The organism is Psychrobacter glacincola (assembly GCF_904846075.1).
GTDB lineage: Bacteria > Pseudomonadota > Gammaproteobacteria > Pseudomonadales > Moraxellaceae > Psychrobacter > Psychrobacter glacincola_C.
Genome location: NZ_CAJGZH010000002.1, coordinates 1,037,178 through 1,094,848, shown reverse-complemented (window position 1 = coordinate 1,094,848; position 57,671 = coordinate 1,037,178). Strand labels below are relative to the sequence as shown.

The window sequence follows — 57,671 nt, the reverse complement described above, 5'->3', positions numbered from 1 at the left end:
TCATCAAATTTGGATCAATGGTAAAGCCACGTCCATTATCCGCAATCATAATAGGTATATTGCTTTTCATCGCAGCACTCAATTCAAGCGCTTGTCTAACATGATAATCAAGTAAACGTTCACCTGTTGGTAAGATAAGCTCAGCTTTTGGCGATCCCATACGTTTGGACGCGCCGCCCGCCAAAATTACGATACCTACTAAGCGATTGCATTTATCTACTTCGATTAATCTATCTGCAACATCGACCATGAATCAATCGTGACCTGGGTTGGTGCGCATAAAGTGCGGCACAAAGTTACAAGGACGCGTGCGGCTATCGAGCTGCTCTTGTAAGATACCTTCCCAAGCAGTGCGGCAAGCGCCTGATGAGCCGGGTAAGCAAAAAATGCCCGTGCCATTTGCCATACCAGCCACAGCGCGAGATTGGATGGTAGACATGCCGATATCGTCTTTTGAGATTAAGCGGAACATTTCACCAAAACCATCAACCGATTTATCAAATAATACGCTGACCGCCTCTGGCATACTGTCTCGGATATAAAAGCCAGTACCGCCAGTGGTGATAATAGCGTGCACATTTGGGTCGGCAATCCAACCGCTGATGACGGCTCTGATTTTATAAATATCATCAATAATCAGCTGACGATCGGCAAGTTGGTGTCCTGCTGTGGTCAGTTGGTCAACCAAATACTGCCCTGAGGTATCTTCTGCAAGAGTACGACTATCAGAAACCGTTAAGATGGCGATATTAAGCGGGGTAAAGGGTGCTTGCAGCTTACTCATGAATAATCCTTAATAAATACGCTTGTTATGGAAATAAAAGTTTTTATTATTGATACATTATTGATTTTATCCACCAATCATCGACAAATTATTCATCATGCCGCTGTTTGATTCGTGAAGATGATGATGTTCAGGTTTGATTGGCATAAAGCTATGGAGGGTATTAACAAGTCCTGCGACATCATCGTGTGCTAGATGCTGACGAATATCGTAATTACCTTGGTCAAACAAGCACAAATGAACCTTGCCTTGACTACTGACCCGCAAGCGATTGCAGCTATCACAAAAATGAGCAGCATAAGGGGCAATCATGCCAATACGCCCTTGATAATCTGGATGGCTGTATTCTATCGCTGGTCCATCGTTGCTGCCACGTATATGAGTTTGCCAGCTATTTTTTAATAAGTAATTGGTAATAATATCGGACTGTGCATGCTGCGCAAAAAATAAATCGCTATTATCACTGGTCTGCATAAATTCAATAAAGCGATAAGTGACCGCTCTGTTTTTGATGTATTCAATGGCATTCATCAAATTTTCAAAAGCAGTCTCAGCCATTAAAATACTGTTTATTTTTAGCTTAATATCTGTGGTTGCCAGTAAGGTATCCATGTCAGCCAAGAGCTGCGGCAACATATCAAAGCCAGTCATTTTATGGAAGGTTGCGGCATCAAAGCTGTCCATACTGATATTAAGCTGATTCAGTCCAGCCGCTTGCCAACTAGCTAAGTGCTTACCAAGCTTATAACCATTGCTGGTCATGGCAACGGTTTCTATACCTTCAGTGTTTTTGATGGTTTTAATAATATCGACCACATCACGGCGTATAGAGGGTTCACCGCCTGTAATCCTGACTTTTTTAGTACCAACTTCGGCAAATCCGCGGATTAACGTGGCAATTTCAGTAACACTAAGCTCGTTTTGTGGTGGTTTGCCTTGATAGCCATCTGGCAGGCAATATTCACAGCGAAAATTACAGAAATCAGTAATCGATAGACGCAAATAGGTGAGACGTCGTGCGAAACCATCGGTTAACGGTTGAGAGAGCGTGACCGGAAAATACGTCGACGTGCTAGCAGCTTTCGATGCAACGTTCGATGATGAGTCACCATCAAAAATAACGGGTGCAGCGGCAGGCGAATACAATTGCGCATTACCTAGGGTAGGGGCAAGATGGTTCATAGATGATTACCATTAATATTAAGTATAGTGTGTACTTTTAGGCGTTGCCTCAGGTTGTGAGTGGGAAGTTCTATTTAAACACGATTATGACAGCTTGCTAGCAAATAACCATTCACCGTAAGTGACCCAAAAACTACCACTAAAGTAGTAGATGCTATTTGGTTATGATTTTTAAAATCAACATACGCCCCAAGCAGTTTCTCATGATTCATGGCTAATCAACAGTATAAAGAATGATTAACTGTGTAACGCTTTATACCATTGATTAGCCATGCAGCTTTTTAGCTATACCGTTATTAATGATTCAATTATTTAGCTGTTGTTTAGCTGTTTTTTAGCTATGCAACCAAGGGAAAGGCTGCGCTTTTACGGTTTCACCAGCGGCTACATTGCCAGAATCTTGTGCCAAGACAATAAAACAATTGGCATGGCTTAGTTGTTTGATACGATGCGATTGTTGCTTGCTAAAGCTTTCAACTTGGAAATCGCCAAGTTCGTTTTGGGACAATATGCCTCTTTGAAAATCCATACGCCCCGCTGATTTTTTGACATCATTTTTAAGCGTTGCAGTGAGACTTAACTGCATAGGTCGCTCTTGTGGCGCAGCGCCTGCCATTTGCCACAAGGCTGGAATGACAAATTGCAGACTACCAACGATGGTCGATAGCGGATTGCCGGGCAAGCCAAAATATAGCACGGGCTTGGCAAGATCTTTAGTCAGCTCGCCAAAGACAAATGGCTTACCGGGTTTCATCGCAACTTTATAGTGGTTAATCTGCCCAAGCTGCCCAATAACCGTGGTTAAAAAATCATAGTCGCCAACCGATACCCCAGCCGTGGAGATAAGGACATCGCACTCTTGCATCGCTTGGGTTACGGCAGTGGTGGTTTTATCTAAGTCATCTGGGATAATGCCATAATCACGAATAGTGACGGGCAAATCAGCGAGCAGGCTTTTTAGAGTCGGCGTGTTCGAGTTATAGATTTGCGCCAAACTGGTAAGCTCATTGCCAATCGCCACTAGCTCATCACCTGTTGCGAGTACACCAACGATTAAAGGCTGATATACCGTCACTTGACCAAAGCCCAAATTAGCCAATAAGCTAATATCAGCAGGATTTAGGCGTTTACCCTTTAATAGAACCGCTTCACCAACTTCAATTTCTTCGCCTTGTTTACGGATATTGTCATCATACTTAGCGTCTTGACTGAGGGTAATAGTATAAGGCTGTGATTTATCAATGCTGCCTTTTATGGCGGCAAAGTTGGTATTTTCTTGCATGATGACCGTATCGCAGCTATCAGGAACGACCGCACCGGTAAAAATACGCACTCCTTGTCCTGCTGAAATATCGCCACTATAAGGACTGCCTGCTTGTGATTCACCGACGATATCAATCGTGCTGTCTGCTGAGAGTGTGCTGTCTTTAGCAATCGCATAACCATCCATCGCCGATAGGTTTTGCCTTGGTATCGCAAAGGGCGATACGATATCTTCTGCCAATATATGATGACGGCTGTCTAATAAATCGTAACTTGCGACGTCTCTTTTATGTAGCGGATAGTCGTTAGTATTATAAGTTTCTATGCGCTGCTGTATTTCAGAGATTAGCTCTGCAACCGTAATCATAAACGTCTACTCATTTTATTAATATTGAACTGTGTTATTGATATTGAACGACACATAGCAAAAAAAGTGTGTTGTATCACAAGAACCTTTATACCATAGCAGCTACTTTATAACATAAGAATTAAGTGACCGACAGCGGACTGCTTAGCCACGGAAGATATTTTCTTGCTCAAGCGTCATCTCGATACCTTGGATATCAGCTTCATGCGCTAAGGTAAACAAGTAGTCGCATAATGATTGGTGAAAGGCTTGTTGGCTCAGTTTATTATGGATCGCAGGGCTGACTTGCTCATAAGTCATCTGTATCCCAGGTTCCTTATTGAGCACCTCAACGATATGAAAACCGTAACGGCTTTCGATAGGGCTTGGCGCAAGTCCTTTATCTAGCTTAAATAATACACCTTCAAATTCTGGTACGGTTTGACCTTTGCTAATCACACCCAGTTCGCCACCTTGCTCTTTTGAAGGGCAAGCAGAATGCTGGCGTGCTAACTGGATAAACTCGGCATCAGGATTGGCGTTATTTTTAATTTGTTCAATAAACTCGTAAGCGGTCTTTTTAAGTTTTAAGCGCTCATCGCCATCTTCAGGCGGGCATGCCAATAAAATATGGCGTACAGTCATGATGGGATCAGTCTTAAAGTCAGTCATATTCTGCTTATAATAGCGCTCACAAGTTGCCATATCTGGCATCGTTGCTTGAACGTTTTTGTCTATTAAAGTAGAAATGGCTTGCTCTTCGTCGTTTTCCCATGCCGCTTCATTAAGGCTTGGCTCATCTAAAATCGCCAATCTCAGTAATTCGCGCACTACTAACGCTTGCGTCGCTAAAAAGACGGCGTCTTCTTTGTTTTCTGCTGGATGATATTGCAGCTCTTGAGCGATATTGGTTCTATCTATCATCACCCCATTGACCGTCACTGAAGGCAGCTCATCACGGCTAGAGGCAATCAGATTTTTATGGTTGCTTCGCTCTTCTGCCATTGCTTTTTCGATGAACTCTTGGTCAGAATGCGGTTTTTGCAAATCAGACAAGGTTGGCATTACTCTAAGAATATCATCACCGCGACCAGTAGGGGTGTGATCGGCATGACTGTGACTGTGATTATCATTACCATGGCTGTGATGTTTACCACTGTGCACATGAGCGTTTTGGTTGGTCGCATGGTCGGCTGGATTGTAGGTACTGACAGTCATGGCTTTGCTCCACTAAGGATTCTGGTAATAGAAATTCTAAAATATAGGGCGTGTTGATTCATCGTTAAAGGTAGGGTCAAGAGCAGTATCTAGGTGAGGATAGGGTTAAAAACGCCGTTCCATTTAGATACTGCTCTATAGCCTTACTGAGAGTTCTTTTGTCTGACAATTTGATAGCGACGGCCGAAATACCAAATTGGCGCGCTAATGATATGAATAAGCCGTGTAAACGGAAATATCGCAATCAGGGTGATGCCTAGCGCCATATGCAGCTGATAAATTAAGTCAGTTTGCTCAATGCGCGCCGCTGCCTGCAAAGGTCTTAAAATTGTGATGTCCTGTGCCCAGCCTGCCAAATTCATCATGGTATAGCCATCTAAATGCTTCACTGACGTAAAGATGGACAGCAGACCCAAGTTCAGCTGGATAAATAACAGCACCAGTACCAGTTTGTCTGAGAATGATGAGGTGTTTGAGATACGGTCATCGGTAAAGCGTCGCCACATGAGCATGACCAAACCGAACCAACAAAATACCCCTGCGATACCCCCAACGACCACCGCTAATATCTGCTTATGCCCAGCGCTGATAAATCTGTCATAAAGAAAATGCGGCGTCAACATACCAAATAAATGACCGAGGAGCACCACGATAATGCCAACGTGGAATAAGTTGCTGGCAAGGCGCATGTTTTTGCTTCTAAGCATCTGCGTCGAGCCTGTCTTCCATGAATACTGAGATAAATCAAAACGTACCCAAGTACCAATGATAGCGATGGTCAATGCCACATACGGATAAACGCCAAAAAGGAAAATTTGTAGCCAGTTTAGGTTGGCTAAAGACTGCACACTAGGATCTGCGATATTCATGTCCTTTCTCCTTATTATGATTTAACCGGCTGGTTGGTTTTAAAATCTACCCAGTGCACTGGAGCATCGACCGCATTTGTAGCAGAGGCATTTTTTATACCAGCTTTTGCTGCAAGATTTTGGGTATTTGTCTGTGACGGGCAGCGCTCTTCTTGTTGCGCATCCAAAAACGTCACCACTTCTTCTTCCCATTCTTTGTCTAATGCCTCAAAGCTGTCATCACGCTTTTCTTTGCTGATTTTTTCTTGGTACTCTTCAACGATATCGAGCGGTTTACCAGCGATTTGCAATAGCGCATTGAAGCAGCCTTTATACAAGCTACCGCGACCCTCTAATCTGGCGGCAAGCAAAGCGAGGATATGGCTAACATCAGCGATATCCATACGAATTTGAATGTCGTCTTCAATAATGGTTGCTTGATACGCTAAAAATTCAAGATATAAAGGCAGATAATCAGGCAGCTCTTTGACGCTAATTTCAAAGCCCGCTTCTTGATATTGACCCATCAAATCGACCATCGCTTGACCACGGTCGCGCGATTCGCCATGTACATGCTCAAACAACCATAGTGATAAAGAACGCCCGCGCTCAAACAGACCGTCATAACGCGCTTGCGCCTCAAGAGAGCCGGTATCGATTAAATCTTCGATCAAGTCGATGATTTGCGTCCGTACTTCTGGGCTAATCAGCGTTGATCTGGCAACAATCTCTGTGCAATCAGCTAAGGTATCGCCTAAAAACAGCTCATTACTTGGATAGTCGATAAGTAGGCTGAGTACCTTGAGTAGCTTTAAGTCTGAAGCGCCAATCATCGGCGACTCAATCGCTGAATTAATTGGCTCATGCACTGAAGTGCTGTTATTGAGTTGAGTAGTTTGCATCTTATGACTCCCACTTTTGGACAGTATCGATGAAATCGCGGCGATTGGTTTTGCGTTGTCCAAACATGCTATTGTCCGAATGTCCTGAACAGCCTTCGCCAAAGGTGAATCCGCAACCATTACGCTCAGCGAATGCATCACTCAATGCTTCTTCACGATGCGCCGTTGGAATCACAAAGCGATCTTCGTAGTTGGCGATAGCCAAGTAGCGGTACATCTCTTCCACTTGCAGCTTGGTCAAACCCACATCATCCAAAATACTTTGGACTTCTTGTTTTTCGACCAATTGCATACGCTTGTAGCTACGCATAGCAAGTAGGCGCTTCAATGCTAGACGAACTGGCTCTTCATCGCCTGCGGTAAGCATGTTTGCTAAATAGCGCAGTGGAATACGTAAACTGTCGACATCTGGAATCAAGCCATCCATACCGACTTTGCCTGCTTCAGCAGCATTTTGAATCGGTGATAATGGCGGCACATACCAAACCATCGGCAGCGTGCGGTATTCAGGATGTAGTGGTAGCGCAAGCTTCCAATCCATCGCCAGCTTATAAACTGGTGAGCGCTGGGCTGAATCAATGACCGATTGCGGTACACCGTCTTTTAATGCTTGGGCGATAACAGCAGGGTCATTTGGATCTAAAAATACGTCTAACTGTGCTTGATAAAGGTCTTGCTCGTTAGGTGTGCTTGCTGCTTCAGCGATTTTGTCCGCGTCATAAAGCAGTACGCCCAAGTAGCGGATACGACCAACACAGGTTTCTGAACAAACGGTCGGCAAGCCAGCTTCAATACGTGGATAACAGAAGATGCATTTTTCAGATTTCCCCGACTTCCAGTTGTAGTAAATCTTTTTATACGGGCAGCCTGAGATACACATGCGCCAGCCGCGACATTTTTCTTGGTCAATCAAGACAATGCCGTCTTCTTCACGCTTATAAATCGCGCCACTTGGGCATGACGCCACACAAGTTGGGTTCAAGCAATGCTCGCACAGACGTGGCAAATACATCATAAAGGTGTTTTCGTACTCGCCATAAATCTCCGCTTGAATATTGTCAAAGTTCTTATCTTTGCGACGTTTTTCAAACTCTGAGCCAAGGATTTCTTCCCAGTTAGGACCCCATTCAATCTTTTGCATACGTTTGCCAGTAATGGCTGAGCGCGGGCGGGCGATAGGTTGATGGTTGCTGATAGGCGCAGTATGTAAATGCTGATAATCGAAATCAAACGGCTCGTAATAGTCATCAATCTCTGGTAGGTCAGGGTTGGCAAAGATATTGGCGAGTACTCTGAACTTACCACCGATACGCGGATTGATAGTGCCATTGGCATTACGTATCCAACCGCCTTTCCATTTGGTTTGGTTCTCCCACTCTTTGGGATAGCCGATACCGGGTTTTGACTCAACGTTGTTAAACCACGCATATTCCATACCTTCACGGCTGGTCCAGACGTTTTTACAGGTGACTGAGCAGGTGTGACAACCGATACATTTATCAAGGTTAAGCACCATGCCGACTTGCGAACGAATTTTCATGGATCTGTGCTCCAAATAATAGTAAAAAAGCAGCTTTATGTTCTTCCTAGATATCCTGAAATCAGGATATCTTTTCGATAGAAGAAACAGCTTTACCCTTCAATGCTGGTTGGTAATGGACGTGGCAATTCGTTATCTGGCTTATCTTCTAGCCAGTCGATTTTTGACATTTTACGAATCACAACAAATTCATCACGGTTACAACCGACGGTGCCATAGTAGTTAAAGCCATAAGACTGCTGGGCGTAGCTGCCAATCATATGCGTCGGTTTCAAAATCGTCCGAGTGACCGAGTTATGGATACCGCCACGCGTGCCTGTTTGCTCAGAGCCTGGAATGTTGACCAATTTTTCTTGGGCGTGATACATCATGGTCATGCCTTCTTTCACCCTTTGGCTGACGATGGCACGGGCAGTGATTGCCCCATTAGCATTGAACAGCTCAATCCAATCGTTATCGACGATGCCGGCTTTTTGGGCATCGACTTCTGACATCCAGACACAAGGTCCACCGCGACTTAGGGTCAGCATGAGTAAGTTTTCAGAGTAGGTACTGTGGATGCCCCATTTTTGGTGCGGTGTTAAGAAGTTCAGTACAATCTCTTTATTGCCATTTGGCTTAGCGTCTTTGAGCAGCTCAGTGGTCTTGGTATCGATAGGTGGACGATACTGCTGCATTTGCTCACCAAACGCCTGCATCCAAGGATGGTCTTGATAAAACTGCTGACGACCAGTAATCGTACGCCATGGAATCAGCTCATGGACGTTGGTATAACCCGCGTTATAACTGACCTGATCCGACTCAATACCTGACCATGTTGGGCTTGAGATGATTTTACGTGGCTGCGCAACGATATCTTTAAAGCGGATTTTTTCGTGCTCGCTAGATTTGGCAAGATGAGTATGGTCGCGACCGGTGAACTCAGAGAGTGCAGCCCAGCCTTTTACGGCGACATGACCATTGGTCTCAGGCGCGAGCATCAAGATCATCTCAGAAGCATTAATGGCTGTATTGAGACGTGGTCTGCCTTCAGAGATACCCGTTTCAGTCACGCGGTGGTTTAAATCACCAAGCTGTTTGACCTCGGTTTTCATATCCCAATTCAAGCCTTTTGAGCCATTGCCCAGTTTTTCTAAGGCAGGACCCATAGAAGTGAACTTTTTATAAGTGCTCGGATAGTCACGCTCAACCACTTTAATCATCGGGCAGTTTTTACCCGGTACAGGTTTTTCGCCAGCCGTTTTCCAGTCAGTGCCACCAAATGGCTGTGCTAACTCACCCGGGGTGTCATGTTGCATTGGCAAGGTGACAACGTCAGTTTCAACACCTAAATGACCTTTTGATACTTCAGAGAAGCTCTTGGCAATGCCTTTATAAATTTCCCAATCGGTCTTAGATTCCCACGCAGGGTCAGTCGCGGCGGTTAATGGGTGAATGAATGGATGCATGTCTGAGGTATTCATGTCATCTTTTTCGTACCAAGTTGCAGTCGGTAGTACGATGTCAGAATACAAACAGGTGGAAGACATGCGGAAATCTAGGGTGACAACCAAGTCTAATTTACCAGTCGGTCCTTTTTCTACCCAATCGACTTCTTTTGGTTGCAGGTGACCTTCTGCATTTTCTTTATTGAGCAAGCCGTTTTTGGTACCCAAGAAATAATGCAGCATATATTCATGACCTTTACCTGATGAGCCCAATAGGTTTGAGCGCCAGATAAACATGTTGCGAGGGAAGTTGGCTGGGTTATCAGGTGATTCACAAGCAAAGCGTAAGCTGCCATCTTCGAGAGAATCGACCACATATTCTTCCACACCTTTGCCACTTTCTTTGGCTTTGGCAGCGATGGTCAGTGGGTTACGGTTGAGTTGTGGTGCTGAAGGCAACCAGCCTGCGCGTTCTGCTTGAATGTTGTAATCAAGCATATGCTCAGGGAAGAACTTTTTATCGACGAGAGGCGAGAGTATCTCATGGGCAGAAATGGTTTCGTGACGCCACTGTGAGCTGTGACTGTAGAAGAAGCTCGTGCCGTTCATATGACGCGGTGGACGATGCCAATCAAGCGCAAAGGCTAATGGTAACCAGCCCGTTTGAGGGCGTAGTTTTTCTTGACCAACATAATGTGCCCAGCCGCCGCCAGATTTACCGATACAGCCACACAGCATGAGCATGTTAATCACGCCGCGATAGTTCATGTCTAGGTGATACCAGTGGTTCATACCCGCGCCGATGATAATCATCGATTTACCATGAGTCTTATGGGCGTTTTCAGCGAATTCACGCGCGACTTGAATGACGCGCTCACGGCTTAGACCGGTGATGACTTCTTGCCAAGCAGGCGTGCCCGGTACGGTTGCATCGTTATAGTCATCAGTGACATGCTCGCCGCCAACACCATTATCCACGCCAAGGTTGGCAACGGTTAAATCAAAGACGGTCGCGACGATAGCGGTGCTGCCATCGGCAAGGGTAATGGTTTTACAAGGAACGGTTTTTTGCTGTATTGCTTCGCCCGGTACCGAGGTGAAATGTGGATGATCCACATGACCAAAGTAATCAAAGCCGACTTTGCAGGTCTCATTACTGTCTTTCAAAGTCAGCGTTAGGTCAATCTCTGCGCCTGTCGTACCATTTTTTTGCTCAAGGTTCCATTTGCCTTTTTCGCCCCAACGATAGCCAATCGAGCCGAGTGGAGATACCAGTTCACCATCACTATTTAGACCGATGGTTTTCCATTCAGGATTGTTTTCTTGACCTAAATTATTGATTAAGTCAGAAGCGCGTAGATAGCGACCAGCACGGCGTGCGCCTTCTTCACCTTCTAGCATCACAAGAACTGGTAAATCGGTATAGCGTTTGGCGTAATCTAAGAAATAGTCACTTGGCTGCTTAAGATAAAATTCTTTGATAATGACATGACAGAATGCTTGCGCAACAGCCGCGTCAGTACCTTGTTTTGGGTTCAACCATAAGTCAGTTAACTTAGAAACCTCAGCATAATCAGGGGTGATGGAGACTGTCTTAGTGCCTTTATAACGAACTTCGGTAAAGAAATGCGCGTCTGGTGTACGCGTTTGCGGAACGTTTGAACCCCAGGCAATAATATAATCAGAGTTGTACCAATCGGCTGATTCTGGCACGTCGGTTTGCTCACCCCAAACCATTGGCGAGGCTGGTGGTAAGTCACAATACCAGTCATAGAATGACAAGCAAACACCACCGATAAGTGATAAATAGCGACTGCCTGCCGCGTAACTGACCATCGACATCGCAGGAATCGGAGAGAAACCAACGATACGATCAGGACCGAAAGTTTTGGCGGTATAGACATTACTAGCAGCGATAATTTCATTAACTTCCGCCCACGTTGAGCGAATAAAACCGCCCAAACCGCGCTTAGATTTATACTGTTCTGCTTTGATAGGGTCTTGGACGATACTGCCCCAAGCATCGACTGGATCAGGATACTGCGCTTTGGCTTCACGCCATAATTTTAGAAGCGGCTTACGTACTTTAGGGTATTTCACACGGTTCGCTGAATACATGTACCAGCTGTAGCTTGCGCCACGAGGACAGCCACGCGGTTCGTGGTTTGGTAAGTCTGGACGGGTTTCAGGATAGTCAGTTTGCTGCGTCTCCCATGTGACCAAGCCATTTTTTACGTAAATTTTCCATGAGCAAGAGCCGGTACAGTTGACCCCATGCGTTGAACGCACGATTTTGTCATACTGCCAACGGCTACGATACACATTTTCCCAGTCACGAGACTCATCGCGCGTCTCACCATGCCCATCGGAGAATTCGCCCTTTTTACGTTTAAAAAAACGGAATTGGTCGAGTAAATGGCTCATTTCGCTATCCTCTGTATTATTGCCTATGGGGTATCTAAAGCTGAATGGCGTGGTAAAAACAACCCTTTGCCCAAGCTGTAAATGTTTTTCGATGGTATTATTTTAAGTAAGCCATCGCCCTCTTGCTATCCGCTAACATGAGCAGAGCACTACCACCTTAGTAGTAGCGGTAAATGATAAAATTTGCTTAAAAAATCGTTAAGTATTTATAAGTCGGGCTTATTTACAAGCAGAATATGGATTGGTGAAAATAAAAAAAGTGCTACTTACGCTGGCAAGTAGCACTATAAAGAGCGATATTTTTAATTTAAAAATCTGTTTCCAAAGAATGATTTATACAAGGCTGCTTTAGCAAGGAATCTCAGCATTAGGGCGACTGTAATACCACCATGTCAACACAATACAGAGAACATAAAAGACAATTAAAGCGATAAAAGTACCATTAACACCCAGTCCTGAACCAAACATTTTTGGGACAAAGAATGCGCCATAGGCTGCTATCGCTGAAGTAAAGCCAACCACTGCTGCTGATTCTTTACGTATCTCGACAAACAAGTCCTCTGTACCTGCTTTTTGAGGTTCAAGGCGTTCATGAAAGGTTCTGAAGATAACGGGAATCATGGTAAAGGTAGAGCCGTTACCGATACCCGTGGTGATAAACAGCACCATAAAAGAGATGAAGTATCCGACAAAGCTGCCCTCATGAGTATCGCTAGGTAGGAAATACATCACCGCCAATACCGCCAATACCATCACGATATAGTTCCAAAAAGTCACTTTTGCGCCACTGGTTTTATCAGATATCCAGCCACCTAAAGGACGAAATAGCGCACCAACTAAAGGACCTAAGAAGGCAAACTTAAGCGCATCAATGGCGGGAAATGAGTTTTTAATCAGCATCGGAAACGCGGCTGAAAAACCAATAAACGAGCCAAAGGTTGCCATATATAGGATACACATGATCCAGTTATGTTTGCGTTTAAAGATAACGGACTGGTCTTTAAAGGAAGCTTTAGCAGTGGCAATATCGTTCATGCCAAACCATGCCAGTGCTGAAAATAGCAGAATAAAGGGTACCCAAATAAACCCTGCATTTTGTAGATAAAACAGCTGACCGCTTGCAGAGACTTGTGGGTCACCGCCTAAGCTACCAAAGGCTGCTACTAATATAATCATCGGTACAACGAACTGCATCACCGACACGCCAAGGTTACCCAAACCCGCGTTTAGCCCAAGAGCAGTGCCCTGTTCTGCTTTTGGAAAGAAGAACGAGATATTGGACATGGAGGAGGCAAAGTTGCCACCACCGAAGCCACAAAGTAGGGCAATGATGGCAAATATCATAAATGGCGTATCAGGATTCTGAACCGCAAAGCCCATCCATAATGCTGGAATTAACAGGGATAAGGTAGATATCGCTGTCCAACGTCGCCCACCAAAGATAGGCACCATAAAAGAATAAAAAATTCGCAGCGTTGCCCCTGATAGTCCGGGCAGCGCGGCGAGCCAAAACAACTGCCCATCATCAAAATCAAAACCAATCTCTGGCAGACGGACGATGACGGCACTCCATACCATCCATACTGCAAATGCCAATAGCAACGATGGAATGGATATCCATAAATTTCTACGAGCGACTTTTTTGCCGCCTCCTTCCCAAAATTCTTTTACTTCAGGTCGCCAGTCAGTGATGAGCTTACCACCTTTGAAGTTGTAATTATTGCCCATGTTATTCCTCACTTAGTATCAGCTATGCCTAGTTATGTTCAGTATTTTTTATCATCAAATGGCTGTCTAAACTTACAGTAAACCGTAGCGCTTACTCCTGTTATTGTTGATAACAAAGAGCCGCCGTACTGGCTTATGAGCGCTATGAATCACTTGCTCTATCAAAAAATGATAACTCACGGTACTGTGTTATCCCGATGAAGAGTATTCATACATAGTGGTATACTGATGACTAAAAGGGGTATATTGCGGGCAGGTTTATCACTAAGATTTTGCTTGTCGATGGACTGATAAGTGCGCTGTAGTATTTTTTATGCTGTATGTTTTTTGCTTTTGCGACGTTCAATTTTAAGATCTCAAATCTTTTGTGCAGAAAGTGTCTGATGGGAGCGCTATTAATCATGTCTAATCTACGACGGCAGTCTTTGTTCCTTCATACTTGGATTGCTATTACGATCATCGCTACTTTGTTTTTGATGTCAGCGATAGGCAGCGGTGCGCTCGCTTGGGTCGCAAAGTCTGATGCTGAGGCGATTAATACTGCAGGATCGATACGCATGGCAACGTATCGCATTAGCTTTCAGTTAGCGACTGACTTTGCGGATAACCATCCCTTTAGCTCAAGCCTAAATATCAAACAAGATGGCTTAGATAGTGACAATGCGCCGCAGGTAGAAAAGCAAGACAGACTGGATTTCTCCAATAAAAGCGAGTCTGAAAAAATAGACATACTGGTTGAAGACATGGAGAGTCGTCTCAACAAATTACAAGCGTATCAACTGACCAGTGCCAACAGAGATAAGGCGATCAGTGAGCAATGGAGCCAGATAAAATCACAATGGTTTCGTGATTTAAAACCAGCATTGTTGGCACAAGACAAGCAAGGCTTTTATAGTGATTCAACCAAGTATATTGACGATGTTAATCGTTTTGTTGGCGCGTTACAGGATAGAAATGAGCAGCGTCAGACATGGCAGCAAAACCTACAAATACTATCACTGATACTGAGCATGATTATCATGCTGATAGGCGTACGGAGATTACAGAACTCAGTGCTAACGCCTATTCAACAACTCATTAAAGCCAATCGGGCGTTTAAAGAAGGCAAATATGATACGAGAGTATCTATCAGCGGTTATAGAGAATTTGAAGCGCTTGGCAATTCTTTTAACGGTATGGCCAGTACCATTGAGAGGTATCAGCGCTCACTTGAGAGTGAGGTACAGACAAAGACTCAGCATCTGGTAAAAGCCAACCAAGCCTTATCATTGTTTTATGATTTCTCAAAGCAATTGACCAGTAGTCCTGTGAGCTTACATCGGCTTGATGAATTGATTACTGGCTTTGGGTGTATATTCCCATATTTAGATTTTACGCTGTGTATCCAAAGCAATATTCTCACCAATAAAAACTCTATAGCCCTACACGATGATAGGATGAAGGAGCTATGTACCAAACTCACTTGTGACAGCTGCTCTATTAAAGAAGACGTTTATACCAAAACGTTTCCGATTATTCATCAAGATATAGAATTTGGTGAGCTAAAGGTAAGACCAAAATCTGTCTTAATGACCAATAAAGCTTATGCAGAAGATAAGAAAAAAAGCGAGGAAGATTCAACACGCATCAAAGTAGTAGAGGTGGATAGTAGTTATTTAATTGCTAAAAACAATGAATTGATTGTCGTGCTGACCAATCTCGTCAGCACCGCCTTATCCCTACGCAGACAAAGGCAGCAAGACCATCAGCTGATTCTACTTGAAGAGCGCTCGACCATTGCTAGGGAGTTGCATGACTCTTTAGCACAGTCATTGTCTTATCTAAAAATACAAGTCAGCGTGCTCGAAAAACATCTGCAACTGTCTACTGATAAAGACAGTGGGCTGGTGGTGTTTGATGAGCAAAGTCAAATCAAGGTTGGGCAGCATATCAGTCAAATAAAAATGGGTCTGAACTCTGCTTATCATGAGCTGCGAGACTTATTGACGACTTTTCGCTTGACGATTGATAGCGGCAATTTTGATGAAGCTTTATATGAGGCGGCTGATGAGTTTGCTGTAAAAGGGCAGTTTGACATAAAGGTCAACAATCAAATCCTATCCTTGAATCTAACGGCAACCGAACAAGTGCATCTCATTCAAATTATAAGGGAGGCGCTGTCGAATATCAGTCGCCATGCTCATGCTAACTGCGTCACTATCGATTTGGTTTATGATGATGAAAGTAATTATGTAGCGATGATGGTTAATGATGACGGCGTTGGCATATCAGGGACTGTCAATCAGACCCAGCATCATGGTCTAATGATTATGAAAGAGCGTGCCTATAAATTAGGCGGTGATTTGATCATCTCTAATAATGTACCCGCAGGTACCAGTGTCATCGTCAGGTTTGTACCCAGTTTTTTTACGGATTATATGGCTGAGCAAAACTAAGTGAATCGGCTTAGTAAACGCTCTTAACCACTGCATTGTATTTTTTGTAGCATTTTTCAATTTGTGAGTATTTTATGACTACTAAAGTTTATACGTCTGCTTCTCCGGCTCGGCTACTATTGGTCGATGACCATCCTATGCTGCGCCGCGGTGTCGCAGAACTGCTCAGTCTCGAAAGTGATGTAACGGTCGTTGGTGAGGCGAATAACGGGCAAGAAGCGTTGGATTTTTTGGCAAACAATCCGGTCGATCTGGTCATTCTAGATCATAAAATGCCAGTGTTGACTGGTATCGAAACCTTAAGAGAAATCAAGGCCAGAAATATTGACGTGGCTACCTTGCTATTTACAGTTTCTGACAGCGGAGAAGACGTACAAGAAGCATTGAAATTAGGGGTGGATGGTTATTTGCTAAAAGATATGGAGCCTGAGTTAATCATCGTCGATATTAGAAAAGTGTTGCGCGGTGAGCTGGTTATCAGTCCCAATTTGGCCTCAATATTGGCGCAAACATTACGTACCCCAAGTATTGAAGATATCGCTGGCAATCTCACCACTAGAGAGTTGCAAGTGATTCAAATGATTGCTGAAGGCTTAAGTAATAAAATGATCGCCAACAAACTGGATATCGCAGAATCCACAGTAAAGGTGCATGTTAAGCATATTTTGAACAAAACTGGACTACGCACACGGGTAGAGGCAGCGGTATGGACCGTGAATCATTTATCAAAGTAGTCGTTTGTAAAAATGGTTATTTATCGAAGTGGTTGTTTTTTGAAAATATTACTTTTTGAAATCGCTACTTTTTGAAAGCATTACTTTTTATAAAAAAATCATGGGTCATCTGAATAACCGCTATTACATGTCTAGATAGTTCTCTATATCAGTCAAAAAGCCACCGAGCAGTGATGCTGGGTGGCTTTTTTATTTTATAAGCTAACCAAATTAGCCTTCTTCAGCGGCAATTTGACGATCGACCGAGGACATCTTGTATTCGTCACCAAAGGCATCTTCAGGCTCTTTCAACCAGAAGAAACAAAGTACCCAAGCAATAAATGCACCTATCGCAATGATAAAAAAGAACTGATTTGGTTCGACCAAGGTAAATATAAATAGATAGAACACAGCGCCCACATTGCCATAAGCCCCCGCCATACCAGAAATTTGACCCGTTAAGCGCCGTTTAATTGAGGGGATAATACCAAAAGTTGCACCTTCTGCCCCTTGTACAAAGACTGAGCATAGAATCGTAAAGACGACCGCGATAAACAATGGCCACTCTGCATTCAGCAATCCCATCAATCCAAAGCCGATACCGATACCGAACATGTATACCAACATCACCAAGCGACGATTGCCAACCTTGTCAGAGATATAGCCGCCAAGTGGTCGCGCCCATAAGTTAACAAAAGCAAAGGTCGATGCGACTAACCCTGCGACGGTAGGGTCGAGCTTCCACGTTGCGGCAAAGAACATCGGTAGCATAGAGACGACCGCCAGCTCTGCGCCAAAGTTAGCAAAGTAGGTGACATTTAGGGCGGCAACAGAGGTAAAGGGGTATTTGTCATCCTCAGGGATACCCGCTTTGAGCATGGGTACGTTGACACTGATGGCTTTATAAATTTGATAAATAACCACCACAGCGATGAGAGTATAAAACCCCCAAGCGCCTGTTTCGCTTAGGAATCCCATGTTTTTGGTACGATAAACCAATACACCCAATACGCCATATAAAGGAATAATAAATAGGCAATATAATAATAGATCCCTCCAACTTGATACCTCTAAAGCACCCGCCTTACGTGCTTTTTTATGGGTATCTTGTGTAGGACCATCGGTGATTAAAAACCAGTAGGCTACCCCGTAAGCGGCCATCAGTAAGCCAGATAATGCAATTGCCCAGCGCCAACCGTCATCACCACCAAAGAACTGTAGCGCAACCGTGGGAATGGTAATCGCTGCGGCAGCTGAACCAAAATTACCCCAGCCTGCATAAAATCCTTCGGCAAAGCCAATGTCTTTTGGCTTAAACCAAAGGGCGGTCATGTGAATGCCAACGACGAACCCTGCGCCCACGATAGACATAAATAGGCGAGCGACGAACAGCTGCATCGCGGAATCACCAAACGCGAAGAACCATGTCGGTATCGCCATGACGACCATCAGTATGGAAAACACGCGACGCGGACCGAAGCGATCCAATGCCATGCCGACTACCACTCGCCCTGGAATGGTCAAAGCAACGTTGGCAATGAGAAATAATTTGATGTGTTCAGAAGTTAAATAGCTTTCAGCCTCTAGCATAGAAGTGGCTAGTGGCGCCATATTGAACCAGACGTAAAAGGTCAGAAAAAAAGCAATCCACGTATAGTGAAGCGCTCTTATATCACGGCGTTCAACCTCAAGTAGCTCTTTTGCATGCATGACAAGTATTCTCCACCGTCGAACTGGATAGTTTAGATGGAGTTAATGTAGCAATAAGTAAGCTCGCTAGCCATTAGGCGAAAGCAGTATGAATGTCATTTCACATACTACTTAATGGGGATTAAAAAGTGGCTTTAATATTCTATATATTGATGGTTAACTAAGATGATATGAGAATAGCAATACATTTGAAAATATGATGCGCTATAGTAATAATAACCATTACTGTGCGTGTTTTTCTCGTTTACCAATCCTTTTTATTCACAAGTAAGCTGTTAATAAACAGGATTGGGATACACCCATCAAATTAGCTAAGGAGTTACCATGAGTCATACTGTCGCCTCAAACCCTGTCATACCTAGCCATTGGAAAATAAAGCGTTCGACCCACTTTTTTACTAAAGATAAAGTCCCAAAAGCCTTGTTGACTCATCACAATACAGCAGAGGGCGTATACGGCCAAATTTGTGTCATGCAAGGCACGGTTACCTTTTATGGCTTTGCTGATGAAGCCGCTACTGAACCTGAAAAAACCATTGTGATTACAGCAGGGCAGTTCGCGGTCAGTCCGCCTCAATATTGGCACCGCGTAGAATTAAGTGATGATGCCCAATTCAATATTAATTTTTGGACAGAAGCGGATACTGGTAATAAGTCGCTGTTCAATAGCTCAAAGATACACAGCAAGCCTATCGAAAAGTTATTTGATCAGTCGGATGAATCATAAGGGCTATATATATGAATCAGCTATTAGAAATATCCTATTTATAAGCAAAAAAATAAGGCCACGAATGGCCTTATTGTATTAAGAGTTTTGATAGTAAGGATAATCATTATAGCCAATTTCGGTGCCACCATACATCGTGGTAGGCTCTGCCTCATTGAGTGGCCAATGATTGGCGATGCGCTCAGGTAAATCGGGATTAGCAATAAAAGGACGCCCAAAAGCAAATAAATCGCCATAACCTTTAGCTAGAATATGCACCGATTTTTCCGTCGTGTATTTACCCGCATAGATAATACGTCCTGAAAACTCAGCTCTGACGGCCTGATAAAAAGTCTCTGGTAAATCAGGGGCATTGTCCCAGTCAGCTTCTGCAATAGATAAATAAGCGATACTCGCTTGTTCAAGTACTTTAATCGCTTCCATATACGTATGATGTGGATCTGATTCCACTAGCCCTAAATACACGCGAGTCTCATCTGTGCTAGCAAACAGCGGTGCGAAACGTACGCCTAAACGATCAGCGCCAACCACTTCACTGACGGCAGCTATGATTTCTTTTAAGAAACGCAAGCGATTGGTCAATGAACCGCCATACTGATCATCACGTGTGTTGCTATGTTCAGAGATGAACTGATTCACCAAATAGCCATTGGCACAGTGCAGCTCGACGCCATCAAAACCTGCCTCCAATGCATTGCGTGCGGCTGCCGCATACATAGCGACCAGTTCACTAACTTCATCAGTACTGAGTGCGCGTGGCTCACTAGGATCGGCTAACGCGCCTGCACCTGGTGCTGTTTCGATAAATACTTTTACATTGTCAGCAGTGATAGCTGATGGTGCAATTGGCTGAGCGCCTTGTGGTTGTAAGCTGGTATGAGACACGCGACCCACATGCCAAAGCTGAGCGAAAATGATACCACCTGCTGCGTGTACCGCTTGAGTGACCTTTTTCCAGCCTTCGATTTGGGCATGCGAATGTATGCTTGGCGTCCACGCATAACCTTGACCCCTTGGCTCAATTTGCGTGCCTTCAGTGACCATAAAACCAGCTGATGCGCGCTGTGTATAGTAGCTTGCCATTAATTCATTAGGAATATTGCCCGGTTGCGTGCTGCGAGAGCGTGTCAACGGTGGCATGACAATACGATTTTTTAACGTATATGGTCCAAGTGTGACAGATGCAAACAACGGGCTGGTATCGATATTAGATGGTTCCATAAAACTCTCTTTTAAAACAAATAGACGGGGTTATTGTTTAAACCACTGAGCTTGTTTTGATGCTTTATTACTGCGTAAGTAAGGTTGGTAAGCATAGAGTTTTATGGATACAATCGGAAACAGGATTTTGTTGTTTAAGATACAATTATAAATGGTACATATTATGAATGGCATTAACCGACTCGATATCAAGCAGCTGCGAGTGCTACATGCGTTGCTTGATCTAAAAAATCTCTCACAAGTCGCGCGCAAAATGGGGCTGACACAACAGGCAATCAGCGAACAATTACGTAAGCTGCGTGATTTGTTTGATGATCGTTTGTTTATTCGTCAAGGCAATAGCATGGTGGCAACCCCAAAAGCGCTATCGATGCAGCAACCCATTAGTCGCATATTAGAGCAGTTAGAAGCACTGTTAGAGCCAGATGTGTTTTCGCCGCAGACTTATAAAGGCGTGTTTACGATTAGCGCGACCGACTATGCGACGCAGGCATTATTACCGCAGTTGTTTCATATAACGCGCCGCGACGCGCCTGATTTGAAGTTAATCGTGCGTGATTTTGCCTCAGACAATGTCAATCAGCTTATTGCGGCAGGCGAGCTTGATCTGCTGATTACTTTCCCAGAATTTATCCCTGATAACTTGGCTTATGTGACGCTGCTTGAAGAACAACATTTTTGCATTACTGGTTGCAATAATAATTTTACAACAGAGCCGCTGTCACTGGCACAAATTGCTGCACACTCGCAGCTGGTGGTGTCACCTTCACGCGCTAACTTGCGTGGTTCTCATGACCAATGGTTTGCAGAAAAAGGTCTTAAACGAAACATCGTTATGTCCGTTCCTAGCTTTTCTGCGGTGCCAGATATCCTTTATACAACTGATATGATCGCATTTTACCCTTCGCGTTTATTGCCAAACAGTCGGGTTAAAGAGCTTAAAGTGGAAGCCCTGCCACCCACATTTAAGGTAATAGCAGCATGGCACCCACGTACCAGTCACAGTGGTATACACCGTTGGCTGATTGAGCAATTACAGCGGTTATCCAAGTCTGACTAGGGCATGACCTCATTTCTATCTGCATTTTTAAAATGAGGACATGCCCTAGAGCGTTATCGTTTTTATTCTTCGTCATTAGTTTTCATAAAAGCCGTTTTTATCAAAGCTGCTTTTATGAAAACTAACATTACTGATGCCAGACCTACTTATGCCAAAGCCCTTTGATTGCTTCCCACTGCTGAGTAAATATTGAATCGTTGCCGTTGGTGGATTGATTGGCTTTTGGCAATATGTGCTCGTAATAAGTACCTTTAAGAAGCTTAGTTAATAGACCTTCGCCGATGAAACCTTTACCATCATTGAGTGTATTCGCGGCTTTTAGTAATTGACGGATATCGTATTGTAATGGGTTTATATCGGGGACTTGTTTTTGCACGTTTAATAGCTCATAAACTGCGACACGAGCAGTACGAACAGAGCTCTCCATGGTAAATACCACATCATTATGTGTCTCGACGAACTGACCGACTAGACCCATATTGACACAACCATCAGGGACTATCTCAGGACGATCACCTTTAGCACGAGGCATAAACATCGAGGTAATGTAGGGCATATAAGCCGTTCTGACGATGGTATTGGCCATGATATTCTCTATATCATCGAGGATGCCAAGGTGATGACAGAGTTCGCTCAAGATCTCTTTGCCTGTACATTCTGGGATGGGTTTTTTGACATAATTGCCTTCTTTATCCATAAATAAGGCATATAGCCATACGACTAGCGTGTCTTTTGGCTGATCAGGGAAATGCGGTTGACGGTTACAAGTAAAGCTCATCAACCAGTTTGAATCCGTAATCGTAATGATGCCACCGGTCACTGTTTTACCCGTATAAGGGTCGTTGACAGACAGCGTTTTGAGTTTATCAATAAAGGCAGACGGCTGGCAGGTCAACGTCGCCGACATCCAAGCAGATTTATCCACATGCTGATTAAATTTTTCTGGGTGACCAAAGACGGCAGATTGCTTAGCCAGATTATTCCATACTTTCCAACCAGACGATTGCCCCATGCTGTCTTTTGTGAAGTCTAGCGTCGGCGCAGTATTATCATCACCATAGCGGGTATCTTCGGTCATGGAGCCAGTCGTCACGATGACGAAATCATTGCTGCCCATAGGAATGGTGGTTTGCTCACTCGCTTTCTCCGTGATGATGGCTTTGACCTTTTTAGTGCCTGTTACTTTATCAGCATGCTCAAATTCAATGTCTAAATCGGTAACGAGCGTGTCATACTGAAATTGCACACCTTTATCTTTTAAATAATTTTGTAGTGGCTTAACAAAGCTATCAAATTGATTGTATCTTGGGAATACCAGTGCAGACATGTCGTTTAGACCGTCCAATGCGTGTAAAAATCGATGCGTATAAAGCTTAAACTCAAGTAAGCTGTGCCAGTTTTCAAAAGCAAACATGGTTCGCCAAAATGTCCAGAAGTTGCTGCTCAAAAAGCTGTCATCAAAATATTCTTCAATAGTGATATCGTCTAGCTCTTCCTTAGGTTTTAATAGCAAACGAATCAGAGCGAGTTGGTTGGCTTTACTCAATCCCAGCTGACTGAAGTCTTTTATCTCACCTTGCTTATGGATCAGGCGTGCAATAGAGTAATTGGGATCGGTGTCATTTGCTATGCGATACTCATCCAAGGTGCTATAAGGCGCAGGCATTTCCAGAGCGGGGATATCTTGGAATAAATCCCAAAAGTTTTCGTAAGTGAAATCCATTTCACGACCGCCGCGCACCATATATCCCGTTTCAGGATTGCCGCTACCATCTAAGGAGCCACCTGCCACGTCAAGATGCTCTAAAACGGTAATGTTTTCAGCAGATACTTTGCCATCTCGGATGCAGTAATAAGCACTGGCCAAACCTGCAATACCGCCCCCAACGATATAAACCTTACTGTCCTGATAAGCGTCAGTGGGCGTCCCAATATTGCGCTGATAATTACCAATTTGATCAGGGAAGGGTAAGCGCTTGCCTGGTATGTTTGCTACACGGGTTTTACTGGCATCAGGCTGATGGATAAATGTGTCGTGGTCTACCGGATTATTGGTTTGAGTCTTCGTAATTTTCATAGGTTCATCCTTATTGAGTAAGACTGATATAAAAGGTTATTTGACTAAAATGAAGGGTTTATAGACAGACTATAGGGTGTTTTTATTAAATAATAATGACATCGGTTGAAAGTAATATAAGTACTTATTTGCCAAATTATGCGTTATCCATTGGCTAATGGCTGGCTATTTATGATGGTTGCTAACCACAATAAATTCTATGCAATTACGTAGGCGCTGTTTCATACGCTCCAGCAACGGCGCAACCTTGATAGCTTTTATTATCATAAGTTAACGTCACCGTAAATTCATTTTGATAGCCATTATCATCGGTACAAATCTGGCTATTTATATTCATAATAATAGGCTTGCCGCTAACGGTACTCACGTATTCCACACCTTCGGCATATGTCGAACGAGAGACAACGATGGTCGTTGGTTTCAAAAAATCTGCTTCAATGCTGAGTTGGTTGCCATCAATTACTGTGCGCCAACTTTTTTCTGTATTACCAAAAGCGGTGAACGCTGATAACGGTTCTTCGGGGCTGGACGGCTCCATGCTTAGCTGTTCGTCAGCGTTCTCTTTTGCCGTGTTGTTAATGATAGCTGTTGATTCTTTTGCCGTGGTTGGTTGATGACTACTACAAGCCATTAGTGAAAGACTACTTGCTAAGCACAAAGTACTAAAAAACAAAGGACGCATCGCTTTTCCTTTAATATTTAAAAGAGAAAGACTTTGTGAGCGCCTTTCTTTAGGGTTAGTTGAATAGCTGTATGAGCCAGTGATATTAAGCTCTGAGTGTACAGCAGACAGGCTTTGCAATCAGTGATAAGTGACGGTGATCCGCGATATTATATAAAATACAAACACACCCTCTATATTAGTATTATTAATATAACATATGTATAAAATTTCACAGTACAGAACAAGATAAACTTGGCAGACTCTATAATCATAGAGATATTGATGACATAAATAAAAAAATTAGCGACTGACTTGAATATGAAGAAGCCACTTAAAAAATAAGTGGCTTTTTTGTGCCTTGCAATGGCTGATAATAGTACAGCTATAGTTAAGGAATTTTAGAATCGCTACAAGGCGACCGACCGCAGATAGTACACTGAGTACATATAGGGCGGGTAACACCGTAGCGGTTTAAAAGTGCTCTGACTATATGCGCTCAATAAGCTGCATGATGTTATTGATGATAAAAAGAGAGCAGCGCTAAATAAGTACAAGGTTGTATTTACCAACCGCAAGCTAATTGTTGTTAATTAAAAGATACTGGTCAACAGATAAGAAAACAAAACTTTTGTCATCATATTGTCATGACGGCATCGTATCCTTGAGCCCACTATAAATGGTGGTTTCGTATCACTGGTGTCTTTATTCATTAAGTGATGCATTGATGATGGTAGACGCATCAATATAAGGTTTATCTATGAGTGTTGCTGGTCGGCTTGGTAGTATTTCCACACGCATGCTGATTATTTTAGCATTGGCTTTTTTACTAATTATCCTAATGGTGTATTGGGTTATTGAGACTCAAGCTAAGCCTCGTATACTGGAGATGACTTCAGAGACAGTGGTTGAAACGGGTAACGAAGCCATTAATAGCATTATGGCGAATATCAGCCATGTCGACGGACTGGCAAAGGCAACCAGTGCGATGGCGGGCGGCTTGCCAAAAGAAGACAGCCTTTATAGAGAAACTTTTGGTAATCTCATGCAACAGACCGATCCACGAATTGTGGGCGGTGGCGTGTGGTTTGATCCAAATATGTACGCTCAAAACCGAGAGCGCCAGTCGTTTGTATGGGCGCGTGATGACTCAGGCAACATGCAACCGTTAGAGCAGTATAATCAAGTGCGCCAAACGCCGAGTCCCTATTATAGAGAGTGGTGGTACATTCCTGCGATGTACGCACGTCATGACCACTGTGTCTGGAGCCGTGCGTATGTTGATCCGCAAAGCAATCAGCCGATGATGACGTGTGCCAAGGCATTGTATGACAGTCGCAATCAGGCTTTTGATGGAGTGGTTAGTTTTAATCTGCTATTAGATAACCTCGATGAGGCTATGAAAAAGTGGCAAGATAAGCTGGGTGGTTATGTCTTTTTGGTAGACTTGGACAATCGATTTTTGACCTTTCCTGATCAATCTATGGTCACGCAAGCGACTGAAGATAATCCCCAAGGCGAGATGGTAACCGCGCATCAATTGTCCGAGAAACATCCTAGCTTTGCCCCTATTGCGGACAGCCTAGATAGCATTAATCAAACACTCATCGATGAGGCAGTTGCCAGAGATGAAAGTCGTTATACGCTCGCGGCACGTAGTATTTTGAGTACGACCAATCTGAATAAAATCAGCGAACAAGAATCCAAGTTGCTGTCAGCATTGCTGCTATTGAATATTGACCAAACGTTTAATCTGGTAGACAGTCACTTGATTGAGACCATCGCTGTGCCCAATGACTTTGTGTTGCAGCAGCCCGCCACCGCCTTTGTGTTTCGTATGCCATTTACCTATTGGAAGATGGTCATCGTCAAGCCCAATAATGACATGATGAGCGTGGCAAATGCATTGTCGAACCAGCTGATTCAAACCATGCTACTGGGTTTTATTCCTATCTTGTTGTTGACTGCATGGGTGTTCCGTCGCTACTTTACGCGACCGTTAAAGTACATGGCACTAGCAGTGGCTGATATGGGTGCATTAATTGAGCAAAAAAAATACCAACAATTAAGCGCCCTTAAACTGCCACACTCAAATGTCAGCGAAATTCAAATCATCAGTGAGCAGACCAACCAACTGATCGACCGCGTCGTCGAAAATGAAGGCGCACTTGCTGAAATCAATGTCCATCTAGAAAAACAAGTTGCCGCCCGTACCCAAGACTTGCAGCAAGCCATGGATGAGTTGAAAGCCTCGCAAGTGCATCTGGTGCGCTCCGAAAAAATGGCTACATTAGGTCAAATGGTGGCGGGTGTCGCTCATGAGGTCAACACACCGCTGGGTTACGTACGAAGTAATATGGAGCTGGTCGGTGATAATCTCGTGCGTTTTGATGAATTGCTACAGCATACCGATCAATTATTGCAGGCGTTAAAAGCGCCAACTATCAATCAAGAGCAAGTCAAGATACTGATAGAAGAGACTTTACAATGCTGTGAAGAGATTAAAGAAGATGAAGTCAGTGAAGATTTGGCAGATTTAATCAAAGATGGACTTTATGGCGTCGACCAAATTGCTGAACTGGTCGTCAGCTTGCGGGACTTTTCTCGACTGGACGAATCCAAAGTAAAAGATATCGATATCAATGATTGCATCAATACCTCATTGATTATGGCTCGCAATAATTTAAAAACCTTAGACGTCAAAACCAATCTAGCCGAGCTGCCGCTCATTCAGTGTAATCCTTCACAAATTAACCAAGTATTACTAAACCTATTTAATAATGCCGCGCAAGCCATGCCGCCAGATCATAAAGGGACATTGCAAGTCAGCTCGTCTGTCGATGAGGCGCAGCAATATATCGTTGTACATATTATAGACAATGGTGTCGGTATCGCAGAGCCTATTTTAACGCATATCTTTGAGCCGTTTTTTACCACCAAAAAAGTAGGCGATGGCACAGGGTTAGGATTGGCCATTACGGCACAAATCATCGAACAACATAGTGGACGCATTGAAGTTAGCTCAGTCGTTGGCAAGGGCACGACGTTTACCCTCATGCTACCGATACAGTCTATCGTTCATGAAAAGAAACCTTCGCAAGCCTTATTTGAAAGTTGAGAGACTTCCAACCACTTATTTAAAGAGAGCGTCATGCAAAAACCAAAAATCGCTTTTATCGATGATGAGCCGCGTATCTTGCGCAGCTTAAAAATGCATTTTCGCCAGTCACATGACGTATTTATTACTACCGATGCCACTGAGCTAATGGAATATGTTAGCCAGAATGAAGTACAAGTGGTCATCAGCGACCAACGCATGCCAGATAAGCAAGGTACAGAAGTATTGAGTGACATCAAAGCAGCTTCACCAAATACTATTCGTATCTTGTTAACTGGTTATGCGGATCTGAATGCCGTGATGGATTCTGTGAATGAGGGCGAAATTTATCGCTATATCACTAAGCCATGGCAAAATGATGAACTTAAAAAAATCGTTAATAAAGCCACAGAAATTGCTCAGCAAACGCAAGAAATCACACAAAACACTATGAAAAATGATGCAACTCAAAACCGTGTTAATAGTGGCACGGTTAGCAATCGCCATATATTGGTACTAGACGATGATGAGAGTGTCTATCAACAAATAAAAAGTCATTTTAAGAGCGCTTATACCGTGAGCTGGGCGAGTAACCTTGAACAGGCCGCAAAGTTATTACAAAAAAAACGCTTTGGTGTCACGATTACAGATTCGACGCTCAATAAAGAAAATATTACCCCCATCGTTTATGCCTTAAAAAATATCCAGCCAGATCTGATGGTGCTGATGTTGACTGAATTCAAAGATGCCCATATGGTCATTGAATTAATTAATAAGGGTCAGGTATATCGCTGTCTACCACGTCCGACTAACTTCTCTATCATGAGTATCAGTCTTGATCGGGCTTTCGATCATCACGAACGATTGGTGCAGCAGCCGATACTGGCAGCTCGTCATCATGTTGAAGAAGTGCCGGAGTCAGAGGCTTTTAATTTTTCTGAAAGGCTAAAAGGTTTCTTTGCTAAATTCAGAGGTTGGCGCATTAGCAGATAAAAAAATAGGGCACGTTAAAAATGCCCTATCCATAATTTAAAATATCATTGCCTCCTATGTACATGAGAGACGTTTTTATTGCTCGTGATTCATTTGCTCGTGATTCATTTGCTCGTGATTCATTTGTTCGTGATTCATTTGCTCGTGATTCATTTGCTCGTGATTCATTTGCTCGTGATTCATTTGCTCGTGATTCATTTGCTCGTGATTCATTTGCTCATGACTCATCTGCTCATGACTCATCTGCTCGTGGTTCATTTGCTCATGATTCATTTGCTCGTGGTTCATTTGCCCGTGTCCACCATGCATATTGGCCATGATCATCGGCACCGCTATGACGGCTAAGCCAGATAATATCATGATTACGCCATTCACTTGCCTTAAGCGCAAACGCCCGATTTGATTGCGCATCCAGTTGACCGTTCCGTGCGTAGCGACGAGCATGGGTACGGTTCCTAGACCAAAGACAAACATTAACACGGCACCTGTGAGCGGGTCATGACCGACGACCGCAATAAGTAATGCGCCATAAACGAGACCACAGGGTAAAAACCCCCATAATAAACCTGCCGTCAATGCTCGAGGAAAGGTGTTTAAGGGGAATACTTTCTGCCGAAGAGGTGATAGAGCTTGCCAAAAATGCATACCAAGACGTTCAAGCTTGTTTAAAAAAGGCAACCCTAGCATGGTTAATCCTACAAATACCAAGACCAATCCTAGTAGAATGCGAGGTGTGCTATTGCCAACCATCAGAGGGGTTAATACCGTGGTGCCAATTACGCCAGCAATTAAGCCCAATAGGGCATAACTGAGTAAGCGCCCCAAATGGTAAGTCGCAATGAGGCCGCGTTTTTTTGCTGGACTGGTTTCTTTCATCGATAGTCCGAATGCGGTGACGATACCGCCACACATACCTAAGCAATGCGGCGAACCAAAAAATCCCATTAAGAATGCTGCAATTAATAGTGCCATAGTCATGAAGGTGCTTCCTAAGATATAAAATAAATAAAATCTGTTGAAGGTTTAATCGTTATGTTAGTCAGTTAATGACCTATCTTAATGACACCTAAAACTTATAGTTGACACCCACATACAATGATCGGCCCGCGCCAGGGACGGCAGTGCCCCAGTTAGAACCGCTACCTATTTCGCCATTCATCGACATGGTTTTGCCTTGACCCATGTATGCGCCCCCTAGAGGTAGGGCATAGTTTTTATCGAATACGTTATCGATACCAGCCTCAATCGCTACCTCTTTAAACTGATAGCCTGTACTGAGATTTAAGAGACCATAACCCGCCGTTTTAATTTCGTTGCGAGGGGTTGAGATATCATTTTTAGCCGCGACGCCCACCACTTCGATTTGGTTTGTCCAACCGTTATTTTCCCGATTCAGGGCAACACTGCCATTGAATGGCATGATGTTATATAAGTCTGAGCCGCTGTCTTTATTTTCCCCTTTGGTATAGCTTAACGATCCTACTATATCCCAGTGCCCCCAAGCATTTGCTGCCAGCTCCCGATTGGCTGAGATATCTATGCCATATATCTCAGCATCTTGGTTGGTATAGCGCAGCACATTATATTGATTCGTTGTTTGAGTGCTAGCTGCTGTGTTTGCCATTGGGTTCCACTGTACGGCATCGACATAGTCATCAATTTTTGAATAGTAAGGAGTGGCTTTGATGCCCCAGCTCTCATCAGCACCGCGCCAGTCTAAGGTGGCAGATAGGGTGTTAGATTTTTCTGGGCGTAGATTAGGATCACCAAAATAGCCATTACCGTCACCAACGGTATTATTCATGATGGCCGCCATTTTCCAAGTGGACCATGTATAGCGTTCATATAAGCTTGGCGTGCGTTCTTTGTGCGATAGACCTAAGGCTAGATTTTTTTGTGAATCAATGTCGTAGCGTGCGAGTGCAGTAATATCAAAGTTGTTATCAGTGGTTCGGCGGTTACTGGCATTAAAGTTAGCGCTATCTCGCAGCTGATTGGTCATATTGTTTTGACCATCGATTTGATAGCCATGTACTTCATCAGCACTGGTACGTACGTTTTCATAGCGAGCGCCAAGCTGGGTGCTCCAGTCAGGCGAGATGTCTTTTTCCCATTCGCCATAGATACCGATACGCTGACGCTGACCATTGTTGATATTTTGAAAGTCGTTTGGCGACATCATACCGTCGCCAGATGCCGCCCACGTGTCATCTAGCGTGTAGTCTTGATATTCAGCACCTATATTGAGCGTGCCTTGGTTGGTTAAATCAATAATACCTTTAAGATTGGCACCGATGGTCTCGCTACTGGTGTACATCGGCATACCTTTGGCATTACCGTACACGAACTGTTTGTCTTCCCCAAAATTCATATAGTGATCGACATCTTCATGATAGGCCTGTGCTTCTAACTGTCCCCAATTTAACTCGCTTTTGTAGCGCAAATTAATGCGGTCAAGCTGATTGTCGAGCATGTCCATCCGCTGATTTGGATATAGCTCTTTTGGGACGTTTTGCCACAAATAAGTGCCTTGTAGTAGATGATTGCCATTCTTATAAGCCACATCTACTGACTGGTTTTTGCTTTCATAGGCGGTTGAACCAACTTCGTCTTTCGCTAAGGTTTTACCAGCGTTTCCTGTCTCTGTATAAGATTTAAAATCACCACCAGCTTTATAATTATCCGCCTGCGCAAAGCTGCCTTTATAGGTGAGGCTAAGCTGATCGTTTGCCGCTGTGGTAGATAAATTGGCACCATAAGCGTCACCATTACTACGATAAAATGTGCCAATTTCACCTGAGGTTAATATGTCGCTATCCGTTGAAAACATAGGCTCTGCTGTTTCGACAACGATAGTACCGCCAATACTATTTCCACCGACACTCACAGGCGTCACACCTGCATAGACGGTGGTCTTCTCTATAGCGCTTGGCGCAATATAAGACAAGGGTGAGTTCATACTGTTTGGACAGGAGGCGATTGAGTCAACGCCATCCACTAAGATACGCAGACGGTTGTCCGCCAAGCCTCTCATCACGGGCAAGTTTGAGATGCCACCGGCACTTTGGACATTTAGACCGGGTATTTTTGTCAGTATAGTGGCCGTATCACTGCTTACCACTTGTTTACTGTTAATAAATTTTTGATCAAGGGTGGCGGCTGTCCCAAGTGCATTGGTACTAGAGCGCTTATCCGCTGCTGTCGCATAAACGACGATTTCTGGCAATTGAATATGTGGCTCATCATCAGTAGTAGGCATGTGCGCCTTTACGGTTGTGGAATCCGCATAAGCGCTACTGATATGCAATAAAGACAAAGCTAAAACACTTAGTTTTAAAATAGGTACAGCGTTTATTGATGAAGATAACATCTTACTTTCCTAGAAATTCGCAAAAATATTTTATGACATCGGTTATTCAGTTTTTACCAAGAGGCAATGTAAGCCAAGGTAAGCCAAGCCATTTATGGACTTAGACTAAGCACTTGCCGAATATTTTCCGATATAAATAGATAGCATTTTGAGCACAATATTATGAGCACAGTTTTGAGCGCAATGTTTTAGGCAAACGCATACAAGTGCCTCAATCAGAGCGTCAAATGAGCGCGTTGATTGAGAGCATTGTCACTCATGCTCTAGGGCGTGTCCCCAATTCAATCGATTACTTTCGAAATGGGCTAAAAATGGCTAAATTTTGCCAAACATCGTCAAATAGCTTATTAATATCTCGATATTATTTGCGCTACTTTTCTTGTTTGACGGCAATTTATCTCATGTTTATCACCATTTTTAAAATGAGGACACGGCCTAAAAATATTGGACTATAAATGTAGATAGTTATGTGAGTGTAACTGGAGGAGCGCGTGCGAGGGGTCGTAAAAAATTACTAGGAGAGTAGGTATGTGAGCGATACAAAAACGTAACTGAGACAGTAGACAGCTCAATCAAAGCCGAGTCAGTATGTGTAAAAGCGACTGGCAATAGTGCCGCAGACATGGCAGTGCAAAGGTCACAGCCAGTGTATTTTACGGCATCAGGGTTAGATTCAGAGCTTGCAACCTTATCTTTGCTATACAAATCTTCCTGTGAAGGTGCGGCGTCAACCGTTATAACTGGCTCAACGGTCGCAGGCGATGCTAAAGATAGGGATGCATTATGATGAAGTAAATGACGAGCGGCACTATCAATGGGTATGTTGTGATTTGTTTGCGCAATATCAGTCTGTATTTGCTCATACTGCTTAGCTGCCGATACAATCGGTGCAAGCTCTGCACAGATACCATGACCTAAGTGGGCATTATCATCCCACAGAGGTGTGAGCAACAGCGTGATGTGCATGATCCAAGCAAAACATGCGACCAACATGCCGAACCACATCGTTACCGGTGATGAATATCGTAAAACAAGCTTGCGGCGCTTAGTAGACATGATAGGGTCATCGTATTACTACCATGCTGATGATGCATAGGTAACATTTATAAGTAAGGAGGTGTGCTAACTTGAAACGTCAGTTTAAAGCATTTTAGAAAGAATACTTAACAAAATAGACATTATCATTAACAATGCCATTCTAAGACAAGGGGTATGCTCTTTACAAGTCTTGTATAGAGATATATCGGGCATTCTAGAGAAATCGGTCACAGCGTCGTCATGTTTACTCAGCCTGATATTTGCCGTACTTTAATTTACCGTATCTTAATTTGCCGTATTATCCTTTGCTGTACTTATATCCATCTTGTACTGAGAAGACTATATGACTGAAGTAGCTAGATGATAACCAAGCAAATGGGAAAGCGCTAATAAAACCCAGCGGAAAAGATAGGCTAATGTAATGCGGAGTGCGATTTTTTGTTTTACGCGACCAATATTGATGGTGGTAAAGACTTAAAAATAGTGAGATTTTTTGGTAAAAAAGAATAATTTAACAACTATTGCTCTCTATATTATTTTTCTCGATAATATCGATTTTTCTCTCTAATTCTATAATCTGTAACTTACAGCTCTTATAGTGATCTTCTTGATTGCCCTCTGTGTCTTTAAGGGTTCTTTGATAGATACGGTCGTACAGTGAGGTTAGAGCTTTTTTAATTGCTTTGATTTCTTTCGAAGATAAATCCAGTTGTTTGTCAAAATCAGGTGCTTTTATTTTTGCACATAGCTCAAAAAGTGTGAGATTAAAATCTTGATAGTATTGTTGCACTGAGTTTTCTTTTGATTGATCGCTATATTGGATGTTTTTTTTCATCAGAATGAGCAAAGCACTATCAATCAAGTTTTTTTCATAATCTGTCAAACATAAGTAATGGTTCATTACATCGATTCTCAGTTATTTCAAAATTGCTATTCAGAAGGCCATCAGTTGGCTACTTTAAAAAAATCCCAACCCCAGCGACCCTTACAAAATACTTATCTCGCCTGCTTAGTTTGGTCTTCACTCTTTAAAAGTCTTTATTGTGATGCGGCATATCGTCAATGGCTTTGAATAATCAACGCATTTTATAAGGTGAAAATGAAAGTATCGTGACAACGTCTACGCTTTATAAAAAATATGCCAAAGCCAGTCATCATAATTTATATATAAGATATCTTTTCATTCGCTATTACTTGCCCGTCTAGAAAAGCGCCAATATGACGCTTATAGCGTACCACTTAAGAAACCTTCCCTCATTAAGGTTACCTTTCTTCAATCTTAATAAATCTACTTAACGTTTGAATCATTTATTATTCTCGTTGTCGATAGAGCAGATTTTTATCAAGATGCTTTTTATCACGTGAATGCTTTACTTGATATTGAGTAAGGCAGTTTTAACCACAACTCATAACCAATATGACTTTATACGAGAAAAAATAATGAAAAAAATAATGATAAGTTCAATTCTAGCCATTACTGCTTGCTTCACAATGGTTAGCCAAGCAAGTGCTGCGCCGCAAATTGCTAAACATCATGTTGCTCAAGTGAAGCATCAAAAGGTCAATGCAAAGTTTGATAATAAACATCAGCATGTGAAGAAAAAGGCAGTAGTGTCAAAGCATCAATCAAAAAAACTAGCGGCTCATCTCAAAGCAAAAAGCAAATATCAAGCTAAGCATATTCATGGACATCGTTCTTAATCGTTCAGCTGACTGATATAAAAATAGCGCCCATACTAGGCGCTATTTTTTTGTTTCGTTGTTATGTAATAAGTGCTATGTGACGAAAGCTATGTAACAAGGCTATATGGTAAAGGGCATGTCACCATGATAATCACTACTGACTGTTTAAAGTCACCGTCTTAGTACTACCATTACTACTAGGCTGACTCAGTGTCACTTTGCTTGCTAAGATATCGCCTTTGGCATTGATCTTGTAGCATTCTGATGAAGTGCCTGCAGGGTCAAAGCTGAGTAATAGATTGCCTGAGGTTTCTATACAGAACCATGCGGTATTATTTGTATCACGCGACAAAGACCAGTCTTGGTTATAAGTCCCTATCTTGTTACGCATACTGCTATCGGCATAGACATTTTCCGTCAGTAGCTTACTAGAAGCGCCCACCGTCGCCATTTTAGGAATGGTGGTCGTCTGGTTAGATAGTGAGTATTTACCTGTACCATCTGTAAAACCATGGAATATCAGTGGATTCAGGGTGAAGTAATTGATAGCGACTGATTGATTGGTGATTTGATTATTCATCTTATTGATGGTGTTTATTTCGGTACCTTGTACAGACTTATTATTAAATATCATACTGCCTTTAGGCGTCACTTGAATCTCTGCTGACACACTTTGACTGCCGACAACCGCAACTAATTTATCACTGCGTTGTTTGGTATAGATGTTGAGCATGGCAGTCTCGACAGGGTATTGAGTGACGATGCCATTGACATTATTGTTTTGACCCGTATTCCCTGTCATTCCACCAGCACAAGCGCTTAAACCCAGTCCTGCTGCAATACATAAACTTAGTGTCTTCATTATTTTGTCCTCAATTTTTAAATGTATGATTTGATATCTACTATAATCGAATTTTTGAACAATGACATCTGCTAACTGTCTTAGACTCTGCTATTTTTAGTCCGCCCATACCAGCGGTACTTCGTGAAATTATTGAGAGATTACTGAGAGAGTATTGGTACAAAGCGATGATAGTGGCCAACGATTTTATAGTATGGCAGCGCCGCAGGAGTTATGACCAAATGTTCTATCGATATCGCATTAAGAGAGATTAATGACTTAATAGAGCAGGGGATGCCGCAAGAATTTCAAGCCTCAGTGTTTAGTACGAGTTATGAGTTGGCTTTATAATAAAAATTATTTGGTTGAGAGAGTCTGCAGGCAACAAAAAAGCCGGACAACTTAAATTGTCTGGCTTTTTGTGCAGTATTTCTTATCAAGTGTTCTAATTAGCTAACCTTTACCCATCAATCTATAGTCGCGATACTGCTACCGCTTAGAACTTCGACCTTTTGCAGGGCGCTTACCATTTGTAGCAGGTTTGCCATTGCCCACAGCCTTCTTGCCATTACCAAAAGGACGTCTATCTTTACCTTTAGAACCCGCTGGTTTTCTAGCATCATCCTTGGCGTGTTTTTTATTGCCCTTTGCTGCCCCCGCTGATTTTGAAGACGTTTTTGTCTTTGATGAATCATCAGTACGAGCATTTTTTCGTGGCGCATTACGAGATTTCTTGCCCGGATTACTGGCATCTGAAGAAGAACCTTCTATGGACTTAAGTAAAACAGACAACTCTTTTTCGGTTAAATCTCGCCAGTCTCCAACGGGAGTACCTTTAAGACTGACATTCATAATCCGCGTACGCTCAAGCTTCACCACTTCATAGCCAAAATGCTCACACATACGGCGAATTTGGCGGTTTAAACCCTGCACTAGCGTGATGTTAAACACGGTGGGTGCCACCTTAGTAACTGGGCATTTCTTGGTCATCTTCCCAAGCATTGGCACGCCACCAGCTAAACCCTCAATAAAACTATCTGTTATCGGTTTGTTCACCGTCACCAAATATTCTTTCTCGTGGTTATTACCAGCACGTAATACTTTATTAACCAGATCACCATTACTGGTCAAAAAGATTAAACCTTGAGAGTCTTTATCCAAACGTCCAATCGGAAAAATACGTGTACTATGTCTAACGAAATCAACGATATTATCTTTTTCTGAAGCTTCTGTAGTGCTCACAATACCCACGGGTTTATTCAAGACAATAAATACAAAATCATCCGCCTCTCGCGGCTCAATGAGTTGCCCGTTGACTTTCACTGTATCTCCAGCAACTACTTGATCACCTACTTGAGCACGCTTACCATTGATGTATACATTACCTTGTTCAACAAAGCGGTCAGCGTCTCGCCTGGAGCAAATACCGCTTTCGCTGATGTATTTATTTAAACGAGTTGAGGAAGCGTTAAACATAAAGCACCGTTTTACCTGATAAGAAGCATTTTTTTACTAAGAAAAAAGCCTAAATTAAAGGGGTTATCAACAAAGAGATGGCTCACATTATATAGGAAATTCAATATCCATTTCGGGAGAGAATGGCAAAACCTTAGAAATATATTCAGTATCGTATTTGTACCTATTATAATCAATATTATCCCAATTTTGTTTCTACGGATTTGACGGTAGAGGTTAATAACTCTAGCGTTTGTTGAGGGTCGACTTGGTTCATTGGGATCGCGGGCACTTATCTTATTAATGGCAGGTATAGTGTTCATTTAAGCTTGTCCGTTAAGTGTTGAGCCGTAAATGCTTATCAAAAATTATCCCAATACGGATTATCACCAAAACGCTCGGCAATAAAGTCAATCAAATAACGACAGCGCTGCGATAAAAATCGATTTTTCGGGTAGACCGCATAAGCGTTTAAAGTAGGTAATTGATACTGCTGGAGGATAGGCACAAGCTCACCGCTGATTAAGGCTTGATACGTAATAAAAGTTGGCAGAAAAGCAATACCATGACCTTTGACTGCCATCTCCCGCAAAAAGTCCCCATTATTGGCTTTTATTTTACCGTTTACGGCGACTTGATGCTTCTTACCTTGCTCATCTATCAATTCTATCGCGCTAGATTTGCTCATACCATATTGTAAAAACTCATGTTCTGACAGATCGTCAAAAGTCTTTGGCGTACCCATTCTCTCTAGATATTCAGGACTGGCGCATAACGCATAACGAATCAGTGCCAGACGTTTGGCTTGATAACTGGAATCTTGCAACTCTCTAATACGAATCGCTAACTCAAACCCTTCCTCAATCAAATCAGTATGCCGATCAGAAAAATCCAGCTCAAACTTTAACTCAGGATGCTGATTGGCGTATTCATCGATGACATCGTTTAAATGCATCAAACCAAAGGACAGTGGTGCAGTCATCTTTAATGTCCCTTCGATACGCGTCGGAGTACCACTCGTCTCTTCATTCAGCGCATCCACTTCACTGAGTATATGGTGCACCTTTTGATAATACTGCTCACCGGCTTGGGTTAAGTTTGATTGACGCGTGGTTCGGCTAATCAGTTGACTGCCCAAGCGCGTCTCTAACTCCTTTAAACGCCGGCTTACCGCAGATTTTGCGATGTTCAGTTGTTCTGCGGCTTTGGTAATACTGCCTGCTTCGACAACACGCACAAACATTGCCATATCTTCTAATTGTCCCATGTAAACCACCTCTTAATTGTTCTACAAATAAGAACTTACATTTGCAATTATCACAGTTTATCTAATTATAAGCAACAAATACAATAAGACCATCGCATAATCAAATAAAATTTAAAAAACATTCTATTACTGGAGAAAACCCATGGATAAACTACAAGAGCTAAGCGCTCCTATCGGACGCCTATTTTTATCAATGATTTTTATCTTTTCAGGCTTTACTAAAATTACCGGCTACGCGGCCACTCAAGGTTATATGGAATCAATGGGTGTGCCCGGGATGTTATTACCCTTAGTTATAGCCGTTGAACTCTTTGGCGGTCTCGCTATTCTCTTCGGATTCAAAGCGCGTTTCGTTGCTATTTTACTCGTTGGATTCAATATTATATCAGCGCTGCTTTTCCATCAATTCTGGATAGATGAATCACAGATGAACCCTTTCATGAAAAACATTGCGATGGCGGGTGGTTTCTTGATGATATTTGCTCATGGAGCAGGTGCTTATTCAATTGATAACAGTAATCATCGCAGAATATAGTAGAGTAAATGGCTTAGAAAATATCTTCTTATCATCATAATCAAGGAGCCGCTATGAGCCCATCCATAAACATCGCCTTAATTATTGGCAGCTTGCGAAAAGAATCTATCAATCGTAAATTTGCAGAATATATGGTGTCGCAGATGCCTGAAAGCGTGACTATAAAAGAAGTCTATATCGCAGATTTACCCCTTTACAATCAGGATTATGATGATACGACTATCGATAGCTATGAGCGTGTGCGTCAGCAGCTGACAGGCGCTGATGCCGTATTAATTGTCACACCAGAGCATAACCGCACTATGCCTGCCGCCTTGAAAAATGTCGTAGATATCGCCTCACGTCCTTATAAAGAAAGCGTGTGGACCCATAAAAAAGTTGCGGTAGTGACGGCCTCGCCAGGCAGTTTTGGCGGTATCAATAGTGGCCTTGATGTCAGAAAAAGCATGCAAATGCTTTCGGCACAAATGATGATTGATCCTGAAATTCATTTAAGTCGTGCAACTGACAGCTTAAATGATGATGGCAGTGTTAGCCCGCGCACACAGAAATTCTTACAGCGCTTTGTGACTGATTTCATGGATTTTGCAGGGAATACCAGTGCCTAAAGCTGTCGCTGATAACAACACTCTAGATCGTAAGACACCAAGCTTTTGGCAACGCTATCAAGCGCCTATACTATTAACGATAGTTGGTGGGGCGATTGATACCATTGGCTTCATCACTTTATTTGGCTTTTTTACCGCTCATGTCACGGGTAACTTAGTACTGGCTGGTAGCGGTTTGGTTAAAGGTGAAGATGGCTTGTGGATCAAGCTGGCATCAGTGCCGCTTTTTATAATAACGGTGGTTATTACCAAAATATACATTGATAAAAGCCGGAAGCAAACGTTGGTACTCAGCCATTTATTTTTGGCAGAAGCCCTATTTTTGACCGCCTTTATGATAGCAGGATTGTCCTTTCAACCTTTCACTGAGGCTGGAGATATAACCGTCGCCATCACTGGTGGTCTAGGTTTAACGGCACTTGCTATTCGTAATACGGCTAGTAAAACAGTCATCAAACACATGAGTCCAACGGTATTAATGACAGGCAATACCACCCAACTGGGTATTGGTCTGTCAGATTATATTGCCAACCGTAGCGCTGATAATGCCAAAAAATTGGGGCATAGCGCGGCATTGGTTATCAGCTTTGTGATTGGCGCGCTACTCGGCGCGGTGCTGTACGTTAATCTCAGTTATTGGGCAGTCGGTTTATTTGTCATTCCTGTGCTGTACCTATCACTACTAGCGCGTAATCCAGAGTTCTTACAGCATATTAGCTAATAAAAGTTTTACCTACATTGAGTAATGCCATGAACCGTAAAAAGCCATGATAAATTATCATGGCTTTTTTTATGCATCTTGTCTTAGGCTTTCGCACCATGAAACACCGAATTGGCTTGGTATTCTGGGTGCTTATCAATATAGGATTTCACATAAGGACAGGTCGGTTTAACGCGCAGTTTTCTAGCGGCTGCACAATCTAAGATAACCTTAACTAAGTAGCCTGCAATACCACGACCACTAAGCGAATCAGGCACAAATGTGTGCTTATATTCAATACCTTCTTCACCTGTGGATGTGGTAAAAAACTCATAGTCTTCAAAGGCAATTTGATCATCAATATGAATCTCAAATCGATTTTGGCTTTTATTGTCGATCACATCGTAATGCGTTGTATGCTGATTTGACATTGTTATTCTCTCTTTATCATTAATATTTTTTGCACCTGTTTATTGGTACTAACGGGTGACGCGAATGATGGCGTGACTATTATATTACGTTAATGCTAAGCGCCTATTGTTCTATAAATAAGAATAGTTATTTGCAATAAGCACTGTTTATCTATATATGGTCAACAATTATAATAGGACCATAGCTTAAACAAGCCAATTAAAAATAAAGGATAACTTATGAAAACGATCTATCATGCAGCAGATTCTCGTGGCGATGCTAACCATGGCTGGCTCAAAAGTAAGCATACTTTTAGTTTTGCCAATTATCATAATCCAGAGCGTATGGGTTTTGGCGCGCTACGAGTCATCAATGATGACTTTGTTATTGGCGGTCAAGGTTTCGGCAAGCACTCACACCGCGACATGGAAATTATCAGTATTCCTCTAAGTGGGAAGTTAGCTCATGGAGATAATATCGGTAACCAAGGCATCATCGAAACGGGTGAGATTCAGGTCATGTCAGCGGGTACGGGTATTACTCATAGTGAGATGAATGGCGATGCCAATGAACCTGTCAAGTTTTTACAAATTTGGGTGATTCCCAACAAAATGGGTGTGACGCCGCGTTATCAGCAAGTGCGTATGGATGAGCACATGAAAGCTAATGAGTTTAACCAAGTGCTCTCGCCAAACGCGGACGACGCTGGGGTTTGGATTCATCAAGACGCTTGGTTCCATATGGGTAATTTCAATAAAGGCGTGACTCAGACTTATGATTTAAAAGATGTCAACAACGGTGTTTATGTCTTGTTACTAGAGGGTAAAGTGACTATCAACGGTAACGTACTTGATACTCGAGATGGTCTTGGTATCTCAGACACCAAAAGCTTCACGATGGATGCTGATGAGGACGCTAGAGTATTGTTAATGGAAGTCTCTATGATAATCTAAACTCGTCTTTATGATCATCATTATGAATAATAATTAATTAGAAAAGGAGTTAACTTATGAGTATTCAAACCCTAGAGCCAAGGTTGGCTGATGTTGGCGGTATTCCGATTGCCCGTTTATTACCCAATAAAGGAAAACAGCCTATCGGTGCGTGGTGCTTTTTAGATCACGCTGGTCCTGCTGACTTTGGTGAAGATGAAACCGGTATGCAAGTTGGTCGTCATCCGCACACCAATCTGCAAACTTTTAGCTGGATGTTAAATGGCGAAGTACTGCATAAAGATAGCTTAGGTAACGAGCAAGTCATTACTAAGAACCAAGTCAACGTCATGACAGCTGGTACAGGTTTGAATCAAGGCATCAGTCACACAGAACAAAGCGTCTTTCCAGACACTGGTGGCTCACCAGACGCCGCGCGTGCCCTCAGTATGGTACAGCTCTGGATTGCACTACCGACGGATCAAGAGATTGAGCGCGGTTTTCATCATTATCCAGAGCTACCAACGTGGACGGAAGATAGTGTTGAGATGATTCTGACCACCGGTAGCTATACCAATGCCTCAGGTCAGCACTTTGAAGCGCCTACCATCCAATATTCAAAACTGGTCGGTATCGACGTGTATTTTATCCAAGATGGCGAGGCTACACTGATTTTAGAACCAGGCTGTGAATACGGCATCTTAGTCTCAGAGGGTGAGATAGAATCTGAAGGAAAGGTATGTAAGCAGGATCAACTCTTTCGTTTCCACGATAGCGATGTTGCTAATAACGAAAGCATCAAGCTGGTCGCCAAAAAAGGCACACGTGTGATGTTTATCGGCGGTGAGCCATTAAACAACCAAGTCCTACTGTGGTGGAACTTTGTTGCGGACAATAAAGCAGAGATCGAGCAATCCATCATCGACTGGAATAATGGTCATGAGCGTTTCGGTAATGTCGACTCTGATATGAAACGTTTGCCAGCACCTGAATTACCTCAAGGTTTTAAAGGTTAAAGGTTGATTAGCATTTAGCTTTATAACTTAGCTCTTAATCACGTAAACTCATAAATAATCACTGGAGAAAATAATGTCAGACCTAAAAACATTACAGAAATTGGCAGAAAAACGTCGCTCTATCTATGCATTGAGCAATCAATTGCCAGTATCAAATGACGAAATCGTTAAGTTAGTTGAGCATGCGGTTTTGCATACGCCATCCGCTTTTAACTCACAATCGACGCGTATCGTAGTATTATTCGGTGAAGATCATAAAAAATTATGGGACATCACTGAAGAGACACTCAAGGTTATCGTCGGCGATGACGAGAAGTTCCAAGGTACTAAAGATAAAATCGCAGGCTTTAGAGCGGGTGCGGGTACAGTATTGTTCTTCGAGGACAAAGGCGTCGTGAGAAACATGCAAGAAGCAGCCCCTTTATATGCGGATAAATTCCCAATCTGGGCACATCAAACCAGCGCGATGCATCAGTATGTGATTTGGACGGCATTGGCAGGCATTGATGTCGGTGCCAACTTGCAGCATTATAATCCTGTCATCGATCAGAGAGTTGCTGATGCTTGGGACATCGCTGAAGATTGGGAATTGAATGCTCAAATGGTGTTCGGCGCTATTGAGCAGCCAGCAGGTGACAAAGCGTTTCAGCCAGTTGAAGAGCGTATGAAAGTATTCGGCGAATAATTTTTAGCGTTAAAGACCGTATAACCAATGAAACTGCTATGAAAATATCGTAGCGGTTTCATTGGTTTTTTTATAACTATAAACTGGGATAATATGATTTTATAGCAGACTATAACTAATGTAGTAAATCCTACTAGCCCAGTTGTTTAAGATATGCCTATAGAAGAATTCAAGATCAGCGAGCGCCTTAATCGGATGCTTCGGAATTTAAAAAGCGTCGGATTAAGGGTTATCTTGAATACTAGCGTTTATAAATATATTTAATAGCCAGTTACTGTCAGCAGTCATTAAAGTAGCTTTATTAGATGAGGTGCTAAGCGCTAATGGCTATGTTCATCATCATGCCCAGCTTTCACACCAAACCAAGTCACATGAGAGGGTGTGAAATTTAGTGTTATTTTTGACTCGATTTTACCATCATGAGGATCAATCTCGATAATTTTCTGGTTTGAGTCATCCATCATATAAACCATTTGCGTGTTTGGGTTAACAATAAATGAGGGAACCGCTTTGCCTTCGATGCCATTAGGGAAAATATTTAATACGGCGGTTTGCTTATAATTTTGTGCGACATCCAGTATGTATAACTTGCCAGTATCATCGAGTAGCATTAAATACTCTCCATGGGCATCAAAATCATAGCTGACAACACGGCGACTGCTGTCTGTTGTCCAGACAATAGGTGTCATGTTTTTACTGACAGGATCAACACGGTAAGGCTGACCGCAAGCGCTGCCAATGGCATAATTATGATGGTGGTTAGTGATGAATGAGCCAATCCGAGCAGGACTACTGCTTGTACTATCACATTGAATATTGGTTAGGCTGCTGGGATAGGCAATTTTTTCGGCGCTGAAAATGTCTCCAATCTGCTTAACACTTAAAACGCCATCGCTACAAGCAAAGACACTGTAATCTGTGACGCTGCCACTGCCATGCAACCCCATGCATTTTGTCTCAAAGGTTTGGCTTATATGATAGTGATCACCATGCTGTTCAAATACAGAGAGCGTATCAGCCAGTGAGCTACCGGTTGTCTGATAACGCTGTGAGGCAATCACATAATTGCCTCTAGGTTCCGCTGTACCGTGCATGCTGGTATTAAGCTTTTGATAAGGCAGTGTACCGTCAGCTATACCGGTATCTGTTACAAGTACAAATCCAGCTTCTTGTACAGGGTTCTCTATGGGATTGCCTGTCGCACCTAAGCCGTCAAAAAACAGCCCTGCTTGCTCTCCAAAAGTTTGAAAATGTACAGGACGGGTATAATTTAGCTGTAATGGCATTTTTGCCGCATCACGAGCATATGGGTGATCATTATCGCCATGGTTTTCAATCTCAAGCCCACTATGATAAAAATTGACCGCGTTGTTAGTACGATCCATGATGACGGCGTAATGACCATCTGGACTACTTTGTACGGCATCGGCTTGACCGGTTAATGGTAAGGTTTGTATCACTTTATTTTGAGCAAGGCTATAAATGTAAGCTTGATTGCCATCTTTTGCAGTGATGAATAAACGACCTTGTTCCATTTCAGTGCTGACAGCAGATTCATCATCATGGTCATGCTCTGAATCTATGATTGGTGTTTTCCTATCATCTGATGACCCGCATCCGCTAAGTACTGAAACGGCGATTAAAGAAGAGAAAGCGAGCGCGATGGCACGGCTCAAAGCATTTATTTGATTCATAAAGGACTCCAGTCATAAGTTATGAGGCTTATGACAATTGATTACGGATTGCTAGTTACTGGTGACTAATGAAAAGAGAGTAGGCTTTTAGAAGTTATAGGTGATACCCGCATTGAAAGAGCGCTCTGGCATTGGTACTTGTTCAGCCAAATAAGAGGCATGATTATAGGCAAGCTCGTTTAGAATATTTTCGACTTGAAAAAAAGCGGTGTAATCATGAGCGCTCGAACTATGGTAGACAAGCTTGGCATCAACCATGTTGTAGCTCGGCGTATTGGTTTCAAAATCAGCAATGTGATCTTGCTCAAAACGATGATATCCAGACAGCACCAAGTCAAACTGACCAAATTGAGAGGTAATATCACCACCAATACGGGGCGCTACCAATCTTGGTGCGTATTTCCGTGTAAGGCTCGCATCATCTAGCGTGATGAGTGCAATGTCGGCAAAGCTGCCAATACTAATATTGTCATTAAGATAATAGCGTGATTGAATTTCACTACCATAATGCTTGGCATCGCTTTGGACATAATCCACTAAACGGAAACCAGCAGACTCTCCTTCAGTAGCAATGTCTTGAGTTTTGGCATAAATATAATTTGTACTGTCGTTATAAAAGACAGAAATACTACTATCAAAACGATTGCCATTGTCGTAACGCAGAGTGAGCTCTACGCCATCAGTAGATTCTTCTTCTAATTGCCCATTACCACGCTCCCAAGTATTGGTTGCAAGATGGGCGCCATTAGAAAATAACTCTTGTGGAGAAGGCAATCTTTCAGAATGACTGATTCTGGCTGACAACTGCGTATTAGGCGTAAGATATTTGCCACCTTCTAAACTGACAGACGTTCCGGCATGTGTTTTTCGATGTTATTGTCGTTATCTATTAGATTTTGAAAATCTTGACGACCGCCAAACTCAATATACCAAGGACTTTTGCCTTGTTTTCTTAAAATATTAGACGTATCGAGAGGAGCGTCGTTCGTCGTCTCACCATGGTTGTGACCAGCATGGGCATCACTTGCAGATAATGGTTGTCCTGCAAATTTATCAGCATTCTGTATTTTTGCGCCAAAATAATCTGGCGTGAGTCGTTCAATAAAGAACAAACCGACTTGTGTACGATCGGTTTGCGGCAAATAGCCTTCTAGCCCAACAGCAGAAAACCGACTGTTTGTGTAATCTAGACCGACCACACCTTTCATAAAACCTAGATTGCCTGTTTTATACGTGCTATGTGTGGCTTGAGTTTGAGCGCTTATGGCTTTGTTTTCAAAAGTTGTGCCCACAGCGCCTTCATCTATTTCATCGTGACGATAATCGGTATAGCTGAGTTTCGTATTGATGCTATCGACGCCTATCAAGGGTAATTTTCGCTCAGCATGGAGCTGATAGACGTTTGACGTCATATCGACATAGGGCGCTTCACCATGATCGTGGTCATGTTCGTGTTCGTGATCGTGATTTGTATCACAGCTCAGTTGGTTAGTCAGTGTGCTGTCAGGTGAGCATTCATTATGCACATGAAACGGCAAGCCATATTCTGAAGACAGGCGCTGATATGATGCACCGACATAGCCCATATCAGTCACATAAGACAAGCCAATGATACCGTTATCTTGCGTGTACCAACTGTTGGCAATCTCATCGGTATCTAAGTGTGGTACTTGGATATTGCCTTTATCCGTCTTTTGGTAATACCCACTCCATAGCCAGTTTTCACCGATACTGCCATTGAGTTCTGCATAACCTAAATAACCGTCTGTGGCTTGTTGACCAATCAATGCCATTTTTCCGCTGATGTTTTTTTGTCGTTTCTCTTTAGGGATAGTGTCATTGACGATATTGACCACACCGCCTATAGCACCGCCGCCATACATCAACGCTGACGTGCCTTTGATTACTTCAACTTGTTTGGCACCTAGTACAGGTACCGCCACTTGATGGTCTGGTGAGATTTGTGACGCATCTTGTACGCTCAAACCATTTTGCATGACTTGGACGCGCGGTGCGCTTTGCCCTCGAATAATGGGTCGGCTCGCACCTTGCCCAAAACTATCAGTAGACACGCCAACTTCATTTGCTAGTGCATCACCAAGCGTACTGCTTGTCTGAGTAGTGAGCGCATCGCCAGTAACAATACTGGTTGCGGTTGCCATTTCATTCGCTTGTGGCAATAAAGGGTTAGACGTCACCACTATGGTGTCTAGAGTCACCGAAGGGTGGGTCGTATCAGGAGAGTTTAGGTGAAAAGATGAGGATGTCATAGGTTTGATATCTACGATCGTATCCGTCGCATTGACCGACAAACTTGCCATACCTAAAGCTGTCGTTACTGAGAATACAGTCGTTACCCGGCGAATACTAAAATTAACTGAAGACACAGAAGTATAATCAGGTTCTCTTAATCTGTTGATATGAAAAATTGGAGACATGAGATTACCAAAATAAGAAGTTATATAGGGATAAATAACGATAAGAGTAAATACTTTAGTTATGTTATAATATAACATTAAGATATACAAACTTTATATTTCAGTAAGGTGTGCATATTAGCTACGCTTACACAAGGTAACTTCAATATTTGACTTTCTTTGTGAGTGATAAATGTGACAGCCATTCAATGAATATGTTGGTACTGAGATAATAATGAGTATGTCGAAAGTTAGAAAAATGAATGTGTTAAGAACTATGGTTCAGGAGAATATCAATCATAAAAAGCCTTATAGATCTCTGGTCAATGAATTGACACATCTGAAATATATAGCACTTTGTGAGCCAGTCTCTGAAGAACTAAGAACGGTAGGCAATAAAACAACAATAGATCGTCTGGTCTAATGACAGTTTGCAGAAATTCAGCACCAGATTTTAGGATTTCATATGGCTGAAGGTGTTATATTTTGGAAGTTTAAAACCAACTTTGAGTGATAACTTGAATAAAAAATAGCTAGTTTAGCTTTAACGACAGTTGCGAAGAACAAACATCGTATGAGGGGGTAGGCTTTAGAGTAGGTTTGTCTTTATTTACGAATGCTACTCTATACGTTTGGCACAATTGAATAGAGAGAACGTAGGCAAGTGATACTAGTAATCTAGGTTTTTTGGATAAGCGCAGTGTATTTGTTAAGCAGTTCAATATTATTTGATTGACCTAATCACCTAGTAAAATCGGCTCTATTGCTTATTTATGCAAGGTGTTACCTTTAATAGCGCCAGTGGCTGCTAGATTCATTAGACGTCAAAACCTCGGACACTCCAAGTGGCTAGGCGCTGTGTAAATTGCCGCAAGTTGCAGCCCATCACGCATAGCGCTTAATTTTTGAATCGTTTCATCCAGTTCAGAGGCTTTGTTCAGCAACAAATCTCGATCAACATCTAGGGTTTTTTCAGACCCTAATATCCCAGTAATCTCATCCAATGAAAACCCTGCAACACGTCCTAAAGCAATTCAGGCCAGACGCTCTAATATATCTTCGCTGAAAACTCGGCGGATATCGTGCCGACCAACAGAGCGAATTAGGCATTTTTTCTCATAAAATCGTAACGTTGAAGCAGGAACACCAGACTGTTTAGCAACCTGCGAAATATCCATAATGCCCTCTGGACTTAAAATTGTATGCAATCATCACATTGATACTGAAACCAGTAAGAGAGTCATCATGGATAACGTCGTTTTTATAAGATTAATCGGTATTGGCGCTACCGCTGTGATGGACTTATGATCACTACTCAGTAAGTATTTATTTAATATTCTATCGCGCAACTGGAGAATGGTGAGGCGTTGGATTGCTTACATGGGTCAAGGGCGGTTCCGTCATGACGCTACTGCAAAATCTAATACTATTCATGGTGATCTTTTTATTGGGTGGACAGCCCATATATTACAGACAAAAAAAGCCCCAATCGTGAGATTGGGGCTTTTTAAATATTTGGTAGGCATAAGCAGACTCGAACTGCTGACCTCTACCATGTCAAGGTAGCGCTCTAACCAACTGAGCTATACGCCTATTTAGGTTGAGTATTCTATCAAGTTTTTGAGACTTTGCAAGCTTTATTTCTAATAAATTTTTTTATTAGCATAATAATGAGTATCACACTTTATACTAAGTAACTTTTAATATTTTTTTATGTAGTTATATTAAATAGTGATTGAAATTGGTTTATTTTTTATTGTCAGTAGAACTACAAACCTTAATAGCTAGGTGATATATAACTGGTATCATCATTCTCAAAATAAAGTGAGGATTGTGATAATAGTTTCACAGTACTCATAGTTCACAAAAATTATATCAAAATAGAATGTTGAGGAGAGTGATATGGGTCTATTGGTTGATGGTCAATGGCAAGACAAATGGTATGACACAGAGGCGAGCGGTGGACGCTTTGAGCGAGAAGATGCCGGTTTTAGAAATTGGGTCACGGTCGATGGCAGCGCAGGCTCATCAGGTGTTGGCGGTTTTAAAGCCGAAGCTGATCGCTATCATTTATATATCTCGCTTGCATGTCCTTGGGCACATCGTACCATTATTTACCGTCAGCTAAAGGGTTTGCAAGACCTGATTTCGCTGTCAGTGGTGCATCCATTTATGGGCGATAAGGGCTGGACGTTTGCAGAGGGCGAGGGCGTGATTGCTGATCCTATTGTAAATGCGAATTACTTATATGAGATTTATACGGCGGCAAAGCCTGACTATACAGGACGGGTGACGGTGCCGGTATTATGGGACAAAAAAACCAATACCATCGTCAGTAATGAGTCCTCTGAGATCATTCGTATGTTTAACTCAGCTTTTGATGAGGTTGGGGCACTAGCAGGTAATTTTTTACCAACCGAGTTATTAGCAGAAATTAATGCAGTTAATGAGCTCGTTTATTCTACGGTCAATAATGGCGTTTATAAAGCAGGATTTTCGACCACACAAGCGGCTTATGAAGAAGCGGTGATGGAGCTATTCGATGCATTAGAGACGCTAGAGGCACGTTTGACAGACCAGCGTTATTTGCTAGGTAATACGATAACTGAGGCGGACTGGCGCTTATTTACCACGCTGGTGCGTTTTGATGCGGTATATGTCGGACACTTTAAATGTAATATTCGCCGCATTGTTGATTATCCCAATCTTTGGGGTTATTTACGTGATTTATATCGAGTGCCAGATATTGCAGAGACGGTAAGCATCGATCATATCAAGCAGCATTATTATACTAGCCATGCCAATATCAATCCCACGCGTATCATTCCTGTTGGTCCAGTGCTTGATTTTAATGAGCCACACGAGCGTACACGTTTATAATTTTTAGTGAAGTTTTAATATAAGATAATAAAAATCGCGCCAGCTGATTAATCACAGTTGGCGCGATAGATTGACGGTATAAATAAAAAGCTGCTTAATTTATATTACGCATTATTCAACTGACGAGCGGCTTCTAGCGCAAAATACGTCAAAATCCCATCAGCACCTGCACGGCGGAAACCAATCAACGATTCTAAAATGACTGCATCAGTTAGCCAACCATTTTGAATCGCAGCCATATGCATCGCATATTCACCAGACACTTGATAAGCAAAGGTCGGTACGCCAAAGGTATTTTTAACTTCACGAATAAGGTCTAGATACGGCTGACCCGGCTTAATCATGACCATATCTGCACCCTCGGCTATGTCCATCGCCACTTCGTGCAACGCTTCAGCACGATTACCGAAATCCATCTGGTACTGTTTCTTGTGTCCGCCTTTTAGGTTACCAGCACTGCCGACGGCATCACGGAACGGGCCATAGTATGCAGAAGCATATTTGGCAGAGTAAGCCATAATAGCGGTATTCACAAAGCCTTCGGCTTCAAAGGCGTCACGCATGGCTTTGATACGGCCATCCATCATATCACTAGGCGAGATGATATCAGCGCCAGCGCGGGCATGTACCAATGCTTGCTTGACCAATACTTCGACCGTTTCATCATTAATCACATAGCCTGAATCATCCAGCAGTCCATCTTGACCGTGCGAGGTATAAGGATCTAACGCCACATCGGTCATTACTACCATTTCAGGCACAGCATCTTTGATCGCTTTTACGGTACGAGCAGTAAGGGCGTTTTCGTCATAAGCTGATTTACCGTCGGGTGTTTTTAAGGAATTATCAATAACAGGGAAGATGTCGATGGTAGTGACGCCTTCGCTTAATAATTCTTTGGCATAGTTGATCAGCAGGTCAATCGATAAGCGTTCAACGCCTGGCATACTAGCGATTGCTTCGCGCTTATTTTTGCCTTCTAAGACGAAGACAGGGGCGATAAAGTGCTTAGGATGCAGCTCAACTTCACGAATCATCGCGCGTACGTTATCGTTGTAGCGTAATCGACGTAGACGAGTTTCAGGGAATTGACGGTTAAAGGTATAAGTCATGATTTGTCCTCATTAGATTTTAGTCATTGTTATTTATCAGCTTGATTAAATAAGCTGTTTTGAAGCATATTTTTTTATAGAACGGACATTAATAAGTGGATAAAAGTATGTGTAAGCTAATTTGTCTACTATAACTAAAAGCGCCTTACAAAAGCAAAAAGCCCTACCAAGTCGGTAGGGCTTTTTGTACTTATCGACTATCAATGTGAAGGAAATCACTTCACACTATTTATGAGTGTTTAAGGCTCAACGATCTGCGTGACCGGTACTTGCTCAATGCTGGTTTCGTTATACGTCGTCTGTTTGGTAACCACTCCTACGGCAGCATCTTTTTTGCCATCATTATTGACATCAACGACAGCGGTCGGCTCAAAGGTAGCCGTTTCCGATGGTTGCGCTTGTTTAATGGCGTTTGCTTCTTGTGTAGAAGCAACTCGCGCTGAGCTAGCCGCATCGATAGCATTTGCCGCTTTTGCTTTATTGCTATTGGCAGGTAGATTCACTAGTTGCACTAAGTTTTTATGCGGTACAGGAATCGCCGTTGGTACATCCAGATTAGCACCGCCACCCAGCACTTGGTATAGCTCGACTTGGCTCACAATTTTTTGTAGCTCTAAATCCAAAATACCTTGCTGCGTTGAGAACAATGAACGCTGTGCATCTAGCACATCTAGATAGTTGGCAATACCTGCTTTAAAGCGTGCATCTGCTATCTGGAACGTTTGTTCAAAGTTATCTTGTAGACGGTATTGTGCTTCGAGCTGCTCACCCAGTGTGGCTCGTGTCGCGAGTACATCTGACACTTCACGGAATGCAGTTTGGATCGACTTCTCGTAGCCTGTGAGCGTTTGTTCACGCTCAATTTTAGCCACATCGTAATTGGCGTCTAAGCGACCAGCGTCAAAGATAGGCACGCTAATGCTTGGGCCAAACGACCAACCGACAGCGCCGCTTTTGAATAAGTCATCTAAACTGCCGCTACTAACCCCAATGCTACTGGCTAAGCTGATAGATGGGAAATAAGACGCGCGTGCCACTTCGATATTGGCTCCAGCGGCTTTTAGGTTGTATTCTGCTTGCAGTACATCTGGGCGATAACGTAGCAACTCACTTGGTAAGCCTGCACTAAATATCTGCTGGCTAGTGATGTTGCTGACTGCTGGTGTTGGAATTAGATTGGTTGGAATCGGTCCACCCACCAAGAACTGCAAGGCGTTACGTGATTTTAAAATGCTACTTTGTGCCCGTAGGACAGCAAGTTTGGCATTTTCTAATGACGCACTGGCTTGCAAAGATGGCAGCTTCGGATCAATGCCTGCTTCAAAGCGTTTATCAGCGATAAACAAGGACTTTTCACGACTCTCAACCGTGGCTTCTGCCAGCTTTAACTGCGCTAAGCTATAGCTCAAGTTGGCATAGCTCTGAGCGATGTTACTAATCAAGCTGATTTGGGTCGAATCTTTGGCCGCTGTAGTGGCTAAGAAATTCTGTAGCGCTTGATCTTTTAAGCTAGCAATTTTACCCCAAAAGTCCAACTCGTAATTAGCCAAGCCGAGGTTGACGTTATAGCTACTATTGGGATTTTTATCGGTTCTATTTTGTGCTTGACGCGTGTATCCACCATTACCATTAATCGCTGGTAGATCATTAAGATCAGTAATTTGATACTGTGCGCGTGCTTTCTCGATTGCTAAACGAGCACTTTCAAAATCTTTGTTGTTCTCTAACCCTAAAGCAATCAAGCCCTTTAAACGCTCATCGCTATAAAAATTCTGCCAGCGTTGACCCGCAATACTTGCTTGATCAGCGCTACTAACTGTTTCCTTATCGAATGCCCCATAGGTTTGTTCGATAGGGATATTTGGCTCAGCAAGCACAGGGCGCATATCTGCTTTTGGAATCGTGTTACAAGCAGCCATGCTCATCGCTAAAACGGTCAAACCGATTAGGCGACCAGCATTTCTGCGTATATGTGAACACGCTGGTTGCGCAGTGATACCAATGTTTGCTACCGCTGCTGAGTTGGTGTTATATGTTTTCTGAGCACTCATTGTGTATTGTCTCCAAAGCTTGCAGGCTGATAATTCTCAGAAGGCGTTGGGTCTTGTGGATCAGGCGTACCATGACCATCATCTTTATCATTTGGTTTATTGTTCTCGTATTTGTACGGGAACATACTACGTACCCAAATATAAAACATTGGAATAAAGAAGATACCTAACAATGTCGCGGTCACGACGCCACCTAGTACACTGGTACCAATGGCATTTTGACTGCCTGAACCAGGACCTGTGGCGATAAATAATGGCACAACACCCAGTCCAAAGGCAAGCGAGGTCATGATAATCGGGCGCAAACGTTGACGCGCTGCTGTCATAACGGCTTCTCTCAGACTATAGCCTTCCTCTTGGTGCTCTTTTGCAAACTCAATAATTAAGATAGCATTTTTAGCGGATAGACCAACGACTGTGAGTAGACCTACTTGCAAATAAATATCGTTATTAAAGCCACGTAGCCAAGTAAAGATGACTGCACCTAATACCCCAAGTGGAATGACCAATAGCACAGAGAAGGGGATAGACCAGCTTTCATACAAGGCTGCTAGACATAAGAATACCACCAAGATTGAAAGCGCGTATAGCATTGGCGCTTGTGCACCTGACTTTTGTTCTTCAAGTGACATACCCGTCCACTCATAGCCCACACCTTCAGGCAGATTCTCCATCATTGCTTCCATAGAACTCATCGCTTCACCCGTACTTAGACCGGGTGCAGCACTACCTTGAATATTCATCGATGGTAAGCTGTTATAACGGGTCAGACGCGGTGAGCCAGATTGCCATTCGCTGCTAGAGAACGCATCAAATGAAATCATTTCACCTACATCGTTGCGTACATACCATTTAGCAATATCTTCAGGATTGGTACGGCTGCTTGGTTCACCTTGAACAAAGACGCGTTTAATACGCCCGCGATCGACGAAGTCATTAATATAACTTGAGCCCCAAGCGGTAGAAATAACGCTATTAATACTAGCAAGTGACAAGCCATAAGCAGCGGCCTGCTCTTGATTAATATTCACTTTTAACTGCGGTGCATCTTCTTGACCATTTGGACGAACGCCTGCGACTTTGTCGTTTTGCGCAGCCATGCCAAGCAGCATATTACGTGCTTCGAGTAGACCCTCATGTCCAAGGTTACCGGTGTCTTGAATCATTAAGTCAAAACCACTGGCGTTACCAAGTTCGGTAATGGCTGGCGGTACAATCGCAAATACTTGTGCTTCATTTAGTTGGGTAAAGAAGTAACCCATGGCGCGATCAGCGACAGCCTGTGCAGTGTTTTCTTCACCGGGACGATCAGCCCAATCCGATAAACGTACAAAGGCCAGTCCCATATTCTGCCCTTGTCCTGCAAAACTAAAACCTGCGATCGTAAAGACTGAAGCGATATTATCGCCTTCTTGGGTACTGTAATAATCACTGACTTTATCGAGCACTTCTTGCGTTTCATCAAGCGTCGCACCAGCAGGTAACTGAACCAAGGTAAACATAATACCTTGATCTTCTTCTGGTAAGAACGAGCCGGGAATACGTAAGAATACCACTGCCATAATACCGATAATGGCAGCATAAAGAATTAAGTATAGCCACTTCAAGCGGAAACTTTTGCCAACTAAATTCTCGTAACTACGACTGACTTTATAAAACGAGCGGTTAAACCAACCAAAGAAGCCTTTTTGCTCTTCTGTATTGCCTTTATCATGGCTCTTGCTACGCTTGAGTAAGGTCACACAAAGGGCAGGGGTAAAAATAAGCGCCACTAAGGCTGATAGCACCATGCTGGTAATCAAGGTGATAGAGAACTGACGATAAATCACACCTGTTGAGCCACCGAAGAACGCCATAGGTACGAATACGGCAGATAGAATCAGCGCAATACCAATAACGATTTTACTAATCTCGCCCATTGATTGTACGGTAGCATCCTTAATAGAGATATCAGGATCTTCTTCCAAGATACGCTCAACGTTTTCGACGACGACGATCGCATCATCGACCAACAGACCGATGGATAGTACCATGGCAAACATGGTCAAGACGTTAATACTAAAACCAGCGATGTAAAGTACAGCGAAGGTGCCAAGTAGTACCACAGGTACGGCAAGAGTAGGAATGATAGTCGCACGCCAGTTTTGTAAGAAAACGAACATAACGATAAATACGAGAACAATTGCCTCAAGCAGTGTCATAACCACTTGTTCGATAGACAAGCGCACAAATGGTGTGGTGTCATAAGGGATAACGGATGTTAGACCTGCTGGGAAGTTTGCTTCCAGCTCTGCCATACGAGCACCAACGGCTTCACGAGTTTCCAGTGCGTTTGCACCACCCGCCAATGAAATACCAAGACCAGCTGCTTCTTTACCATTGTATAGCGACACTACGCCGTAGTCTGCACTACCAATCTCAACCTCTGCCACATCACCTAAACGCACTTTTGCGCCAGCGGTATCGGTTTTTAATAGAATGTTTTTAAATTCATCAGGCGTTTGTAGGTAGCTTTGAACCGTGACAGTCGCATTGATAACCTGTTGACTGGTATCAGCAGGTGCTTGACCTAGCTGACCGGCAGATACTTGGGCGTTTTGTGCACGTACTGCCTCAACCACATCCGCTGGTACCATGTTATAGCTACGTAAGCGCGCCGGATCTAACCAAATGCGCATGGCATAAGCAGAACCGAAAACTTGTACTTCACCAACACCTTCCACACGGCTTAACTGATCAACAACGTTTGAGTTGACATAATCGGCGATATCCGCACGATCCATACTGCCATCTTCAGAAATAAAACCTTGCACCATTAAAAAGCTGCTAGAGGATTTATTAACGTTGACGCCTTGACGCTGTACCGACTCGGGTAGTGAGCTCATGGCGGCTTGGAGTTTGTTCTGCACCTGTACCTGTGCAGTATCAGAATCTGTACCATTTTCGAAAGTGAGCGTAATGGATGCAGCACCATTCGAGGAGCTCGATGACGACATATACATCAGCCCATCAAGACCCTTCATGCGTTGCTCAATAATCTGAACGACTGAATCTTCAACCGTCTGAGCATTAGCACCAGGATAGCTTGCGCTGACTGAAATCGTCGGTGGTGCAATACGTGGATACTGCTCAATCGGTAAGTTAATGACCGATATCACCCCGATGAGCATGACTAAAATAGCCATAACCCATGCAAAAATAGGGCGATTAATAAAAAAACGTGACATAGTATATTCCTAGTCTTCCTATCTTTGAATGGAATTAGTTAGCGGTAGACTCTGCTGGTTTCTGAGCAGTGGCATCTTTGCTAGCTGGCTTATCCATCGCTTTAGCAGCTTGCGGCGGCGTCTGGGCATTAGGGGCACCTTCTTTAGCTGGTGCTGGGTTTGGATTCTCTAATGGCTTAACGACCACCTCTTGTTCAGGCTTAACTTTTGAGCCGCCGATAACAACTATCTTGTCCCCTGCTTGTAAGCCGTCAGTGACAACCCACTGGCCTTTATAAGTGCCATTAATAGTGACAGGACGTACTTGGATTTTATTATTTTCATCAACGATGTAAACTTGCGTCTCACTTTTCGGTGTACGCATCACGGCGCTTTGCGGTACCAATGCAGCATTGGTAATCACGCTCTGTGTCAAACGCGCCGTCACATACATACCAGGCAGCAAGATGTTATTGCTGTTAGGGAAAATAGCACGCAAGGTCACAGCGCCTGTTGACTCGTCAACCTTTGCTTCAGATAAAGCAAGCTTGCCGCGTGCTGGGTAGACTGAGCCATCTTCTAATACCAACTCAACCGAGTTCATTCCTGCTTGTGCTTTGCCTTCAGCGATTTGCTGACGCAGTTTTAATAGCTCAGAGGATGATTGACTGATATCAACATAGATAGGATCTAAGCGTGAGATAGTCACCAGCGGATCAGCCTGACCTGCGCTGACCAAAGTACCAGCGGTGACACTAGAGCGGTCAGTACGACCTGACAGCGGGGCACGTACGATGGTACGGTTAAGATCTAGGTTACTAGCATCTAAACCCGCTTGAGCAGTTTGAATGCCTGCTTTTGCACTTTCGATGCCTGCTTGTGTCTGTCCAACAGCGGCGACCGCACTTTGTACCGCTGCTTGTGCAGTACGTACTTGAGTTTGTGCCTGCTCATACTGCTGCTTTGAGATGGCGTCGATGCTGACCAAGCCTTGTAAGCGCTGTAAATCATTTTGCGCTTGTGCCAATGATGCCTGACGGCTGGCTAGCTCGGCTTTTGCATTGGCATTATTTGCTTGTGCTGTCTGGTAATTTGCTTGTGCTTGTTGCACTGCTGCTTGACCACTGGTGACAGAAGAAGCGTAGTTATCAGTATTGATACGATAAAGTGGCTGGCCTTTTTTGACGTTGCCGCCTTCACGGAACAATACTTCGTCAATAACGCCATTAACTTGTGGGCGGACGTCGGCAGTCTGATAAGCCGTGGTACGTCCAGAAAAAGTCTGTACTTGGGGTACAGTATCGAGCGTGACAGTCTGGACGTTAACAACCGCAGGCGGCATCTGCTGCTGTGCGGCATCTGCGCCAGCGGCGTCCTCGTTTTTGTCACAGCCAATCAGTACAGCTCCAGATAGT

46 protein-coding genes, 1 tRNA gene and 1 pseudogene (2 of these 48 cut by a window edge) are annotated in these 57,671 nt (G+C 43.1%); 16 read left to right on the top strand and 32 right to left on the bottom strand.

The genetic code is table 11. The features are described 5' to 3' along the window. The 10 genes from mobA to JMW85_RS10675 form a co-directional block, all read right to left on the bottom strand. A protein-coding gene (gene mobA, locus JMW85_RS10720; protein ID WP_201581737.1) for a molybdenum cofactor guanylyltransferase crosses the window boundary here: on the bottom strand, window positions 1–250 show its 5' portion. 536 nt of this gene lie to the left of the window's left edge; 250 of the gene's 786 nt are visible here — the first part of the coding sequence; the start codon lies at window positions 248–250; the stop codon falls past the left edge of the window. A gap of 3 nt (window positions 251–253) precedes the next feature. Then, the gene (gene moaB, locus JMW85_RS10715) at window positions 254–784 is read right to left on the bottom strand and encodes a molybdenum cofactor biosynthesis protein B (RefSeq protein WP_201581736.1); all 531 of its coding nucleotides are present in this window, start codon (window positions 782–784) and stop codon (window positions 254–256) included. Window positions 785–850: 66 nt separating this feature from the next. Beyond that, window positions 851–1,966, bottom strand: coding sequence for a GTP 3',8-cyclase MoaA (gene moaA, locus JMW85_RS10710; RefSeq protein WP_201581735.1), 1,116 nt, complete (start codon window positions 1,964–1,966; stop codon window positions 851–853). Window positions 1,967–2,300: 334 nt separating this feature from the next. Further along, complete coding sequence (locus tag JMW85_RS10705; protein ID WP_201581734.1) at window positions 2,301–3,596, bottom strand: molybdopterin molybdotransferase MoeA; 1,296 nt, start codon at window positions 3,594–3,596, stop codon at window positions 2,301–2,303. 144 nt (window positions 3,597–3,740) lie between these two features. Beyond that, window positions 3,741–4,640: a peptidylprolyl isomerase gene (locus tag JMW85_RS10700; RefSeq protein WP_374220460.1), complete on the bottom strand. Its 900-nt coding sequence runs from the start codon at window positions 4,638–4,640 to the stop codon at window positions 3,741–3,743. A gap of 296 nt (window positions 4,641–4,936) precedes the next feature. Next, window positions 4,937–5,662: a respiratory nitrate reductase subunit gamma gene (gene narI / locus JMW85_RS10695; protein WP_045447153.1), complete on the bottom strand. Its 726-nt coding sequence runs from the start codon at window positions 5,660–5,662 to the stop codon at window positions 4,937–4,939. Between the two features lie 14 nt (window positions 5,663–5,676). Continuing rightward, window positions 5,677–6,474: a nitrate reductase molybdenum cofactor assembly chaperone gene (gene narJ, locus JMW85_RS10690; protein WP_201555114.1), complete on the bottom strand. Its 798-nt coding sequence runs from the start codon at window positions 6,472–6,474 to the stop codon at window positions 5,677–5,679. Between the two features lie 70 nt (window positions 6,475–6,544). Beyond that, window positions 6,545–8,083: a nitrate reductase subunit beta gene (gene narH, locus JMW85_RS10685; RefSeq protein WP_055125087.1), complete on the bottom strand. Its 1,539-nt coding sequence runs from the start codon at window positions 8,081–8,083 to the stop codon at window positions 6,545–6,547. A 92-nt stretch (window positions 8,084–8,175) separates the two neighbouring features. Next, window positions 8,176–11,934: a nitrate reductase subunit alpha gene (locus tag JMW85_RS10680; RefSeq protein WP_201581732.1), complete on the bottom strand. Its 3,759-nt coding sequence runs from the start codon at window positions 11,932–11,934 to the stop codon at window positions 8,176–8,178. A gap of 348 nt (window positions 11,935–12,282) precedes the next feature. Beyond that, window positions 12,283–13,662, bottom strand: a complete 1,380-nt coding sequence (locus tag JMW85_RS10675) for a NarK family nitrate/nitrite MFS transporter (protein WP_201581731.1) — start codon at window positions 13,660–13,662, stop codon at window positions 12,283–12,285. A 401-nt stretch (window positions 13,663–14,063) separates the two neighbouring features. Here JMW85_RS10675 and JMW85_RS10670 point away from each other — a divergent pair, with 401 nt between their 5' ends. Both JMW85_RS10670 and narL read left to right on the top strand, forming a co-directional pair. Then, entirely contained in the window at window positions 14,064–16,097 is a 2,034-nt protein-coding gene (locus JMW85_RS10670) for a histidine kinase (RefSeq protein WP_227681796.1), read from the top strand. 74 nt (window positions 16,098–16,171) lie between these two features. After that, window positions 16,172–16,831, top strand: coding sequence for a two-component system response regulator NarL (gene narL, locus JMW85_RS10665; protein ID WP_045447151.1), 660 nt, complete (start codon window positions 16,172–16,174; stop codon window positions 16,829–16,831). Between the two features lie 210 nt (window positions 16,832–17,041). Here narL and JMW85_RS10660 read toward each other — a convergent pair whose 3' ends face one another. Further along, window positions 17,042–18,520, bottom strand: a complete 1,479-nt coding sequence (locus tag JMW85_RS10660) for an MFS transporter (RefSeq protein ID WP_045455078.1) — start codon at window positions 18,518–18,520, stop codon at window positions 17,042–17,044. 324 nt (window positions 18,521–18,844) lie between these two features. Between JMW85_RS10660 and JMW85_RS10655 the strand changes: the two genes are divergently transcribed. Next, window positions 18,845–19,246, top strand: a complete 402-nt coding sequence (locus JMW85_RS10655; RefSeq protein ID WP_201581729.1) for a DUF1971 domain-containing protein — start codon at window positions 18,845–18,847, stop codon at window positions 19,244–19,246. A gap of 78 nt (window positions 19,247–19,324) precedes the next feature. On the opposite strand, the gene JMW85_RS10650 is transcribed toward JMW85_RS10655, so the two are convergent. Further along, window positions 19,325–20,452 carry an alkene reductase gene (locus JMW85_RS10650; protein WP_265090752.1) on the bottom strand — a complete coding sequence of 376 codons (1,128 nt, stop codon included), beginning with the start codon at window positions 20,450–20,452 and terminating at the stop codon, window positions 19,325–19,327. A 178-nt stretch (window positions 20,453–20,630) separates the two neighbouring features. Here JMW85_RS10650 and JMW85_RS10645 point away from each other — a divergent pair, with 178 nt between their 5' ends. Then, window positions 20,631–21,527, top strand: coding sequence for a LysR family transcriptional regulator (locus JMW85_RS10645; protein WP_201581727.1), 897 nt, complete (start codon window positions 20,631–20,633; stop codon window positions 21,525–21,527). Window positions 21,528–21,669: 142 nt separating this feature from the next. On the opposite strand, the gene JMW85_RS10640 is transcribed toward JMW85_RS10645, so the two are convergent. Then, the gene (locus tag JMW85_RS10640) at window positions 21,670–23,604 is read right to left on the bottom strand and encodes an oleate hydratase (protein WP_201581726.1); all 1,935 of its coding nucleotides are present in this window, start codon (window positions 23,602–23,604) and stop codon (window positions 21,670–21,672) included. Between the two features lie 205 nt (window positions 23,605–23,809). Beyond that, a complete protein-coding gene (locus tag JMW85_RS10635) occupies window positions 23,810–24,286 on the bottom strand; it encodes a hypothetical protein (RefSeq protein ID WP_201581725.1) in 477 nt (158 codons plus the stop codon). Window positions 24,287–25,025: 739 nt separating this feature from the next. Here JMW85_RS10635 and JMW85_RS10630 point away from each other — a divergent pair. Both JMW85_RS10630 and JMW85_RS10625 read left to right on the top strand, forming a co-directional pair. Then, the gene (locus JMW85_RS10630; RefSeq protein WP_201581724.1) at window positions 25,026–27,383 is read left to right on the top strand and encodes a PAS domain-containing sensor histidine kinase; all 2,358 of its coding nucleotides are present in this window, start codon (window positions 25,026–25,028) and stop codon (window positions 27,381–27,383) included. A 33-nt stretch (window positions 27,384–27,416) separates the two neighbouring features. Beyond that, window positions 27,417–28,355 carry a response regulator gene (locus JMW85_RS10625; RefSeq protein ID WP_201581723.1) on the top strand — a complete coding sequence of 313 codons (939 nt, stop codon included), beginning with the start codon at window positions 27,417–27,419 and terminating at the stop codon, window positions 28,353–28,355. A 75-nt stretch (window positions 28,356–28,430) separates the two neighbouring features. Here the strand turns inward: JMW85_RS10625 and JMW85_RS10620 are convergent, their stop codons facing one another. The 4 genes from JMW85_RS10620 to JMW85_RS10605 form a co-directional block, all read right to left on the bottom strand. Beyond that, a complete protein-coding gene (locus tag JMW85_RS10620; protein WP_201581722.1) occupies window positions 28,431–29,333 on the bottom strand; it encodes a sulfite exporter TauE/SafE family protein in 903 nt (300 codons plus the stop codon). 88 nt (window positions 29,334–29,421) lie between these two features. Further along, window positions 29,422–31,725 carry a TonB-dependent receptor gene (locus tag JMW85_RS10615; protein ID WP_201581721.1) on the bottom strand — a complete coding sequence of 768 codons (2,304 nt, stop codon included), beginning with the start codon at window positions 31,723–31,725 and terminating at the stop codon, window positions 29,422–29,424. A 465-nt stretch (window positions 31,726–32,190) separates the two neighbouring features. After that, entirely contained in the window at window positions 32,191–32,781 is a 591-nt protein-coding gene (locus JMW85_RS10610) for a hypothetical protein (protein WP_201581720.1), read from the bottom strand. A 493-nt stretch (window positions 32,782–33,274) separates the two neighbouring features. Beyond that, window positions 33,275–33,625, bottom strand: coding sequence for a hypothetical protein (locus JMW85_RS10605; protein WP_201581719.1), 351 nt, complete (start codon window positions 33,623–33,625; stop codon window positions 33,275–33,277). A gap of 578 nt (window positions 33,626–34,203) precedes the next feature. Here JMW85_RS10605 and JMW85_RS10600 point away from each other — a divergent pair. Then, window positions 34,204–34,464: a hypothetical protein gene (locus tag JMW85_RS10600; RefSeq protein WP_201581718.1), complete on the top strand. Its 261-nt coding sequence runs from the start codon at window positions 34,204–34,206 to the stop codon at window positions 34,462–34,464. Between the two features lie 136 nt (window positions 34,465–34,600). On the opposite strand, the gene JMW85_RS10595 is transcribed toward JMW85_RS10600, so the two are convergent. Then, complete coding sequence (locus JMW85_RS10595; protein ID WP_201581717.1) at window positions 34,601–35,308, bottom strand: hypothetical protein; 708 nt, start codon at window positions 35,306–35,308, stop codon at window positions 34,601–34,603. Between the two features lie 213 nt (window positions 35,309–35,521). On the opposite strand from JMW85_RS10595, the gene JMW85_RS10590 reads away from it, so the two are divergent. Further along, window positions 35,522–35,638 carry a cell filamentation protein Fic gene (locus JMW85_RS10590; RefSeq protein ID WP_201581716.1) on the top strand — a complete coding sequence of 39 codons (117 nt, stop codon included), beginning with the start codon at window positions 35,522–35,524 and terminating at the stop codon, window positions 35,636–35,638. 138 nt (window positions 35,639–35,776) lie between these two features. Here the strand turns inward: JMW85_RS10590 and rluF are convergent, their stop codons facing one another. Continuing rightward, window positions 35,777–36,763, bottom strand: a complete 987-nt coding sequence (gene rluF, locus JMW85_RS10585; protein WP_201554444.1) for a 23S rRNA pseudouridine(2604) synthase RluF — start codon at window positions 36,761–36,763, stop codon at window positions 35,777–35,779. A gap of 340 nt (window positions 36,764–37,103) precedes the next feature. Further along, a complete protein-coding gene (locus JMW85_RS10580) occupies window positions 37,104–38,009 on the bottom strand; it encodes a LysR family transcriptional regulator (protein ID WP_201581715.1) in 906 nt (301 codons plus the stop codon). Window positions 38,010–38,151: 142 nt separating this feature from the next. Here JMW85_RS10580 and JMW85_RS10575 point away from each other — a divergent pair, with 142 nt between their 5' ends. From JMW85_RS10575 to JMW85_RS10565, 3 genes are read left to right on the top strand one after another with little or no spacing between them, the layout of a single operon-like run. Continuing rightward, entirely contained in the window at window positions 38,152–38,544 is a 393-nt protein-coding gene (locus JMW85_RS10575) for a DoxX family protein (RefSeq protein ID WP_201581714.1), read from the top strand. Window positions 38,545–38,597: 53 nt separating this feature from the next. Beyond that, complete coding sequence (locus tag JMW85_RS10570) at window positions 38,598–39,152, top strand: NADPH-dependent FMN reductase (protein ID WP_201581713.1); 555 nt, start codon at window positions 38,598–38,600, stop codon at window positions 39,150–39,152. Further along, the gene (locus JMW85_RS10565) at window positions 39,145–39,873 is read left to right on the top strand and encodes a YoaK family protein (RefSeq protein WP_201581712.1); all 729 of its coding nucleotides are present in this window, start codon (window positions 39,145–39,147) and stop codon (window positions 39,871–39,873) included. Before JMW85_RS10570 ends, JMW85_RS10565 begins: the two co-directional genes overlap by 8 nt. 83 nt (window positions 39,874–39,956) lie before the next feature. Here the strand turns inward: JMW85_RS10565 and JMW85_RS10560 are convergent, their stop codons facing one another. Next, window positions 39,957–40,283 carry a GNAT family N-acetyltransferase gene (locus JMW85_RS10560; RefSeq protein ID WP_201581711.1) on the bottom strand — a complete coding sequence of 109 codons (327 nt, stop codon included), beginning with the start codon at window positions 40,281–40,283 and terminating at the stop codon, window positions 39,957–39,959. 219 nt (window positions 40,284–40,502) lie between these two features. Here JMW85_RS10560 and JMW85_RS10555 point away from each other — a divergent pair, with 219 nt between their 5' ends. The 3 genes from JMW85_RS10555 to JMW85_RS10545 all read left to right on the top strand — a co-directional run bounded on the left by JMW85_RS10555 (window position 40,503) and on the right by JMW85_RS10545 (window position 42,896). Then, a complete protein-coding gene (locus JMW85_RS10555; RefSeq protein ID WP_201581710.1) occupies window positions 40,503–41,216 on the top strand; it encodes a pirin family protein in 714 nt (237 codons plus the stop codon). A 56-nt stretch (window positions 41,217–41,272) separates the two neighbouring features. After that, the gene (locus JMW85_RS10550) at window positions 41,273–42,211 is read left to right on the top strand and encodes a pirin family protein (protein ID WP_201581709.1); all 939 of its coding nucleotides are present in this window, start codon (window positions 41,273–41,275) and stop codon (window positions 42,209–42,211) included. 73 nt (window positions 42,212–42,284) lie between these two features. Next, a complete protein-coding gene (locus JMW85_RS10545) occupies window positions 42,285–42,896 on the top strand; it encodes a nitroreductase family protein (RefSeq protein WP_201581708.1) in 612 nt (203 codons plus the stop codon). A gap of 320 nt (window positions 42,897–43,216) precedes the next feature. Here JMW85_RS10545 and JMW85_RS10540 read toward each other — a convergent pair whose 3' ends face one another. From JMW85_RS10540 to JMW85_RS14585, 5 genes are all read right to left on the bottom strand, one after another. Next, a complete protein-coding gene (locus tag JMW85_RS10540; protein WP_201581707.1) occupies window positions 43,217–44,590 on the bottom strand; it encodes a YncE family protein in 1,374 nt (457 codons plus the stop codon). A gap of 87 nt (window positions 44,591–44,677) precedes the next feature. Continuing rightward, window positions 44,678–45,394 (bottom strand): TonB-dependent receptor, encoded by a 717-nt coding sequence (locus JMW85_RS14315; RefSeq protein ID WP_227681794.1) that lies wholly within the window; start codon window positions 45,392–45,394, stop codon window positions 44,678–44,680. Between the two features lie 32 nt (window positions 45,395–45,426). After that, window positions 45,427–47,028, bottom strand: a complete 1,602-nt coding sequence (locus JMW85_RS10535) for a TonB-dependent receptor plug domain-containing protein (RefSeq protein WP_227681792.1) — start codon at window positions 47,026–47,028, stop codon at window positions 45,427–45,429. Between the two features lie 803 nt (window positions 47,029–47,831). Then, on the bottom strand, window positions 47,832–48,041 hold the full coding sequence (locus tag JMW85_RS14590) for a MerR family DNA-binding protein (protein ID WP_374220459.1): 210 nt from the start codon (window positions 48,039–48,041) through the stop codon (window positions 47,832–47,834). Beyond that, a complete protein-coding gene (locus JMW85_RS14585; RefSeq protein WP_374220454.1) occupies window positions 48,042–48,185 on the bottom strand; it encodes a MerR family transcriptional regulator in 144 nt (47 codons plus the stop codon). A 145-nt stretch (window positions 48,186–48,330) separates the two neighbouring features. Here JMW85_RS14585 and JMW85_RS14580 point away from each other — a divergent pair. Continuing rightward, window positions 48,331–48,573: pseudogene (locus tag JMW85_RS14580) on the top strand (DUF2938 family protein); the annotation flags it as partial. Here JMW85_RS14580 and JMW85_RS10520 read toward each other — a convergent pair. After that, a tRNA-Val gene (locus JMW85_RS10520) sits at window positions 48,524–48,600 on the bottom strand. The pseudogene JMW85_RS14580 and the gene JMW85_RS10520 overlap by 50 nt on opposite strands. 309 nt (window positions 48,601–48,909) lie before the next feature. Between JMW85_RS10520 and JMW85_RS10515 the strand changes: the two genes are divergently transcribed. Next, window positions 48,910–49,887 carry a glutathione S-transferase family protein gene (locus JMW85_RS10515; protein ID WP_201581706.1) on the top strand — a complete coding sequence of 326 codons (978 nt, stop codon included), beginning with the start codon at window positions 48,910–48,912 and terminating at the stop codon, window positions 49,885–49,887. Window positions 49,888–49,991: 104 nt separating this feature from the next. On the opposite strand, the gene hemB is transcribed toward JMW85_RS10515, so the two are convergent. The 4 genes from hemB to JMW85_RS10495 all read right to left on the bottom strand — a co-directional run. Further along, window positions 49,992–50,999, bottom strand: coding sequence for a porphobilinogen synthase (gene hemB, locus JMW85_RS10510; protein ID WP_109589282.1), 1,008 nt, complete (start codon window positions 50,997–50,999; stop codon window positions 49,992–49,994). Window positions 51,000–51,238: 239 nt separating this feature from the next. Further along, window positions 51,239–53,050, bottom strand: coding sequence for an efflux transporter outer membrane subunit (locus tag JMW85_RS10505; RefSeq protein WP_201581705.1), 1,812 nt, complete (start codon window positions 53,048–53,050; stop codon window positions 51,239–51,241). Beyond that, entirely contained in the window at window positions 53,047–56,277 is a 3,231-nt protein-coding gene (locus JMW85_RS10500) for an efflux RND transporter permease subunit (RefSeq protein ID WP_060491545.1), read from the bottom strand. The genes JMW85_RS10505 and JMW85_RS10500 overlap by 4 nt, the downstream gene beginning before the upstream one ends. Window positions 56,278–56,311: 34 nt before the next feature. Continuing rightward, window positions 56,312–57,671: the 3' portion of an efflux RND transporter periplasmic adaptor subunit gene (locus tag JMW85_RS10495; RefSeq protein WP_201581704.1), read on the bottom strand. It continues 38 nt past the right edge of the window; the window shows 1,360 of its 1,398 coding nt (coding positions 39–1,398); its start codon lies beyond the right edge, outside the window; the stop codon is at window positions 56,312–56,314.

Coding starts and splice junctions, on each gene's coding strand:
- moaB (WP_201581736.1), bottom strand. CDS start 784: ATGAGTAAGCTGCAAGCACCCTTTACCCCGCTTAATATCGCCATCTTA.
- moaA (WP_201581735.1), bottom strand. CDS start 1,966: ATGAACCATCTTGCCCCTACCCTAGGTAATGCGCAATTGTATTCGCCT.
- JMW85_RS10705 (WP_201581734.1), bottom strand. CDS start 3,596: ATGATTACGGTTGCAGAGCTAATCTCTGAAATACAGCAGCGCATAGAA.
- JMW85_RS10700 (WP_374220460.1), bottom strand. CDS start 4,640: ATGCCAACCTTGTCTGATTTGCAAAAACCGCATTCTGACCAAGAGTTC.
- narI (WP_045447153.1), bottom strand. CDS start 5,662: ATGAATATCGCAGATCCTAGTGTGCAGTCTTTAGCCAACCTAAACTGG.
- narJ (WP_201555114.1), bottom strand. CDS start 6,474: ATGATTGGCGCTTCAGACTTAAAGCTACTCAAGGTACTCAGCCTACTT.
- narH (WP_055125087.1), bottom strand. CDS start 8,083: ATGAAAATTCGTTCGCAAGTCGGCATGGTGCTTAACCTTGATAAATGT.
- JMW85_RS10680 (WP_201581732.1), bottom strand. CDS start 11,934: ATGAGCCATTTACTCGACCAATTCCGTTTTTTTAAACGTAAAAAGGGC.
- JMW85_RS10675 (WP_201581731.1), bottom strand. CDS start 13,662: ATGGGCAATAATTACAACTTCAAAGGTGGTAAGCTCATCACTGACTGG.
- JMW85_RS10670 (WP_227681796.1), top strand. CDS start 14,064: ATGTCTAATCTACGACGGCAGTCTTTGTTCCTTCATACTTGGATTGCT.
- narL (WP_045447151.1), top strand. CDS start 16,172: ATGACTACTAAAGTTTATACGTCTGCTTCTCCGGCTCGGCTACTATTG.
- JMW85_RS10660 (WP_045455078.1), bottom strand. CDS start 18,520: ATGCATGCAAAAGAGCTACTTGAGGTTGAACGCCGTGATATAAGAGCG.
- JMW85_RS10655 (WP_201581729.1), top strand. CDS start 18,845: ATGAGTCATACTGTCGCCTCAAACCCTGTCATACCTAGCCATTGGAAA.
- JMW85_RS10645 (WP_201581727.1), top strand. CDS start 20,631: ATGAATGGCATTAACCGACTCGATATCAAGCAGCTGCGAGTGCTACAT.
- JMW85_RS10640 (WP_201581726.1), bottom strand. CDS start 23,604: ATGAAAATTACGAAGACTCAAACCAATAATCCGGTAGACCACGACACA.
- JMW85_RS10635 (WP_201581725.1), bottom strand. CDS start 24,286: ATGCGTCCTTTGTTTTTTAGTACTTTGTGCTTAGCAAGTAGTCTTTCA.
- JMW85_RS10630 (WP_201581724.1), top strand. CDS start 25,026: ATGAGTGTTGCTGGTCGGCTTGGTAGTATTTCCACACGCATGCTGATT.
- JMW85_RS10625 (WP_201581723.1), top strand. CDS start 27,417: ATGCAAAAACCAAAAATCGCTTTTATCGATGATGAGCCGCGTATCTTG.
- JMW85_RS10620 (WP_201581722.1), bottom strand. CDS start 29,333: ATGACTATGGCACTATTAATTGCAGCATTCTTAATGGGATTTTTTGGT.
- JMW85_RS10615 (WP_201581721.1), bottom strand. CDS start 31,725: ATGTTATCTTCATCAATAAACGCTGTACCTATTTTAAAACTAAGTGTT.
- JMW85_RS10610 (WP_201581720.1), bottom strand. CDS start 32,781: ATGTCTACTAAGCGCCGCAAGCTTGTTTTACGATATTCATCACCGGTA.
- JMW85_RS10600 (WP_201581718.1), top strand. CDS start 34,204: ATGAAAAAAATAATGATAAGTTCAATTCTAGCCATTACTGCTTGCTTC.
- JMW85_RS10595 (WP_201581717.1), bottom strand. CDS start 35,308: ATGAAGACACTAAGTTTATGTATTGCAGCAGGACTGGGTTTAAGCGCT.
- JMW85_RS10590 (WP_201581716.1), top strand. CDS start 35,522: ATGACCAAATGTTCTATCGATATCGCATTAAGAGAGATTAATGACTTA.
- rluF (WP_201554444.1), bottom strand. CDS start 36,763: ATGTTTAACGCTTCCTCAACTCGTTTAAATAAATACATCAGCGAAAGC.
- JMW85_RS10580 (WP_201581715.1), bottom strand. CDS start 38,009: ATGGGACAATTAGAAGATATGGCAATGTTTGTGCGTGTTGTCGAAGCA.
- JMW85_RS10575 (WP_201581714.1), top strand. CDS start 38,152: ATGGATAAACTACAAGAGCTAAGCGCTCCTATCGGACGCCTATTTTTA.
- JMW85_RS10570 (WP_201581713.1), top strand. CDS start 38,598: ATGAGCCCATCCATAAACATCGCCTTAATTATTGGCAGCTTGCGAAAA.
- JMW85_RS10560 (WP_201581711.1), bottom strand. CDS start 40,283: ATGTCAAATCAGCATACAACGCATTACGATGTGATCGACAATAAAAGC.
- JMW85_RS10555 (WP_201581710.1), top strand. CDS start 40,503: ATGAAAACGATCTATCATGCAGCAGATTCTCGTGGCGATGCTAACCAT.
- JMW85_RS10550 (WP_201581709.1), top strand. CDS start 41,273: ATGAGTATTCAAACCCTAGAGCCAAGGTTGGCTGATGTTGGCGGTATT.
- JMW85_RS10545 (WP_201581708.1), top strand. CDS start 42,285: ATGTCAGACCTAAAAACATTACAGAAATTGGCAGAAAAACGTCGCTCT.
- JMW85_RS10540 (WP_201581707.1), bottom strand. CDS start 44,590: ATGAATCAAATAAATGCTTTGAGCCGTGCCATCGCGCTCGCTTTCTCT.
- JMW85_RS10535 (WP_227681792.1), bottom strand. CDS start 47,028: ATGTCTCCAATTTTTCATATCAACAGATTAAGAGAACCTGATTATACT.
- JMW85_RS14585 (WP_374220454.1), bottom strand. CDS start 48,185: ATGGATATTTCGCAGGTTGCTAAACAGTCTGGTGTTCCTGCTTCAACG.
- JMW85_RS10515 (WP_201581706.1), top strand. CDS start 48,910: ATGGGTCTATTGGTTGATGGTCAATGGCAAGACAAATGGTATGACACA.
- hemB (WP_109589282.1), bottom strand. CDS start 50,999: ATGACTTATACCTTTAACCGTCAATTCCCTGAAACTCGTCTACGTCGA.
- JMW85_RS10505 (WP_201581705.1), bottom strand. CDS start 53,050: ATGAGTGCTCAGAAAACATATAACACCAACTCAGCAGCGGTAGCAAAC.
- JMW85_RS10500 (WP_060491545.1), bottom strand. CDS start 56,277: ATGTCACGTTTTTTTATTAATCGCCCTATTTTTGCATGGGTTATGGCT.